At 73.0% G+C, this 57,671-nt stretch carries 43 protein-coding genes and 1 pseudogene (2 of these 44 cut by a window edge); 21 read left to right on the forward strand and 23 right to left on the reverse strand.

Annotated features, from left to right (window positions below):
• The 4 genes in view from GA0070216_RS00245 to GA0070216_RS00260 are tightly spaced (at most 35 nt apart) and all read left to right on the forward strand, a layout consistent with a single transcriptional unit that may run on beyond the window.
• Window positions 1–538 carry the end of a fibronectin type III domain-containing protein gene (locus GA0070216_RS00245; protein ID WP_091237226.1) on the forward strand. Its footprint begins 2,087 nt before the window's first position, so only the last 538 of its 2,625 coding nucleotides appear in the window; its start codon lies beyond the left edge, outside the window; it ends in the stop codon at window positions 536–538.
• 35 nt (window positions 539–573) lie between these two features.
• Window positions 574–1,572 (forward strand): AAA family ATPase, encoded by a 999-nt coding sequence (locus GA0070216_RS00250; protein WP_091238711.1) that lies wholly within the window; start codon window positions 574–576, stop codon window positions 1,570–1,572.
• A gap of 10 nt (window positions 1,573–1,582) precedes the next feature.
• Window positions 1,583–2,731, forward strand: a complete 1,149-nt coding sequence (locus GA0070216_RS00255) for a DUF58 domain-containing protein (protein WP_091237227.1) — start codon at window positions 1,583–1,585, stop codon at window positions 2,729–2,731.
• Entirely contained in the window at window positions 2,725–5,187 is a 2,463-nt protein-coding gene (locus GA0070216_RS00260; RefSeq protein ID WP_091238714.1) for a transglutaminase domain-containing protein, read from the forward strand. Before GA0070216_RS00255 ends, GA0070216_RS00260 begins: the two co-directional genes overlap by 7 nt.
• A gap of 155 nt (window positions 5,188–5,342) precedes the next feature.
• Here GA0070216_RS00260 and GA0070216_RS00265 read toward each other — a convergent pair whose 3' ends face one another.
• Both GA0070216_RS00265 and GA0070216_RS00270 read right to left on the reverse strand, forming a co-directional pair.
• Window positions 5,343–6,149, reverse strand: coding sequence for an SDR family oxidoreductase (locus GA0070216_RS00265; RefSeq protein WP_091237228.1), 807 nt, complete (start codon window positions 6,147–6,149; stop codon window positions 5,343–5,345).
• 97 nt (window positions 6,150–6,246) lie between these two features.
• Window positions 6,247–7,221, reverse strand: a pseudogene (locus GA0070216_RS00270) (LLM class F420-dependent oxidoreductase); the annotation flags it as partial.
• Window positions 7,222–7,762: 541 nt separating this feature from the next.
• Here GA0070216_RS00270 and GA0070216_RS00275 point away from each other — a divergent pair.
• Window positions 7,763–8,215: a YbhB/YbcL family Raf kinase inhibitor-like protein gene (locus GA0070216_RS00275; protein ID WP_091237229.1), complete on the forward strand. Its 453-nt coding sequence runs from the start codon at window positions 7,763–7,765 to the stop codon at window positions 8,213–8,215.
• 82 nt (window positions 8,216–8,297) lie between these two features.
• Here GA0070216_RS00275 and GA0070216_RS00280 read toward each other — a convergent pair whose 3' ends face one another.
• Entirely contained in the window at window positions 8,298–9,185 is an 888-nt protein-coding gene (locus GA0070216_RS00280; RefSeq protein ID WP_176738774.1) for a phosphatase PAP2 family protein, read from the reverse strand.
• Window positions 9,186–9,464: 279 nt separating this feature from the next.
• On the opposite strand from GA0070216_RS00280, the gene GA0070216_RS00285 reads away from it, so the two are divergent.
• Window positions 9,465–10,103, forward strand: a complete 639-nt coding sequence (locus GA0070216_RS00285) for a DUF3159 domain-containing protein (RefSeq protein WP_091237230.1) — start codon at window positions 9,465–9,467, stop codon at window positions 10,101–10,103.
• Window positions 10,104–10,429: 326 nt separating this feature from the next.
• On the opposite strand, the gene GA0070216_RS00290 is transcribed toward GA0070216_RS00285, so the two are convergent.
• Complete coding sequence (locus GA0070216_RS00290; protein ID WP_091237231.1) at window positions 10,430–13,336, reverse strand: glycoside hydrolase family 48 protein; 2,907 nt, start codon at window positions 13,334–13,336, stop codon at window positions 10,430–10,432.
• Between the two features lie 893 nt (window positions 13,337–14,229).
• Between GA0070216_RS00290 and GA0070216_RS00295 the strand changes: the two genes are divergently transcribed.
• Window positions 14,230–15,726 carry a GH1 family beta-glucosidase gene (locus GA0070216_RS00295; RefSeq protein ID WP_091237232.1) on the forward strand — a complete coding sequence of 499 codons (1,497 nt, stop codon included), beginning with the start codon at window positions 14,230–14,232 and terminating at the stop codon, window positions 15,724–15,726.
• A gap of 132 nt (window positions 15,727–15,858) precedes the next feature.
• Here the strand turns inward: GA0070216_RS00295 and GA0070216_RS00300 are convergent, their stop codons facing one another.
• From GA0070216_RS00300 to GA0070216_RS00310, 3 genes are all read right to left on the reverse strand, one after another.
• On the reverse strand, window positions 15,859–16,278 hold the full coding sequence (locus tag GA0070216_RS00300) for a roadblock/LC7 domain-containing protein (protein WP_245722227.1): 420 nt from the start codon (window positions 16,276–16,278) through the stop codon (window positions 15,859–15,861).
• Window positions 16,278–18,845: a sensor histidine kinase gene (locus GA0070216_RS00305; protein ID WP_245722228.1), complete on the reverse strand. Its 2,568-nt coding sequence runs from the start codon at window positions 18,843–18,845 to the stop codon at window positions 16,278–16,280. Before GA0070216_RS00305 ends, GA0070216_RS00300 begins: the two co-directional genes overlap by 1 nt.
• 69 nt (window positions 18,846–18,914) lie before the next feature.
• Window positions 18,915–20,342 carry an FGGY family carbohydrate kinase gene (locus GA0070216_RS00310; protein WP_091237234.1) on the reverse strand — a complete coding sequence of 476 codons (1,428 nt, stop codon included), beginning with the start codon at window positions 20,340–20,342 and terminating at the stop codon, window positions 18,915–18,917.
• 227 nt (window positions 20,343–20,569) lie between these two features.
• Between GA0070216_RS00310 and GA0070216_RS00315 the strand changes: the two genes are divergently transcribed.
• Window positions 20,570–22,489 carry an anthranilate synthase family protein gene (locus tag GA0070216_RS00315; protein WP_091237235.1) on the forward strand — a complete coding sequence of 640 codons (1,920 nt, stop codon included), beginning with the start codon at window positions 20,570–20,572 and terminating at the stop codon, window positions 22,487–22,489.
• Between the two features lie 102 nt (window positions 22,490–22,591).
• Here the strand turns inward: GA0070216_RS00315 and wrbA are convergent, their stop codons facing one another.
• Window positions 22,592–23,209: an NAD(P)H:quinone oxidoreductase gene (gene wrbA / locus GA0070216_RS00320; protein WP_091237236.1), complete on the reverse strand. Its 618-nt coding sequence runs from the start codon at window positions 23,207–23,209 to the stop codon at window positions 22,592–22,594.
• Window positions 23,210–23,846: 637 nt separating this feature from the next.
• On the opposite strand from wrbA, the gene GA0070216_RS00330 reads away from it, so the two are divergent.
• Both GA0070216_RS00330 and GA0070216_RS00335 read left to right on the forward strand, forming a co-directional pair.
• Complete coding sequence (locus GA0070216_RS00330) at window positions 23,847–24,914, forward strand: winged helix DNA-binding domain-containing protein (RefSeq protein ID WP_091238724.1); 1,068 nt, start codon at window positions 23,847–23,849, stop codon at window positions 24,912–24,914.
• Between the two features lie 263 nt (window positions 24,915–25,177).
• Window positions 25,178–26,539, forward strand: coding sequence for a ricin-type beta-trefoil lectin domain protein (locus tag GA0070216_RS00335; protein ID WP_091237237.1), 1,362 nt, complete (start codon window positions 25,178–25,180; stop codon window positions 26,537–26,539).
• A 144-nt stretch (window positions 26,540–26,683) separates the two neighbouring features.
• On the opposite strand, the gene GA0070216_RS00340 is transcribed toward GA0070216_RS00335, so the two are convergent.
• The 5 genes from GA0070216_RS00340 to GA0070216_RS00360 form a co-directional block, all read right to left on the reverse strand.
• The gene (locus GA0070216_RS00340; protein ID WP_091237238.1) at window positions 26,684–27,889 is read right to left on the reverse strand and encodes an ABC transporter ATP-binding protein; all 1,206 of its coding nucleotides are present in this window, start codon (window positions 27,887–27,889) and stop codon (window positions 26,684–26,686) included.
• 8 nt (window positions 27,890–27,897) lie between these two features.
• Entirely contained in the window at window positions 27,898–28,731 is an 834-nt protein-coding gene (locus tag GA0070216_RS00345; protein ID WP_091237239.1) for a carbohydrate ABC transporter permease, read from the reverse strand.
• A 1-nt stretch (window position 28,732) separates the two neighbouring features.
• The gene (locus tag GA0070216_RS00350) at window positions 28,733–29,632 is read right to left on the reverse strand and encodes a carbohydrate ABC transporter permease (RefSeq protein WP_091237240.1); all 900 of its coding nucleotides are present in this window, start codon (window positions 29,630–29,632) and stop codon (window positions 28,733–28,735) included.
• Window positions 29,629–30,921 carry an ABC transporter substrate-binding protein gene (locus GA0070216_RS00355; protein ID WP_425413118.1) on the reverse strand — a complete coding sequence of 431 codons (1,293 nt, stop codon included), beginning with the start codon at window positions 30,919–30,921 and terminating at the stop codon, window positions 29,629–29,631. The genes GA0070216_RS00350 and GA0070216_RS00355 overlap by 4 nt, the downstream gene beginning before the upstream one ends.
• Window positions 30,922–31,244: 323 nt before the next feature.
• Window positions 31,245–31,499, reverse strand: a complete 255-nt coding sequence (locus GA0070216_RS00360) for a flavin reductase (RefSeq protein ID WP_091238727.1) — start codon at window positions 31,497–31,499, stop codon at window positions 31,245–31,247.
• Between the two features lie 312 nt (window positions 31,500–31,811).
• On the opposite strand from GA0070216_RS00360, the gene GA0070216_RS00365 reads away from it, so the two are divergent.
• The 4 genes from GA0070216_RS00365 (at window position 31,812) to GA0070216_RS00380 (ending at window position 34,650) form a co-directional block, all read left to right on the forward strand.
• Complete coding sequence (locus GA0070216_RS00365; protein ID WP_091237242.1) at window positions 31,812–32,609, forward strand: helix-turn-helix domain-containing protein; 798 nt, start codon at window positions 31,812–31,814, stop codon at window positions 32,607–32,609.
• Complete coding sequence (locus GA0070216_RS00370) at window positions 32,606–32,788, forward strand: DUF397 domain-containing protein (protein ID WP_091238730.1); 183 nt, start codon at window positions 32,606–32,608, stop codon at window positions 32,786–32,788. Before GA0070216_RS00365 ends, GA0070216_RS00370 begins: the two co-directional genes overlap by 4 nt.
• 1,107 nt (window positions 32,789–33,895) lie before the next feature.
• Complete coding sequence (locus GA0070216_RS00375) at window positions 33,896–34,327, forward strand: RusA family crossover junction endodeoxyribonuclease (protein WP_091238733.1); 432 nt, start codon at window positions 33,896–33,898, stop codon at window positions 34,325–34,327.
• Between the two features lie 47 nt (window positions 34,328–34,374).
• Window positions 34,375–34,650: a hypothetical protein gene (locus GA0070216_RS00380; RefSeq protein WP_091237243.1), complete on the forward strand. Its 276-nt coding sequence runs from the start codon at window positions 34,375–34,377 to the stop codon at window positions 34,648–34,650.
• Between the two features lie 335 nt (window positions 34,651–34,985).
• Here the strand turns inward: GA0070216_RS00380 and GA0070216_RS00385 are convergent, their stop codons facing one another.
• The 3 genes from GA0070216_RS00385 to GA0070216_RS00395 form a co-directional block, all read right to left on the reverse strand.
• A complete protein-coding gene (locus tag GA0070216_RS00385; protein WP_091237244.1) occupies window positions 34,986–35,675 on the reverse strand; it encodes a L,D-transpeptidase family protein in 690 nt (229 codons plus the stop codon).
• A gap of 397 nt (window positions 35,676–36,072) precedes the next feature.
• Window positions 36,073–36,792 carry an HAD family hydrolase gene (locus tag GA0070216_RS00390; RefSeq protein ID WP_091237245.1) on the reverse strand — a complete coding sequence of 240 codons (720 nt, stop codon included), beginning with the start codon at window positions 36,790–36,792 and terminating at the stop codon, window positions 36,073–36,075.
• 55 nt (window positions 36,793–36,847) lie between these two features.
• The gene (locus tag GA0070216_RS00395) at window positions 36,848–39,586 is read right to left on the reverse strand and encodes an MGH1-like glycoside hydrolase domain-containing protein (protein ID WP_091237246.1); all 2,739 of its coding nucleotides are present in this window, start codon (window positions 39,584–39,586) and stop codon (window positions 36,848–36,850) included.
• Window positions 39,587–39,631: 45 nt separating this feature from the next.
• Between GA0070216_RS00395 and GA0070216_RS00400 the strand changes: the two genes are divergently transcribed.
• The 6 genes from GA0070216_RS00400 (at window position 39,632) to GA0070216_RS00425 (ending at window position 48,840) form a co-directional block, all read left to right on the forward strand.
• Window positions 39,632–41,572, forward strand: coding sequence for an amylo-alpha-1,6-glucosidase (locus GA0070216_RS00400; protein ID WP_091237247.1), 1,941 nt, complete (start codon window positions 39,632–39,634; stop codon window positions 41,570–41,572).
• A 144-nt stretch (window positions 41,573–41,716) separates the two neighbouring features.
• Window positions 41,717–43,048 carry a glycosyltransferase family 4 protein gene (locus tag GA0070216_RS00405; RefSeq protein ID WP_091237248.1) on the forward strand — a complete coding sequence of 444 codons (1,332 nt, stop codon included), beginning with the start codon at window positions 41,717–41,719 and terminating at the stop codon, window positions 43,046–43,048.
• Window positions 43,049–43,127: 79 nt separating this feature from the next.
• Window positions 43,128–45,197: a serine/threonine-protein kinase gene (locus tag GA0070216_RS00410; protein WP_281190387.1), complete on the forward strand. Its 2,070-nt coding sequence runs from the start codon at window positions 43,128–43,130 to the stop codon at window positions 45,195–45,197.
• 240 nt (window positions 45,198–45,437) lie between these two features.
• A complete protein-coding gene (locus GA0070216_RS34945; protein ID WP_425413124.1) occupies window positions 45,438–47,087 on the forward strand; it encodes a serine/threonine-protein kinase in 1,650 nt (549 codons plus the stop codon).
• A gap of 102 nt (window positions 47,088–47,189) precedes the next feature.
• Window positions 47,190–47,999 carry a metal-dependent hydrolase gene (locus tag GA0070216_RS00420; protein ID WP_091237251.1) on the forward strand — a complete coding sequence of 270 codons (810 nt, stop codon included), beginning with the start codon at window positions 47,190–47,192 and terminating at the stop codon, window positions 47,997–47,999.
• Window positions 48,000–48,192: 193 nt separating this feature from the next.
• Window positions 48,193–48,840: a hypothetical protein gene (locus GA0070216_RS00425; protein WP_091237252.1), complete on the forward strand. Its 648-nt coding sequence runs from the start codon at window positions 48,193–48,195 to the stop codon at window positions 48,838–48,840.
• Here GA0070216_RS00425 and GA0070216_RS00430 read toward each other — a convergent pair whose 3' ends face one another.
• The 7 genes from GA0070216_RS00430 to GA0070216_RS00460 form a co-directional block, all read right to left on the reverse strand.
• Complete coding sequence (locus GA0070216_RS00430) at window positions 48,841–49,434, reverse strand: nucleotidyltransferase family protein (protein ID WP_091237253.1); 594 nt, start codon at window positions 49,432–49,434, stop codon at window positions 48,841–48,843. It abuts the gene before it with no gap.
• A gap of 229 nt (window positions 49,435–49,663) precedes the next feature.
• Window positions 49,664–51,343: a bifunctional 3'-5' exonuclease/DNA polymerase gene (locus GA0070216_RS00435; protein WP_245722229.1), complete on the reverse strand. Its 1,680-nt coding sequence runs from the start codon at window positions 51,341–51,343 to the stop codon at window positions 49,664–49,666.
• A gap of 437 nt (window positions 51,344–51,780) precedes the next feature.
• Window positions 51,781–52,701, reverse strand: a complete 921-nt coding sequence (locus tag GA0070216_RS00440) for a carbohydrate ABC transporter permease (RefSeq protein ID WP_245722230.1) — start codon at window positions 52,699–52,701, stop codon at window positions 51,781–51,783.
• Window position 52,702: 1 nt separating this feature from the next.
• Entirely contained in the window at window positions 52,703–53,611 is a 909-nt protein-coding gene (locus GA0070216_RS00445; RefSeq protein ID WP_091237254.1) for a carbohydrate ABC transporter permease, read from the reverse strand.
• A 20-nt stretch (window positions 53,612–53,631) separates the two neighbouring features.
• On the reverse strand, window positions 53,632–55,071 hold the full coding sequence (gene ngcE / locus GA0070216_RS00450; protein WP_091237255.1) for an N-acetylglucosamine/diacetylchitobiose ABC transporter substrate-binding protein: 1,440 nt from the start codon (window positions 55,069–55,071) through the stop codon (window positions 53,632–53,634).
• A gap of 25 nt (window positions 55,072–55,096) precedes the next feature.
• Complete coding sequence (locus GA0070216_RS00455; protein ID WP_091237256.1) at window positions 55,097–55,846, reverse strand: sugar isomerase domain-containing protein; 750 nt, start codon at window positions 55,844–55,846, stop codon at window positions 55,097–55,099.
• On the reverse strand, window positions 55,843–56,790 hold the full coding sequence (locus GA0070216_RS00460) for a MurR/RpiR family transcriptional regulator (RefSeq protein ID WP_091237257.1): 948 nt from the start codon (window positions 56,788–56,790) through the stop codon (window positions 55,843–55,845). Before GA0070216_RS00460 ends, GA0070216_RS00455 begins: the two co-directional genes overlap by 4 nt.
• Window positions 56,791–56,991: 201 nt before the next feature.
• Between GA0070216_RS00460 and GA0070216_RS00465 the strand changes: the two genes are divergently transcribed.
• A protein-coding gene (locus GA0070216_RS00465; protein ID WP_091238742.1) for an N-acetylglucosamine kinase crosses the window boundary here: on the forward strand, window positions 56,992–57,671 show its 5' portion. The gene runs 310 nt beyond the window's last position; the window shows 680 of its 990 coding nt (coding positions 1–680); its start codon is at window positions 56,992–56,994; the stop codon falls past the right edge of the window.

The following is a 57,671-nucleotide window of genomic DNA, read 5'->3' on the forward strand; positions in this document are numbered from 1 at the left end:
GGCGGAGGCGACGTCGGTGACGGTGACGTTCACCGTGGACGCCGGTGGCGGGAAGCCGACCTGCACCGCCGCCACCGGGGGGAGGACCGCGACGGGCAGCTGCGCCAGCCTGCGGGTGACCGGCCTGTCCCCGGGCACGGCGTACACGGTGACCGTGACGGCCAGCAACGCCGCCGGCCAGGGCACGGCCACCCGGGCGCAGGGCACCGACCCGCTGTACGGGGTGGCGACCTGCGTCAACGGGCCGGACGGCGACCAGCGCACCTACTGCAACTCCGACGTGGACGGTCGCAACGGCAACGAGGTCTTCGCGGTGCCCCGGCAGGATGACGACGAACAGGTCGGCTGGGCGAGGCCGGGCACCCGGCTGCGGACGTACTGTCGACGGCAGGGCGAGAACGTCGACTCCTGGATCTACAACAACCAGAAGCAAAGCACCTGGTGGGTCCGGGTCGACTACCAGGGCCGCAACTACATCCCCTGGGCCTGGCTCAACCTGGCCGGCGGTGACGACATCGCCGTGCTGCCCACCTGTTGACCCGCGCCGCCGCAGCCGAGGAGCATCCCGCCGTCGTGAACGACACCCCCGCACCGCTCAGCCAGCCGGAGGTCCAGGGTTTCGCCGCCCTGGCCGCCCGGCTGGCGGAGAACGTCAACGCGGTCGTGCTGGGCAAGCCGGAGGTGGTGCGGTTGGCGTTGACCGCCCTGCTCGCCCAGGGGCACGTGCTGCTGGAGGACGTGCCCGGGGTGGGCAAGACCACCCTGGCCCGGGCGGTGGCGGCGACCGTGCAGGGCCAGTGGCGGCGCATCCAGTTCACCCCGGACCTGCTGCCCTCGGACGTCTCCGGGGTGACGATCTTCAACCAGGCCACCCGGGGTTTCGAGTTCCACCCGGGGCCGGTGTTCGCCAACATCGTCATCGCCGACGAGATCAACCGGGCCTCGCCCAAGACCCAGTCGGCGCTGCTGGAGGTGATGGAGGAACGGACGGTCACGGTGGACGGTGTCCGGCACCCGGTGCCGCAGCCGTTCCTGGTGGTCGCCACCCAGAACCCGGTGGAGATGGACGGCACGTACCGGCTGCCCGAGGCCCAGCTGGACCGGTTCCTGGTGAAGCTGTCGGTGGGCTACCCGGACGAGGCGGTCGAGGTGGAGGTGCTGCGCGGGGCGACGGTCCGCTCCCCCGACTCGCTGCAACCGGTCACCGACACGGCCACCGTCGGGGAGATGGTCCGGATGGCCCGCCGGGTGCACATCGCCGAACCGCTCTACGGGTACGCCGTCCGGCTGGCCACGGCCACCCGCCAGCACCCGCAGGTACGGGTGGGGGTCAGCCCCCGTGGGGTGATCGCGTTGACCCGGGCGGCCTGCGCGTACGCGCTGATCGACGGCCGGGGGTGGATCATGCCGGAGGATCTGAAGGCGCTCGTCGAGCCGGTCTTCGCCCACCGGCTGCTGCTCACCGCCGACGCGCAGGTGCGCGGGGTGACCGCCGCCGAGGTGCTGCGTCAGGCGGTGGCGTCGGTGCCGGTGCCGCTGCCGTCGGGCCAGTCGACCCCGTCGCACGGCTGACCGGGCCGGGATGGGGTTCACCACCCGGGGCACCGGGCTGCTCGTCGCCGCGACCGCGTTGCTCGGCACGGGGTGGCGGTTCGGCTATCCGGAGCTGACCGTGTTGGGGGCGGCGGGCGCGGTGGCGGTCGGGCAGGCGGTGCTGGGCGCGGCCCGACGCCCCCGGCTGGTGGTGGACCGGGTGGCCGATCCGGACCGGGTGGCGGTGGGCGAGCCGGCCCGGATGACGCTGACGGTGCGCAACACCGGCCGGCTGCGGGTGACCAGCCTGCTGGCCGAGGACCGCTGCGCGGGCCGCCCGGTGCCGGTGCCGTTGCTGCGGTTGCGCCCCGGCCGGGACACCACCCTCGGGTACGACGTGCCGACCCGTCGACGCGGGGTGCTGCCGGTGGGGCCGTTGCGGGTGACCCGCCGCGACCCGCTGGGCCTGTGCGCGGCGACCCGCGCGTACGGGCCGGCGACGGTGATCCGGGTGCATCCCCGGGTGCACCCGTTGGTGGCGGTGCCGACCGGCGCGGGACGCAGCCTGGACGGCCGGGTGGACGGGGTGCCGCACGGGTCGATCACCTTCGACTCGTTGCGCGAGTACGTGGTGGGCGACGAGTTGCGCCGGGTGCACTGGCGGACCAGCGCCCGGGTGGGTGAGCTGATGGTGCGGGAGAACGTGGACACCTCGCTGCCCCGGATCGTGGTGCTGTTGGACAACCGGTCGACCGCCCACCCGGACCGGGTCGGCGGGGTGGCCGCGTCGTTCGAGGCGGCGTGCGAGGCGGCGGCCTCGCTGGTGGTGGCCGCGTTCCGCCAGGACCTGCCGGTGGTGTTGGTGCTGGTCGACCCGGCTGACGACCGGGCCACCGACCCGCCGCTGGACCGGCTGGCCGCGGTGACCCTGACCGGCGACGACCCCGGCGGGGTGCTGGGCGCGACGCTGACCGGGCTGCGCGGGGACCGGCCCGGCGACACGCTGGTCTTCCTCACCGGCCCCGGTGGCCGCGACGACGTGGGGCGGGTGGGCGCGCTGCGCGGGGCGTACCCGTCGGTGCTGGTGGGGGTGCTGGGGGCGGCCGGGCCGACGCCGACGGCGGCCGGGCCGGTGGTGCTCGACGCGGTCGACGGCGCGACGTTCGCCGCCGCGTGGGACGCGGTCCGCCGATGGTGACGGTGACCGACCCGCACGACGGGCCGACCCCTCCGCGCCGCCCCGACCGCCCGGAGGCAGCCGGCGACGGACCGGTCGGCGACGGACCGGATCGCGCGGTGGCCGGCGACGGCAGGCCGGCCGGCGACGGGCGGGACCGCGCGGTGACCGGCAATGGCGGGCCGGCCGGCGGCGGGCGGGAGCGGGCGACGGGCCGGGTCGCCGGGCGGCTGCTCCGGGCCGCCGTGGTGCCGACGGCGCTGGTCGCCGCCATCGGGCTGGCCGGCGTGGTGCTCAACCGGGTGTACGCGGGTGACCTGCTGATCCGGCTGGTGTGCGGCGCGGCCCTGGGCGCGGTGCTGGTCAGCGTGGCGACCCGCCGGTTGCCCTCCTGGCTGGTGGCGCCGCTGTCGGTGGCCGCCATGCTCGGCGCGACGGCCTGGTCGGTGCGGCTCGCCGCCGACCACGCCGATCTGCCGGGTGGTTTCCTCGACGTGACCGCCGACGCCGCCGGCAACGCGGTGCCCCGCCTGCTCACCGCGATGATCCCGGTCGAGCCGGCGCCGGACACGGTGCTGGTGCCGGTGGTCGCCGCCTGGTTGGCCGGGCTGGCCGGTGCCGAGGTGGCGCTGCGGGCCGGGCGGGTGCTGCTCGGCTTCCTGCCGGCCACGTCGCTCTATGTCGGGGCCGTCTACGTGGTCGGCCCGAACGCGGGACCGGCGATCTGGCCGACGGTGGCCTTCGCCGGGCTGGTCGCGGTCGCCCTGGCCGGCGGGCGTGCCTCCGGCGCGGACCCGACCGTCGGCCTGCCACCGGGCGTCCGGGCCACGGTGCGGGTCAGGGCGACGGCGGTCTCCGCCGCCGGGGTGGCGGTGGTGGTCGGGCTCGCCGCCCTGCTCGGTCCGGTGCTGGCCGGATGGGTCGACCACCGGCCGGTCGACCCACGTCGTTACGTGCCACCGCCCCGGGTGGAGTCGCTGGACGAGAACCCGCTGATCCGGATCTCCGGGTGGGCGTTGGACCCGCAGCGCAAACTGCTGGACGTGTCGACCCGGGCCCCGGCCGGTGGGCCCACCACGATCCGGTTGGCGGTGCTCAGCGACTACGACGGGGTCACCTGGCGGGTCGGCGCGACCTACCGCACCGCCGGGCGGGTCCTGCCCGTCACGGACCCGGGGCCGGGGGTGGTGGACACCGTCCGGCAGGAGATCACCGTGGCCGGGTTGACCGGCCGCCTGCTGCCGGCGGTGGCCACCCCCCGGTCGGTCGACGGCGCGCGGGTGGCGTACGACCCGGAGAGCGGGACGCTGATCCGACCGGAGGGGCTGGTGCCGGGGTTGACGTACACGGTCACCTCGGCACGGGAACAGCCGGAGGCGAACCTGCTCGGCACCGCCGACGTACCGGCCGGTGCGCAGGTGGCCCGGGTGCTGCGGGTGGCCGACGGGACGCCGGAGCCGTTGCGCCGGCTCGCCGCCCAACTGGCCGAGGAGAACGGTGCCCCGTACGCGCGGGCGGCGGCCGTGGAGCAGTTCCTCGCCGAGCACTACCGGCTGGTGGCGGACGCGCCGAGCGGGCACGCGTACCCGAATCTGGAGTTCTTCCTGTTCGGGCCGCGCGGTGGCGGCGGTCAGCGGGGCACTTCGGAGCAGTTCGCCGCCGCCTTCGCGGTGCTGGGCCGGTTGACCGGGCTGCCCACCCGGGTGGTGGTGGGGTTCACCTCCCGGGGGGACGGGCCGGTCCGGGCCGCCGACGCGTACGCCTGGCCGGAGGTGCTCTTCTCGGGGGTGGGGTGGGTGCCGTTCGACCCGCGGCCCCGCCCCGACAGCACGCCCCGTCCGGTGGAGGAGGATTTCCGTCCGGCACCGCAGAGCCCGCCGCCGTCGGAGGTGCCCGAACCGACCCTGACCCCGCCGACCACCCCACCGGCGGTGGCCGCACCGGGCCGGGAGGTCGAGGACCGCGGCGGGCGGACGCCGCTGCTGGTGGGGGCCGGCACCGGCGGCTTGCTGCTGGCCGGGGTGGCCCTGGGGGTGCTGGCCTGGCGCCGTCGGGCGCAGACCCGGAACCGGCTGACCCGGGGTGACCCGGGCACCCGGGTCGGCGGCGCGTGGCGGCACACCACCGACGCGCTGCGGCTGTCGGGACGGCCGGTCGGCGGGGAGCTGTCCGCCACCGAGATCGCCGACCGGGCCCGGCAGGCCCTCGCCGAGGACGCCGGCCGCGCCGGGGGTTCCCGTCCCGCCGGGAGTTCCGGCCGTGGCGGGAACTCCGGCGGCGGGGACCCGGTGGGGCTGGCGGAGCTGGCCGGGCTGCTCAACCAGGCGGCCTTCGCCCCGGGCACGCTGACCGACGCCCAGGCCGACCGGGCGCGGCGCATCGCCGAGGAGTACGCGACGGCGCTGCGGGCGGCCCGTCCGCGCTGGCGGCGGCTGCTCTGGTCGGTGCGTCCCGGCCCGCTGCGCTGGCCCCGCTGACCACCCGGCACGGTCCCGCGACCCGGTGACAGGCGAGCGGCTCACCCCGGGCCCGCGCGGCATGCACGGCGGCGGCCGGTGGTCGACCACGACGGCGGGTGGCGGCGACCACGAGAGCGGCGGCGGGGTGGCGACCACGCCGGCGGGGGTGGCGACTACGGCGGCGGCGGGGTGGCGCGCAGCCGGCGGACGAGTTTGCGCAGGCCGGCCTGCCAGCCGTCCGGGTCCTCGGCGCGGCGCACCGCGTACCCGGCGACCTCCGGGTGGGGCAGGATGAGGAAACGCTCCTCGGCCAGCCCGGCGACCACCGCGTCGGCGACCTGGTCGGGGGTGAGCACCGGGCCGGAGGCGGCGATCACCCGGGCGGCCAGGTGGCCGGTGGCCAGCCCGTCGGCGAGCATCGGGGTGTCCACCCCCTGCGGGCACAGGGCGCTGACCCGGAGGCCCTGGTCCCGGTAGGTGATCGCCAACCACTCGGCCAACCCGACCGCCGCGTGTTTGGTGGCGGTGTACGGGGCGTCGCCGACCGCCGTCAGCACCCCCGCCGCCGAACAGGTGTGCATCAGGTGGCCACCGCCCCGGGCCAGCATGCCGGGCAGCACGGCGCGGGCGGCGTACACGTGGGCCAGCACGTTGACCCGCCAGGCCCGGTCCCAGTCGGCGTCGGGGGCCTCGATGCCGACGCCGGTGGCCACGCCCGCGTTGGCGCAGAACAGGTCGATCCGGCCGTACCGTCGCTCGGTGTCGGCCACCAGGTCGCGGACCTGGCCCTCGTCGGCGGCATCGACGGCGACCGCCCGGGCGACCGGGCCGACGGTCTGCGCCACTGCGGCGGTCGCCTCGGCGTCCAGGTCGGCCAGGACGACGGCGGCGGCCCCCTCGGCGGCGAAGCGGCGGGCCAACGCGGACCCGATGCCGCCCGCGCCCCCGGTGATCACCACCACCCGGTCGGTCAGGTTCATCTCAGTGCCGTCCCGTCGGCTGCCCGCTGCGGCGCGCGTCCGCCCCGCTCCCCGGGGCCGGCGGCGCACCGGCCCGGCCGTCCAGGGCCGGCGGCGGTCCCAGCCGGGCGATCACGTCGCCCAGCGCGGCGGCCCCGCCGGCGGCCAGCTCCGGGGTGGGCAGCAGGGCGAGCACCGGCACGTCCACCCCGGCGTCGGCGTAACGGCGGACCTGGTCGCGGCAGTGTTCGGGGGCGCCGTGCAGGATCAGCGCGTCGACCAGCTCGTCCGGGACGGCCGCGGCGGCGGCCCGCCGGTCACCGGCGGCCCAGGCCGCCCAGACCGGGCCGAGCACCGGCTCCCGCCCGAGCCAACGGTGGAACTCCGCGTACGCGGGGACGGTGAGGTAGCTGGTGATCAGCCGGCGGCCGAGAGCGCGGGCGTGATCGGCGTCCTCGGTGGGGCAGACGAAGATCCGGGCGACCACGTCGAAGCCCGGGCCGCGACCGGTCAGCTCGGCGCGGACCCGGGGGACGTCGTCGGCGGCCAGCCAGTTGAGGATCACCCCGTCGGCCTCGGCGGCGGCGAGCCGCAGCATCCCCGGACGCAGCGCGGCCAGCAGCAGCGGTGGTGGGCTGGCCGGCGGGCGCTCCAGGGTGAACCGGCGCACCCGGAAGGTGTCGAACGCCCCGTCGACCGTCTCGCCCCGCAGGGCCGGCCGGAGGAACCGCAACAGGTCGCGGGTACGCCGGAACGGTTCGGTGTAGGGCACGCCGTTCCAGTCCCCCACCACCACCGGGGAGGACGCGCCGATGCCCAGCGCGAACCGGCCCGGGGCGGCCTCGGCCAGCGCCGCCGCGCTCATCGCCAACAGGCCCGGCCCCCGGGTGAAGGCGGGGGTGATCGCGGTGCCCAGCCGCAGCCCGGGCTGCCAGGCGGCGGCCAGCGCCAGCGGGGTGAACGCGTCGGTGCCGTTGACCTCGGACGACCACAGGTCGGTGAAACCGGCCCGTTCGAGGGCCGCGTAGCAGGCGGCGTGCTCGGCGAGCGGGACGCCGGTCAGCGGCACCGTGAAGCCCCATCGGTTCGTCATCCGGTCGATGGTGCCCGCTCGTCCCCGGCGGAACAAGGGTGGATCGTCGCGTTGTCCGTCCCCGGGTCCGGCCGGACTGCTGCTGACCCCTGGTGGGCGGGGCCGACGGCAGCTGCGGGCGATCATGACGGGCGGCGACCAGGCCGCCCCGCTGCGGCGTACCGGGGCCGGCGCAGGGCGCGACCTTCCTGGAGCTCTTCTTCGACCTGGTGTACGCCTTCGCGCTCACCCACAGAACCCGCCGCCCCACCCCTCTAACCACCCCACCCGGCCCACCCCACCCCACCGCTGCGGTCCCCGGTGATCAAGAGGTTCACGTCAAGTTCGATCATCAACATGACACAAACTTCTTGATCACCGGGGATAGCGGCAGCAGCGGCGGGGCTGCCCGGGGTGATGGGGGTTTGCCGCGGAACGCCTCGCGTACCGCCGCTGTCCGGTCGTCCGGGTACGCCGCGTCCATGGTCACAGCCTGGCATCCGGTTTCGCCGGGGTGGGGCCGGGTACCCGCGGCGGGCCGAGGAGAGGGGGCGGTCGCCAGATGGCCGGGTTGATGCTGCGCAGCACCGCGTTCACCGATCACGACCTGCTGCCGGGGCGGTTCGCCCGGGACGGCGGCAACGTGTCACCGCCGTTGCAGTGGTCCGACGTGCCGTCGGCGGCGACCGAGTTGCTCCTGCTGGTGGAGGACCCGGACGCCGGGCGCAGCCCGTTCCTGCACTGGCTGGTCACCGGCATCTCCCCCACCTCGGACGGGATGGGAGAGGGGGCGCTGCCCGAGGGTGGTCGGGAATGGCCCAACGGCTTCGGCACGACCGGTTGGGGCGGGCCGCACCCGCCGCAGGGCGAGGAGACGCACCGGTACTTCTTCCGGCTGTACGCGCTGGAGCGTCCCCCGGACCTGGCCGACGAACCGCAGGCGGCCGACGTGCACGCGGCGATCGCCGGCCGGGGACTGGCCAGCGGGACGATGGTGGGGACCTACCGCCGTTAGCGGCGACGCCACGACGGCCGGGACCCGGACGTCGACCCGTCGGCGAGCCCGTGGACCGCCGACCGGTGGCGCAGGGCCGCCGTCAGCCCTTCCAGCGGGGCACCAGGCGGTGCACGGAGAGCAGCACCAGCGCCGCCACCACCCCCATGGTGCCGGCGATACCGGCGGCGCTGCCGGCGTACCCGATGAACAGGGGCCGGCGGGCCAACTCGTCCACCGGCACCTGCTGCTGGTCGAGCAGACCGGACAGGGCCAGTCCGCAGCCGAGGACGGCGAGCAGGCCGCCGACGCCGAGCACGCTGGCGGCCACCTTGTGCGCGTCGTCCGGGGCGACCTGCGCCTGCTCGTGCTGGAAGATCAGCAGGAGCAGGCCGGCCAACGCCGCCCAGACCCCGACGACCAGGAACGCGGCGATCGCGTCGCTGGGCCGGTGCCAGCCGGCGGAGAGGGTGGCGACCCCGGCGACGGCCGCGTACGCGACCCCGAGGAACGCCCCGAGGACGCGCACCTTGGCCGGGAGCACCAGGATCAGCGCCAGCGCCACCGAGGCGGCGATGGTGGTGTGTCCACTGGGCAGGCTGTTGCCGACCGCGTCGCGTTGCGGATCGATACCGAGCGCCGGCCGGTCGATGACGTGCTTGAGCACCTGGGTGGTGACGTTCGCCCCGGCGATCAGCAGGGTGGCCGAGATGGCGAGCGCCTTGCGGCCCCGGATCAGGGCGATGAAGAAGATCACCACCATGGCCGCCAGCAGGGAGACCACCGACATGGCGTTGAGGATCCGGTTGACCGGCCCGTCGATGCGGTCCTGGCCGATCCGGTTGCCGGTCAACGCGACCGTGTCGAGCCACTGCCCGGTGCCGGTGTGCACGGCGAACCGCCACACCAGCAGGAAGGCCGCCGTCTGGGCCAACGCCAGCACGACCAACCAGACCGCGGTCCAACCCCTTGCCGTCGCTCGCACCCGCACACCGTAGCGGCATGCCCGGCACGTCGCGCGGGGGCCCACCGGCTCGACCCGGATACCTTGACACCCGGACCACGGGAGGTGACGGTGACCGGCACACCGCAGCACGGACGACCGACCCGGCAGCCGCCGGCCGGTGACCCGCCAACACCGCAGGGGCCCGCACCGCAGGGGCCCGCACCGCACGGGCCCGCACCACAGCCGCCGACACCACACGGGCGGGAACCGCAGTCGGCGGCACCGGGGTCGGCGGTCGGGCAGCCGGCGGGGCGGGAACCGGCGGTGGCGACGGACCAGGCGGAGTCGTTGGCCAGCCTGCTCGGTGGCCGGGGCGGCGCGGTCGACGCGACCCTGCCGCCGGTGGCGTTCACCATCGGCTGGCTGGCCACCGGACGGTCGGTCGTCGGCGGGGTCGCCGTGGCCGTGCTGGCCGGCACGGCAGTGGCGCTGTGGCGGTGGCGGCGCGGGGACCGTCCCCGGGCGGTGCTGATCGGGCTGCTCGCGGTCTGCCTGGCCGCGGTGGTGGCCCTGCGCACCGGCCGGGCGGCCGACTTCTTCGCGGTGCAGGTCTTCTCGAACCTGGCCAGCGCGCTGGTCTGGATGGTCAGCATCGTGGTGCGCCGACCGCTGCTCGGGGTGGTCGTCGGCGCGGCGTTGCGACAGCGCGGGCGGTGGCGGCGCGACCCGGCGCTGCTGCGGGCGTACGGGCGGGGCAGTTGGGTGTGGGCGGCGACGTACGTCGTGCGGGTGGCGGTGTTCCTGCCGCTGTGGCTGGGCGGGCAGGTGCTCGCGTTGACCGTGGCCCGGGTCGCGCTGACCTGGCCGCTGGTGGCGGCGGCGCTGACGGTGAGCTGGGTGGTGATCCGCCGGTCGCTACCGACCGGTCATCCGGGGCTGCGACACCCGGTGGAACCCCGCTGAGGCGCGACCGGAGGGCCGGGGTGTGGCCGGGGGTGGAGACGTTAATGGAGAGGCCGCCACGGGGGGAGCGGCCTCTCCGATCAACACGGTACTCCGTCAGGTGGCGTCGCGTTATCCCGCGCGCCCTCTTTTTTCACGGCTTTCCCGCCGAGGCGGGGAAGGGGGATGGTGGGGTGGGCCGGCCGTTCCGCTGCGTCGGCCGGACGGTCGACCCACCCCCGGCCTGACCGTGGGAATCAGGCCGCCCGCCGACCGGGCGTCCGCTCCCCCGGGCCCGGTCGGCCTCCGGGTGGGCGGCGCCGCGCCACCCACCCGGCAGGGTCAACTCAGCCGTTCGGGAAGAGCATCCCGTAGTCCGCGTACGCCATGGCGATGTCGGACTGGGCCCAGAACCGGTGGTAGTTGAACGTCGGCTCGGGGCCGCCCTTGAGGTACGCGTCGACCTTCGGCCAGTCCGGGTCGTTCTTGTAGAACGACCGGATGTCCAGGAAGCTCTTGCCGGCGGCGATGGTGTCACCGTTGGGCATCTTCCCGGTCCAGCCCGGCGGCACGTAGAGACCCTGGCCGTCGGTGGCGTTGTAGACGTCGTCGAAGCGCTTGTAGTCGCCGCGCGTCTCCGTCGTCGAGACACCCTTGCTGTCGCTGGCCGTCGAGAGCGCGTCCAGCAGGCCCTTGGCGGTGGTCTTCGCCTGGGTGTTGCCGGACTTCGCCGCGTACGCGATCAGGGTCCGGGCGAGGGAGCCGGTGACGCCGACGTCCTGGCCCGTGGACATGACCTCGACGTGCAGGCCGGTGTTGGCCGCCGGGCTGCTCGGGTTCCAGTTGGCGGGCTGGCCCGTCCACTTCAGCTCGGACGGGACCGACCAGTTGGTGCCCAGCTTGGTGTTGGCGATCGCCCACGGCACCCACTTGTCGAGCAGCGCCTTGGCCTTGGTGTTGCCGGTCTCCAGGTAGAGCTCGGCGATGCGCTGCATCGACCAGACCTGCATGCCGAACCACTGGTTCGACGGCGGGTCGTTGTAGACCGGGTCGACGTCGTAGAACATGCCGTAGAAGGTGGCGGTGCCCGACGGCGGCTGGGCGTAGCTACCGTCCCAGCTGTTGGTGGCGCCACCGGCGATGCCGCCCTCGGCGGACTGGAGCCAGGTGTAGAACTCCAGCTGCCGGTCGAGGCTCTTCTGCCAGTCCGCGACCGCGGTCGGGGACTTCGGCTTCAGCTCGTTCACGTTCGTCATCGCCCAGGCCGCGAACGGGTTCTGGTAGCCGAAGTGGTTGTGGCTGGAACCGATCCGCCAGGACCAGCCCGCGCTGGCGTCGTACGCGCCGCCCCAGGCGTAGTACCAGGACAGCAGGTAGTGCGCCGAGTCCTTGCCGGTGCCGGCGGGGCAGGTGCTGGCCCCGACACAGTTGCCGATCTTCTTGAAGTACTTGTCGTACATCGCGTACCGCAGGTAGTCGCCCATCTTGGCGGCCTTGGCCACGGTGGCCGCGACGTCGGCCTGCTTGCCCTGCGCCTTGGCCCAGGTCTGCGCCCAGTACGCGGCCTGGATGGCGCGGGCGTCGGCGTCCGGGGCGTTGGTGTACTTCCACTGCTTGGCCGGGGCGCTCGAGTCCTTGACGAACAGGTCGAGGTAGCCGTACTGGCCGCCGTGCTTGAAGGTGTCGCAGGACGGCTGCGGGATGGTCTCCCAGACCGACTCCTGGGTGCCGCGCTGGAAGGTGTTGATGTACGCCGGCTTGGTGGTGCCGTCACCGCAGCGGCCGAAGCCGTAGGTGTTGTCGACGTCCATCAGCCAGTGCATGCCGTAGATGTCGCCGGTGCCGTAGGTGGACTGCAGCTCCGAGCGCAGCGGGTCCTGGCCGACCGGGACGCTGGCGTTCAGCGCCGACGGGTACTGGCTGGGCAGGTTGTACTCCGCGGCGTACTGCGGGGTGCCGGCGGAGCCCGCGGTGGGCTGGTCGGCGTGGGTGGGGATGATGTACTTCTCCATCACCGTCCACGCGTTGTTGAACGGGGCCCAGTTCTGGGTCACCCGGCCGTAGTAGGCCTCCAGCCACAGCCAGTAGCTGAACGCCTCGGAGGTGGTCTCGTGGCCGTGGTCGGGCGCCTCGACGATCAGCGTCTCGATCGAGTGGTACGGCACGCCCTCGGGGCTGAAGTAGCCCGAGTTCTTGATCTTGCCGTACTGCTCCAGGAACTTCGCCACGTAGGCGTTGTCCCCACCGGGGGTGTCGTTGTCGATCTCGGTGGCGGTGACCACCACCGAGGAGACTCCGGTGCCGGCCGCGGTGATGGTGGCGGCGCCACCGGCGGTATCGGTGTCCTCCGCCGCGGCGACCGTGACGGTGACCCCGGTGTTCCAGTTGCTCGGGGTCAGCGTGACGGTGGACGGCGAGACCGTGATGTCGGTGTCACCGGCGCGGGTGAGGGTGACCGGCACGTTGCCCGAGGGCGCGGCGCTCAGCTTGAGGTTGAAGGTGGTGCTGCCACCCTCGTTGACGCTCACCGTGGACGGCGTGGCGACCAGCACCGGGCCGGTGGCGGCGCCGACGGTGAACGACTTCTCGGCGACGCCGATGCCGTTGGCGTTGTCGTACGCCTTGGCCTGGACCGTGTAGCTGCCGGCCGGCAGCGAGGTCAGCGTGTAGCCGTACGGCGCGGAGGTGTCCGTGTTGACCAGCAGGCCGTTGCGGTAGAACTCGACCTTGCTGATCGTCCCGTCCGGGTCGCTCGCGGTGGCGGTCAGCGGCACGTCGGCCGGCGCGGTGAACGGGCCGGCGGGCACGCCGAGGGAGACCGTCGGCGGCTGGTTGGCCGGAGTGCCGTTGCACGGGGTGCCGTTCAGGGTGAACGACGTCGGCTTCGGGTTGCTGCCCGAGTAGGAGCCGTTGAAGCCGATGATCGTGGAGGCCCCGGTGCCGAGGCTGCCGTTGTACGACTCGCTGTTGGCGGTGACCTCGCTGCCGCTCTGGCTCCACTTCGCCGACCAGCCCTGGGTGACCCGCTGGCTGCTGTTCGGGAAGGTCCACTTGAGCGACCAGCTGCTGAGCGCGTCGCCCATGTTCTTGATGGTGACGTTCGCGGTGAAGCCGCTGCCCCAGTCGTTGGTGGCGTAGACCACGTCGCAGGCCGGCGCGGCCTGGGCCGCGCTGGCCGGCAGGCCAACCCCGCCGATGGCGAGTGCGGTGGCGGCGAGCATCGCCGTGCGGCGACGTCTTGCCATGAGTCTCATGTGCGCGGTGTCTCCTCGGACCGGGCCGGGGCTGCGGGCCCCGGCGGAGGCACCTCCACGCGCGGATACAGGGGTGCGCGGGGGGACGGAGGCGCCGGAATGGTGGTCGGTCCGGCCGGTGGGCCGGGGCAGGGACGGGGTACGGCCGCTCAGACCGGCCGTGCCGTTCCTTCGGGTGCCGTCCGGGAGACCCGGATGCCCTCGGCGACCCATCACTCGCGCGTGCTTGGCTCCGCTGCGTTGATTCGACAGTGTGCCATGGAAGCGCTCCCACAACAACTACCAGTATCGAAACGCAGGTCGATGTTTCGATCTCGTTTAGGGGCTTTCACAAAGCCGTGACGGGCGTTACAGTCGCAGCATCGCCGATGGGAGCGCTTCCATCGACGGAGATGCAACAAGTGAAGGTCAGAACCGTGGTCGCCCGACCACGGGGTTCAGCCCGAACGGCTGACGACGGGCCAGCCCGGACACCGTCGCCAGCCATCACCCACCATCACGGAGGGAGGTGGAACCAGAGCCACTCGCGTGGCCCGGCTCCCGCGCGACACGCATGACCGGACGCCAATTCGAGCGTGCGTGTGTGCAACACAGGTGGGGACGGGGGTTGCCCTCCCCCGTCCCCACACTAAACCCCCGTACTCGACAGGAAAAGAGGCCGACGGGTCAGGCGTGCGCGCCGCCCGGCCGGCCTCGATCGCTATCTGCCCCTCGGCAGTTGGGCCGACCGTCCCTCGACGGCGCCCGCCACACTCCCGATTCCCCATCCCGGCCGCCCACGCGCGCGGCCCTCTAGGCTGGCGGTCCGCCCCCGTGGCGGCCGGGCCGTCGCACGCCCGCGCTGGGAGCGCTCCCGGCCGTCGGGGTGGCCCGCACCCTGAGGAGAAAGATCCATGTCGATACTCACCCGGCGACGCCTGCTGCGGCGCGCCGCGCTCTCCGCCACCGCCACCGCCGGCGCCGGGCTCTCCGCCGCCACCGGTGCCGGTGGCCTGATCGCGGCCACCGGCGCCCTCGCCGCCGGCTGTGACACGCCGAAGGGTGGCGACCCGAGCGCCGACCCCACCGCGGAGCGGGTGCGATTCCCGCACGACTTCGGCTGGGGCGCCGCCACCTCGGCGTATCAGATCGAGGGTGCCGCGAAGGAGGACGGCCGGGGCGAATCGGTCTGGGACACCTTCAGCCACACCCCCGGACGTACCCGCAACGGTGACACCGGGGACGTGGCCGCCGACCACTACCACCGCTGGGCCGACGACCTGGACCTGATGCGCGACCTCGGGCTGCGCAGCTACCGGTTCTCCATTTCCTGGCCCCGGATCCAGGCCGACGGCACCGGCAAGCCCAACCAGCGCGGGCTCGACTTCTACAGAAGGGTCATCGACGGGCTGCACGAACGCGGCATCGCCCCGATGGTCACCCTCTTCCACTGGGACCTGCCGCAGGCGTTGCAGGACGACGGCGGCTGGGAGAACCGGGACACCGCCCACCGGTTCGCCGACTACGCCAACGCCGTCTACCGGGGCATCGGCGACCAGGTGCCGGTCTGGCTGACCATCAACGAACCCAAGACCGTGGTGCAGAACGGCTACCTCTGGGGCCACCACGCCCCGGGCCGGCAGGACGCCGACGCCGCCTACCTGGTTGCCCACCACCTCCAGCTCGCCCACGGCCTCGCCGTCCGCGCGCTGCGCGCCACCGGCTACGACACCCGGATCGGCCCGGCGCTGAACCTGCACCCGTGCTACCCCGCCGATGACAGCCCGGCCGCCGCCTCTGCCGCGACCCTGCACGACGGGTACGAGAACCGGCTCTACCTGGACTCCATCCTCACCGGGGCCTACCCGGCCGACGTGCTGGCCGACCTCGGCCCGGACAGCCGGATGGTCAAGGGCATCCGCGACGGTGACCTGGCGATCATCGCCAGCCCGGTCGACCTGCTCGCGGTGCAGTATTACACCCCGCTCTACCTGACCGGCAACGGCAACACCGTCACCCGCTGGCCCACCAGCGAGGCGGACTGGCAGCAGATCTACCCGCAGGGCATGTACGACACCCTGACCCGGGTCACCCGCGACTACGGACCGATCCCGATCACCGTCACCGAGAACGGCCTGCCCTGCCCGGACACCCTCGGCCCGGACGGCACCGTCGACGACCCCGGTCGGATCGCCTTCCTGCGCGACCACCTCGCCGCCGCCCACCGGGCCATCGCCGACGGCGTACCACTGGAGAGCTACCACGTCTGGTCGCTGCTGGACAACTTCGAGTGGGCAGAGGGATACGAACAGCGTTGGGGGCTGGTCTATGTGGACTACCCGACCCAGCGGCGGGTCCTGAAGCGCAGCGCCCACTGGTACCGCCAGGTCATCCGGGACAACGGCCTGTAGGGCCGTCGGCCGGGAAACGGAAGACACCACCGGCACGGCCGGACCGCGTGGGGGCGGTCCGGCCCGGCAGCCGACGGGCACCGTCCTCGTAGCTCCGCACCGGTGCCCCCGGCCGTCCCGCCCCGCGCCGGGTCAGCGGGGCAGGGCCTGCTGGAGTTCCGCGCGCAGCGCCGGGGTCAGCATCTCGCCGGCCTGCTTGGCCAGCCGGGCCATCTCGTAGCCCACCACGCCGACGTCCGCGTCCGCGCCGGCCAGGGTGGCCAGGATCGAACCGTCGCGGATCTGCATCACCAGGAAGTAGCCCCGGCCCATCTCGACCACCGTCTGCTTGACGATGTCCCCGTCGAACATCTGGGCCGCGCCCGCGGTGATGCTCATCAGCCCCGAGGTGACCGCCGCCAACTTGTCCGCGTGGTCCCGGGGCAAGTGCGCCGAGATCGCCACCAGCAGACCGTCCGAGGAGACCACCACCGCGTGCGCCACCCCGGGCACCCGCTCCGCGAACGCGTTGACCAACCAGTTCAGGTCACGCGCCTCCTGGCTCAGTGTCATCACTGTCGTCCTCCTTCGCTGCGCGCACCCGGCGGCAAGATTAACTCGGTGGTCTCCTCGGCCTCGGCACGGCGCACGCCGCTGTAGAGCCGCGACAGCATCCCGCCCACCGCCTCCGGGTCCAGGTCCTCGCGCACCCGCGCCGACGATGGCCGGGCCGGCTCGGTCACCGAGGTCAACTGGGCCATCGGCACCCGCACCGGCAGTCCCCGGTCGTTGGTGCCGCCGGTCACCGGGGTGAGCGGCGGTGCCGGAGTGCTCTTCCCCAGCGACACCGGCGAGGACGGGGCCGGCCCCTGCCGGGACCACCAACCGCCACCCTCGTCGGCCGGGGCGGGGGCCACCGGCGCCAGCACGTCCGCGGCGCGAACCGGCAGGGTGGCCGGCAGCCCGGGCCGCTGGTCCGGCACCCCCGGCCACTGTTGCGGGGGCCGCCCGGCCACCGGCAGGTCGGCCGGGCCGACCGGCCCGGACTGACGCGCCGCCTCGACGCGGCGGGGCACCGGGTCGACCGGGGCGAAGGTGGTGAGGGCCCGCTGCCCGGCGGGCGCGTCCAGCTCCACCGCCGGAGCCGGCGCGAGCAGGGTCGCCGGCAGCGCGATCCGCGCCACCAGACCCTGCCCCGCGGCCGTCAGCCGCACCCCGACGCCGTGCCGTGCGGCCAGGTGGCTGACCACGAAGTGACCCATCCGCTCGATGGCCGCCACGTCCGCCGCCGGTGGCGCCGCCAGCACCGCGTTGGCCTGCGCCAACGCCGTCGGGCTCATACCGAGGCCGGCATCGGCGATCTCCACCACCGCACCACCGCCCTCGGCCCGCGCGGTCACCTGGACCGCGGTGTCCGGCCGGGAGAAGGCGGTCGCGTTCTCCAGCAGCTCCGCCATCAGGTGCACCAGCTCGCCGACGGCGTGCCCGACCACGTACAGGTCGGCCACCGACTCGTGGCGGACCCGCTGGTACTGCTCGATCTCGGCACTGGCGGCGAGCAGCACCGCGCCCAACCGCACCGGTCGGTTCCACCGGCGGGTGGACTCGGTGCCGGCCAGCACCAGCAGGCTCTCGTCGTTACGGCGCATCCGGGCGGCCAGGTGGTCCAGTTTGAACAGGTTCTCCAACTGGTCCGGGTCGGCCTCCTCCCGTTCCAGGTCGTCGAGCAGCTCCAGCTGCCGCTCCACCAGCACCTGGCTGCGTCGGGCCAGGTTCACGAACATCGCGTTGACGGTACGCCGGGTCTCCGCCTGCTCCACCGCCACGCTGACCGCGCTGCGGTGCACCGCCACGAACGCCTCGGCCAGCTCGCCGATCTCGTCGAGCGACCGGACCACGGCGGGCGGCACGTCGATCTCCGGCACCCCACCGTCGACAGCACGCAACCGGTCCAGGGCGTGCGGCAGCTCGACCTGGGCGATCCGCAGGGCCTGGTCACGCAGCCGCTGCATCGAGTTCGCGATCGACCGGCCCACCAGCACGGCGAGCAGCACCGCCAGGGCGAGCACCACCACGACGCCGCCGAGCACCAGCAGGGTGGTGCGCAGCTGGGCGCCGCTGACCTCGTCGGCCCGGACCACCGCGTCGTCGAGCACCCGGGTCTCCAACTGCCGCAGCAGCGCCTGCCGCTGCTCGCTGGCCGTCCACCACTGGTTCGCGGGCAGCACCGCAGGCAGTGCGGTGCTGCCGGTCGCGATGCTCTTCTCCTCCAACCGGGTGGCGTCGACGAACGCCCCCTCGCGGGAGGTCCGGTCGTACGCCTGGATCTGGGCGGCGGTCGCGGCGACCCGGAACGCGCCCAACGCGGCCAACTGCTGGGCCCGCAGGTCGGTCAGGTTCACCTGGTCCTCCAGGCCGTACCGGCCGGCCCGGCCGGCGGCGTACAGCTGGCCCCGGATTCGCGACGACAGCTCCTTGACCCGGGCCAGCTGCACGTAACGCAGCACCACATCGGTCAGCTCCGGCCGGTCCGGCCCGGGGTCGGGCTCGGCGAGCAGCCCGAGCAGCGCCTCCACCGCCCGGTGGTAGTTACCGAGGATGGTCTCGCTGCTCAGCACCGCCGGCGGCACCGCCGCCCGGATGTAGACCACCTGGTCGTACGCCTCCAGCGCCTCCGCGTAGGCGACCTGCCAGGCGGCGTCGGAGTCGGCCAGCGGGCCGGCCGCCTCGCGCAGCGCGCCGACGGCCGTGTCGGTGGCGGAGTGCAGCGGCCGCAGGGCGAGCAGTGCGGCGTCCCGGTCGGCGGAGGTGCCCGCACGGCGCAGCGCCGCCAGTTCACCGGCGGTGCGGTCCCGTTCCTGCTGGAGGCGGTCCACCGCCGTGGTGATCTGCTGACCGATGCCGACCTGCCGGGCGAAGTCGTTGAGCGCGGTGGTCCGCCCGACCAGGCCGGTGGCCTGCACCCCGGCCAGCACCAGGAACGCCACCGACGGGATGACCAGGACGGTGGCGAGCTTGGTCCGCATCCGCCAGTCCCGCAGCCGCAACGGCGAGCGCCGTCGATGCGGCACGACCCGCTCGTCGAGCCGGTTCCGACCCGGCGACTCCGCGCTCGGTGTCGGGTCGGGACCTGCGTCCACGTCTCGCCTCCTCGGTCCCCGTCCCCACGACGGGGGGCCCGGTCCATCCAACCAGGCCAGACACCAGTGTCAACGGGTCGACGGGGCATCCGGCCGGGCGGACGTGCCGGACCCGGCGGTCGAGGTCGGCAAGGGGTCCTCCTCCGTACGGCCGGTGCCGCCGAGCCGGTCCGCATCGGGCACCCGACCCAGGGCGACCAGCGCGGCGCCGGTGGCCCCGATCTCCCGCTCCGCGCGGTGCCGGACCGGTCGCGGCGCGAGCGCCGCGGCGAACGCCGTACGCCACCACGCGGAGGCGGTCACCGCTCCCCCACCGAGCACCACCTCGACCGGGGAGTCGACACCGGACTCCAGCACGGCGAGGTCGTCGGCGACCATCCGGCACAACCCGGTCATCAGGCCGGCGAGGATGTCCACCCCGGTGCTGGAGAAGCTGAGCCCGCGCAGCTCACCGGAGCCGGCCGGGGTCAGACCGGGGGGCCGGTCCCCGCCCAGCCGTGGATTCACGGAGAGCAGACCGTCCGGGGACAACCGGGCCAACGCCGCGTCGAGGTCGGCCCCCTCGGGTAGCCGCAGTTCCCGGTTGGCCCAGGCGAACAGGTTCCCCCCGGACGAGTACGCCGCGCCGGTCACCACGTACTCGTGGTCCACCCGGTAGCGCCACAGCGAGGCGGGCAGGGGCGGCAACGCCGTGGCGGCCGGGACCCGCTGGATCAGCCGTACCGCGGCCGACGTGCCGACGGTGACCGCCGCCCGGCGGGGGTCCACGCAGCCGGAGCCGACGTTGGAGGCGGCCCCGTCACCGACCGGGGCGGCCCAGTCCGCCTCGGCGAGTTGCGGCCACCGCCGGGCGTGCGCGGACCGCAACCGGCCGTGCCAGTCCATCGGGGCCAGCTCGGGAAGCTCGCCCGGCCGGACCCCGGCCAACGCGGCGGCCTCGGCGTCCCAGTCGAGCCGACGCAGGTCGAGCAGGCCGGTGCCGGAGGCCATCGACACCGACATCGGCGCGCTGTCGAGCAACTGGCCGAGGATGTACTCGACCAGGCCGGCGAACCGGGTCACCCCGGTCGTCCGGTCCCGCAGCCAGGGCAGCCGCACCGACCAGTAGCAGCGGTGCCACCACGCTCCGGTACGGCCGTGGAAGTCCTCGGGATCGGCCGGGCCGGTCGCGCCGGTGGCGGGTGCGGGCCGGGTGTCCAGCCAGGTCAGCACCGGGCCGAGCGGGTCACCGGCCCGGTCCAGGGGCAGCACCGAGTGCCACTGCGCGCAGACCGCGACCAGCCGGACGTCGCGCAGGTGACCGGCGGCGGCCAACTCGTCCAGACACTCGGTCAGGCCGGCCAGGTAGGCGGCGGCGTCCAGGGTGCCGGCACCGTCCTCGGTGACCGACAGGTGCACCCTGCGGCGGGCCAACGCTCCCGGCAGCGGATCGGCGTCGGCGTCGAGCACCAGTCCCCGTACCGAGGAGGTGCCCAGGTCGAGAGCGAGAATGTTCATCGCGGGTCACGCTACCCGGCGCTGCCGGTGGGAACGCCCTTCCCCGCCGCCCGTGCGCCGCCTAGGGTGTCGTTATGCCCGCGCACCTGACCTGCTGGTGGCCCGCCGACCCGGCGGCCATCCCCCGCGCGTAGCTCTCACGCGGCCGCCCCGACGAGGCGGCCGACGGATACCTCCCCGGCACCGGGGCCGCCCGACGAAGCGGCCCGGCCCACGAGGAGAACCCGATGAACCACCCGTACGACCTGCTCGCCGCCGTCGCCGACGGCGGGGACCCCGGCCCGTTCGTCCTGCTCCGCCGCGAGGGCATCGACCACGTCGACCTGTTCACCGGCCCGGTACACGTCGCCGACCGGCTCGCCGATCTGCCGCTGCCCGAGGGCGGTCCCGGCCCCCGGACGCTGGCGCTGGTGCCGTACCGGCAGATCGCCGAACGGGGCTTCGAGTGCGTGGACGACGGTGTCCCGCTGGAGTACCTGACCGTCACCGGGCACGTCGAGCTGCCGCTGGCCGACCTGCTCGCCGCCCTGCCGACCGGGCCGGTGGTCACCGGCGACGCCGCCTTCGACATCGACGACGAGGAGTACGCGCGGGTCGTCGAACGGGTGCTGGCCGAGGAGATCGGTCGGGGTGAGGGGGCGAACTTCGTCATCCACCGCACCCTGCACGCCACGGTGCAGGGCGCCCCGTTGGGTGCCGCGCTGGCGGCGCTGGGCCGGCTGCTGCGCGACGAGCGGGGCGCGTACTGGACGTTCCTGGTGCACACCGGCACCCGGATACTGGTCGGCGCGAGCCCGGAACGGCACGTCAGCGTCGACGACGGCCTGGTCATGATGAACCCGATCAGCGGCACCTTCCGACACACCGGGACGGCCGCCGAGCGGGACGGGCTGCTGCGGTTCCTGCGCGACCCGAAGGAGGTCGAGGAGCTCTACATGGTCCTCGACGAGGAGCTGAAGATGATGGCCGGCGTCGCCGAGCACGGCGGCCAGGTGGTCGGGCCGTACCTCAAGGAGATGGCGCACCTGGCGCACACCGAGTACCTGCTGGCCGGTCGGGGCACGAAGGACGTCCGGGAGGTGCTGCGGGAGACCATGTTCGCCCCGACGGTGACCGGCAGCCCGATGCAGAACGCCTGCCGGGTGATCGCCCGGCACGAACGTACCGGCCGGCGCTACTACTCCGGCGTGCTGGCGTTGCTGGGCCGCGACGCCGAGGGCCGGCAGACGTTGGACGCGCCGATCCTGATCAGGACCGCCGAGATCTCCCCCGCCGGGCAGCTGCGGGTGCCGGTCGGGGCGACCCTGGTCCGCCACTCCACCGCCGCCGGCGAGGTCGCCGAGACGCACGCCAAGGCCGCCGGGGTGCTCGCCGCGCTGGGGCTGGGCCCGCAGGCGGCGGCCGTCGGCCCGTACCCGCCGGTGCGGTTGGCCGACGACCCGGAGATCCGCGCGGTGCTCGCCGCCCGCAACGCCCCGCTGGCCCGGTTCTGGCTCGACCAGCGGGTGCCTGGCGCGACGGTGCTGCCCGGGGCGACCGGCCGGCGGGCGCTGGTGGTCGACGGGGAGGACACCTTCACCGGGATGCTCGCCCACCAGTTGCGGGCGTTGGGCCTGGCGGTGGACGTCCGGCCGTGGCACACCCCCGGCCAGGACGAGGGGTACGACCTGGTGGTCGTCGGCCCCGGGCCGGGTGACCCCGGCGCGGTCGACGAACCGAAGATGGCGGCCCTGCGCGGGCTGCTGACCCGGCGGCTCGACGCGGGCCGGCCCACCCTGGCGGTGTGCCTGGGTCACCAACTGCTCAGCGGGCTGCTGGGGTTGACGCTGCACCGCCGCACCGCCCCCTACCAGGGGCTGCAACGAGAGGTGTCGCTGTTCGGGGTGCCGCGTCGGGTGGGTTTCTACTCGACGTTCACCGCGCGGGCGGCCACCGACCGGATCGGCTCGCCGTACGGGCCGGTGGAGTTGGCCCGGGACCCGCAGGACGGGTCGGTGCACGCGCTGCGCGGGCCGGCCTTCGCCGGGGTGCAGTTCCACCCGGAGTCGGTGCTCAGCCGGGACGGCCTGGCGGTGCTGGCCGAGTTGCTGGGGCAGTTGCTGGCCCGACCGGCGGTGACGGCGCATGGTGATCCGGTGAGCGGGTAGCAGGGCGGTGGCCGGTGGACCGGACGGGTCGAGAGCCCCCGTCCGGTCCACCGGTCACCCGCCGGGCCGGTGCGGTCCGGCTGCCCGGTGTGGTCCGGCGGCTCAGCCGGCGAGGCCGCGCTTGACGGCGGCGCCGATCCGGACCGCCCGCTTGGCGGTCAGCGCGGTGGCCGCGAGCGCCACATGATCCGGGGCGACCTCGCCGTTGTTGCTGGTGTGCGAGGCGCCGTACGGGTTGCCGGCGACGAACTGGCTCGGGTCGGTGTAACCAGGGGTGACCACCACACCACCCCAGTGGTAGAAGATCGTGAACAGCGACAGCAGGGTCGACTCCTGGCCGCCGTGCGAGGTGGCGGTGGAGGTGAAGCCGCTGTAGACCTTGTCGGCCAGCGCCCCGTTGGCCCAGAGCGGGCCGGTGGTGTCGATGAACTGCTTGAGCTGGGCGGCGATCATGCCGTACCGGGTGGGGCTACCGAAGATCACCACGTCGGCCCAGGCCAGATCGTCGATCTCGGCCTCCATCACGTCCTGGGTCTCCAGCCGGTGCGCCTGCCAGCCCGCGTTGGAGCGGATCGCCTCGTCGGGTGCCAACTCCCGCACCTTGCGCAGGTGTACCTCGGCCCCCGCCTCCCCGGCGGCCTCGCACGCCGCCTGCGCCATCTGGTAGGTGATGCCGGTCGCGCTGTAGTAGATGACCGCTACCTTGACCTGGCCGTCCATCGTCTGTGTCCTCCTCGATTCGGGTCAGCTCCGGCGACTACCCGCCGGTTGCCGGGTCAAACGTTCCGCCGTGGCATGATCCGGACATGCAGTGCGCCGCCACCGCCGAGGACTGGCCGGCGATCTGGCCCTTCCTGCGGGAGATCGTCGCTGCCGGGCAGACGTACACCTGGCCGCACGACGTCAGCGCGGACGACGCCCCCGGCGGTGGCTGGTCGCCCCGCCCGGTCGGACGGTGGTCGCGGTGGACGACGACCGGAGGGTTTCCGCCATCCCGACCTCGGCCTGGTCGACCTGCTGGTGATGCACCGCCGGCTCGACTGACCGGCCGGCGGTCCCGAGAGTTTCGGCCGCAGCTCAAGTTTTCCGCAAGTTCCGCCCGGGAACGCTCCCACGCCCGGGCCGGAACGCGATCCTGGGGGGCACGGATGCCGGGGGTGGAGACCACCTTCGGTAGCCGGGGGGACCTGCACGGGGGATCGCGCTCCGCCGGTTCGGCAACCGGCGTAGCGCGATCAGGGGTGCCCACCCCGGCCGTGACCACCGGTTCGGGCCCGGCGTGACCGCCGGTGTCGGGGGACGCTCCTATGCTGACCGCGTGGTGGAGCTGACCGGTGGCGAGGCGCTGACGTTGCGGATGACCGCGCTGGCGCTGCGGGAACATCCGACCGGCCGCCCGGTGGACGTCGCCGGGGTGGTGGAGTGGTTCGGGGCCATGCAGGCCCAGGACGCGGCGAGCGGCCTGTGGTCGCTGGGGCTGCGGCTGCCCGGCCGCACCGAGGCCGACGTGCGGGCCGCCCTGGAGCGGCGCGAGGCGCTGCGTACCTGGCCGATGCGCGGCACCGTGCACCTGGTGCCCTGCCGGGACGCCCGCTGGATGCTGGAGTTGACCGGCGTACGGGCACTGGCCGGGGCACCGGCCCGCCGGGCCGTGCTCGGGCTGACCGAGGCCGAGGTCGACCGGGCCGCCGACGTGCTCGGCGCGGCGCTGGCCGGCGGCGGCCGACTGACCCGCGCCCAGTGCCTGGCCGCGCTCACTGCCGCCGGTGTCGACGTCACCGGTCAGCGCGGCTACCACCTGCTCTGGTACGCCAGCCAGCGGGGCGTCACCTGCATCACCCCGCACGTGGGCACCGAGCAGACCTTCGCGCTGCTCGACGAGTGGGCTCCCGACCCGCACCGGCCCGAGCGGGACGAGGCGCTGGGCATCCTGGCCCGCCGGTACTTCCGCAGTCACGGGCCGACGACCCGGCGGGACTTCACCGGTTGGACGGGGCTGACCGCCGCCGACGCGAAACGCGCCGTCGCGGTCGCCACCGACGCCGGACAGTTGGCCCGGGTGCAGGTCGACGGGGTGGAGTCGTATCTCGACCCGACGTTGCTCGACGCGCCCCGCCTGCCGGTGGACGACGTGCACGTGCTGCCCGGCTTCGACGAATACCTGCTGGGCTTCAAGGACCGCGCCCTGATGGTCGACCCGGCACACATGTCGGCGGTGGTCCCCGGCGGCAACGGGGTCTTCCAGTCCACCGTGGTACGCGGCGGCCGGGTGATCGGCACCTGGAAGCGCCGCCTCGCCCGGACCAGGGTCACCGTGACGGTGCAGCCACTGGTCACGCTGGACCCGTCGACCAGGCAGCGGGTCGAGGCGGCGTGGGAAGGCTACGCCCGCTTCCTCGCCCTGCCGCTGCACTTCTCCTGGTAGCCCGCCTCCCGCAGCGGCCGAGACTTGACAGACGTCGTACGTCACACCAATATGAGCATCGATATATGCACTGATTCCGCGTCCCGTCCGGGGGGTCGAGATGACACCGGACCGGTCGACGTCTGCGCCCGCTGCTTCGACCGCCGTCCCATGCTGAAGTCGATGCTTCGGTGACGCCTTCGCGTCCGGTCGGGTGGCCCAGGTAGTGCTCTGGCGTCACACCCCCGAACCGGATGACGGCCTCCCCGTAAGGAGACGACCCTGTGCCACCTCGCAAACGCTCGGCCCCATTAATCGGGACGATCCTGGCCGCCCTGGTCCTGGTCGCCGTCGGCGCGAACGTCATCACGAACGCGCCACCGGCCGCGGCGGCCACCACTGCCGGCTGCGGCAAGGCCCCGGGGCTGAACAGCGGCACCCACACCATCCAGAGCGGCGGCAAGAGCCGCAGCTTCATCCTCCGGCTCCCCGACAGCTACAACAACACCTACCCGCACCGGCTGGCCTTCGGGTTCCACTGGTTGGGTGGCACCGCCAGTGCCGTCGCCTCGGGCGGAACCGACGGCTACCCCTGGGCCTACTACGGCATGCTGTCGCAGTCGAACAACACCACGATCTTCGTCGCCCCACAGGGCATCAACAACGGCTGGGCCAACACCAACGGTGAGGACGTCACCTTCACCGACGACATGATCCGCATGATCGACAACGCGCTCTGCGTCGACACGACACAACGCTTCTCGGTCGGGTTCAGCTACGGCGGCGCGATGAGCTACTCGTTGGCGTGTTCCCGGCCGACGGTGTTCCGTGCGGTCGCGGCCATCGCCGCCCCTGGAACGATCAGTGGCTGCAGTGGCGGGACCCAGCCCGTGGCGTACCTGGGAATTCACGGGATCAGCGACAACATTCAGAGCGGCCGGTCACTACGCGACAGGTGGCTCCGGAACAACGGTTGCGCGGCGCAGAACGCCCCCGAGCCCGCGCGGGGCAGCCTGACCCACATCATCACCGCCTACTCGTGCCGGGCCGGCTACCCGGTGGTCTGGGCCCCGTTCGACGGCGGCCACCAGCAGGGCCCGGTGGACGGTTGTGCCGGCTGTGAGAGCGGCGCGCGAAGCTGGGTCAAGCCTGAGGTGTGGCGGTTCTTCACCCAGTTCGGATCGACCCCGCCGACCACCACGCCGCCGACCACGCCGCCGACCACCACGCCGCCGACCACGCCCCCGGCTGGCCAGGCGAACGTCATGATCGCGGGTAGCCAGTCGAACCGTTGCATCGACGTCGCCAACTCCAGCACGAGCAACGGCGCCCGGTTGCAGCTGTGGGACTGCCACGGCAACAGCAACCAGCGCTGGACCCATACCACCAACCGCACCCTGACCGTCTACGGCAACAAGTGCCTGGACGCCAGCGGGTCGGGCACCAGCAACGGCACCGTCGTCCACATCTGGGACTGTAACGGCGGCGCGAACCAGCAGTGGAACCGGAACAGCAACGGGACCATCACCTCCGCCCAGTCGGGACTCTGCCTGGACGCCGTCGGCGCCGGCACCGCCAACGGGACGCAACTCAACCTGTGGGCGTGCAACGGAGGCGGCAACCAGCAGTGGGCTATCCGTAGCTGACGGTCCGACAACCCCGTACCAGCATGGCACGATGCCGACGCGGGGTGGCGGTCGTATCCTCCGGCCGCCACCCCGCCGGACCGTGTCGCACCGGCCCCCGGCGGGCGGGTCGCCACCGCCCCGGTCGACCGCGCACCCGGCGGATCAGTCGCCGAGCGTGCCGGCTGACCGGCCCTCGTGCAGGGTGAGGTTCCGCCCGGACGACGGGTCGAACAGGTGGATCTTCTCCAGGTTGAACCAGACCCGCCGGTCCTCCCCCTCCTGCACCGGCGACTCGGCCGACAACCGGGTCACCAGGTTGCCCCCGCCGCCACTGAAGTCGGCACCGGCGTCGGCGGCCAACTCCTCCAACTCGGCGGCGCTGGCCCGCTGCCCCTCCACGGTGAAGTAGACGTACTTGTCGGAGCCCATCGACTCGACGATGTCGGCCGGCGCGGTGAACTCCATGCCCCGGGCCCGCGCCTCGTCGTCGATCAGCTCGGCGTCCTCGAAGTGCTCCGGCCGGATGCCGAGGATCAGCTCCCGGGGCGCGTCGGCCCCCTCCAACTCGCGGCGGATCCGGTCGCCGATCGGCACGTCGCCCAGGGCGGTACGCAGCTTTCCGTCCTCCACGGCGGCGTGCAGGAAGTTCATCGACGGTGAGCCGATGAACCCCGCCACGAAGAGGTTGCGGGGGTGGTCGTACAGCTCCTGGGGCGGGCCGACCTGCTGGATCGCGCCGCCCCGCATGATCACCACGCGGTCGCCGAGGGTCATCGCCTCGGTCTGGTCGTGGGTCACGTAGACGGTCGTGGTGCCGAGCTTCTTCTGCAACCGGGACACCACGGTACGCATCTGCACCCGCAGTTTGGCGTCCAGGTTGGACAGCGGCTCGTCCATCAGGAACGCCTTGGGCTGCCGGACGATCGCCCGACCCATCGCGACCCGCTGGCGCTGCCCACCGGAGAGGTTCGCCGGCTTGCGGTCGAGCAGCGGGGTCAGCTCCAGCACCTTCGCCGCCTCGTCCACCTTCTGGTCGATGGTCGCCTTGTCCAGCTTGGCCAACCGCAGCGGGAAGGCCATGTTCTCCCGGACGGTCATGTTCGGGTAGAGCGCGTACGACTGGAACACCATCGCGATGTCCCGGTCCCGGGGGGCCTTGTCGTTGACGCGTTGCCCGCCGATGCGCAGCTCACCGGAGCTGATGTCCTCCAGCCCGGCGATCATGTTGAGGGTGGTGGATTTCCCGCACCCCGAGGGGCCGACCAGGATGACGAACTCGCCGTCGGCGATCTCCAGGTCGACGTCCTGCACCGCGACGGTGCCGTCGGGGAAGCTCTTGCTCACCTTGTCCAGCACGATGTCAGCCATTTTGTCACCTATCCCTTGACTGCGCCGGAGGTCAGACCGGAGACGATGCGGCGCTGGAAGAAGAGCACGAACAGGATGATCGGAATGGTGATCACCACGGCGGCGGCGCAGATCGCCCCGGTGGGGTCCTCGAACTGCGACTCACCGGTGAAGAACGACAGGGCCACCGGCACCGTACGGGCCCGCTCGGTCGAGGTGAGCGTGATGGCGAACAGGAAGTCGTTCCAGCAGAAGATGAAGACCAGGATCGCCGTGGTGAACAGGCCCGGGGCGGCCAGCGGGGCGATGACCCGCCGGAACGCCTGCGCCTGGGTCGCGCCGTCCATCTTCGCGGCCTTCTCCAGGTCCCACGGGATCTGCTTGAAGAACGCCGACAGCGTGTAGATCGCCAACGGCAGCGCGAAGGTGATGTACGGCAGGATCAGCCCCGGCCAGGTGTCGAAGAGGCCGAGTTGCCGCTCGATCTCGAACAGCGGCGACACCAGCGACACCTGCGGGAACATCGCGATCAGCAGGGACACCCCGACCAGCAGGCGCTTGCCGGGGAAATCCAGCCGACTGATCGCGTACGCGGCCATCGCGCCGAGCACCACCGCGATGAGCGTGGCGATCAGGGCGATGCCGATCGAGTTGACCAGGGCCCGGACGAACTGGTCGGTGTCGAAGATGCTCTTGTAGTTGTCGAGCGTCCACTCCCGCGGCCAGAACTTGCCGTCGGTCAGGGTGGCCGGGGTCTTGAACGACAGGGAGGCGATCCAGAGCACCGGGACCAGGGCGAAGACGACCACGATGACGTCGATCAGGCCCCAGCGCAGCTTCGCCCGGGTGGTGGTGTCGGCCATGTCAGCGCCTCTCCCCGTCGTCGCTGCCCGGGGCAGCGGTGCCGAACAGCTTCACGAAGACGAACGCGATGATCGCCACCGTGATGAAGATCAGCACGGACATCGTGGAGCCGATGCCGAGGTTGAGCCCCCGGATCAGGTTGTTGTAGGCGAGCATCGACACCGACGAGGTCTCGTTGCCGCCGTTGGTGAGCACGAAGATGTTGTCGAAGACCCGGAACGCGTCGAGGGTGCGGAACAGCAGGGCGACCAGGATCGCCGGCTTCATCACCGGCAGCATCACCTTGGTGAACCGCTGCCACGCCGTCGCCCCGTCGGTGGAGGCCGCCTTGAGCAGGTCCTCCGGCACCAGCGCCAGCCCGGCCATCAGCAGCAGGGCCATGAACGGGGTGGTCTTCCAGATCTCCGCCAGCATGATGATCGCCAGCGAGCTGGCCCGCTCGGTCAGCGGCGCGCTGCCGTCGAAGAGGTTGGCCAGGTATCCGGTGCCGGGCGTCCAGGCGTACCGCCAGGAGAACGCGGCGACGACCGTGACGATGCCGTAGGGGATCAGCGCCGCGGTCCGGACGATGCCCCGGCCGACCAGGGTGCGGTGCATGACCAGGGCCAGCCCCATGCCGAGCGCCAGCTCCACCGCGACGGTGACCACCGTGATCAGCATGGTCACCCCGAACGCGGTCCACCAGAACTCGTTGCTGAGCACGGTGACGTAGTTGTCCAGCCCGATGAACTTACGCTCGTCGGGGAAGCGCAGGTCGAAGCGCTGCAACGACAGCCAGACCGAATAGATGATCGGGTACGCGGTGACCAGCACCATGACCAGCGCGGCCGGGGCGCAGAGCAGCCAACCGAGCTTCCGTTCGGCCTTCTTGTTCTCGCTCAACGGGGCACGCCGGCTCACGGTAGGACCCCCTTGGACTGGAGCGCGTCGGAGATCGCCTCACGCAGCTCCTTGGCGGTCTGCTCCGGCTTGATCGCCGACGGCGGCGACAGGATCGCCGACATCACCGTGGAGATGCTCTGGTAGGCGGGGGTCAGCGGCCGGACCGCCGGCTCCTTCAGCTCCTCCAGGATGGTCTCCTTCATCGGGTACGCCTCGTCCATCTCCGGGTCGTCGTAGACCGCCTCGATGGTCGGTGGCACCCCGTCGTTGATCGCGGAGAACTTCTGGTTCTTGGCGTCCCGGAGGCACTTCGCCGCCTCGAAGGACTCCGTCGGGTGCGTGGAGTAGGCGCTGACCGCCATGTTGACCCCACCGATGGTGACCTTGCTGGGGGTGTTCGCGTCAACGCCGGGCACCCGGGCCCACTTGACCTTCTTGGCCAGCTCCGGGTCCGCCTCCTGCAACGCCGGGTAGACGAAGGGCCAGTTGACCTGGAACGCGCCGTTGCCGGACTGGAAGTCCAGCCGGACCGGATCCTCGGTGGAGTTGCTGAACGACGGCGACGTCACGCCCGACGTGGCAAACCGCTGGAGCTGGTCGAGGGCCTTCACCGTGCCGGAGTCCATCACGGCCTTCTTGCCGTCGTCGCTGAGGATCTTGCCGCCGGCGCTCTCGGCCAGGGTGTTGTAGAGCACCACCAGGCCCTCGTACTGCGCGCCCATGGTGAGCACCCGGTAGGGCTTGCCCTGCCCCTTGAGGTCCTTGGCGGCGGTGATCATGTCGTCCCAGGTCTTCGGAGCCTCCGGGACCAGGTCACTGCGGTACCAGAGCAGCTGCACGTTGGTGTTCTTCGGCGCACCGTAGAGCTTGTCCTCGTACCGGGCGGTGTCCAGCGGGCCCGCCAGGGTGCCCTGCTCCACCTCGCTCTTGTCCTGACCGGTCCACTCCCGGATCCACTTCGCGCTGGCGAACTCCTGGGTCCAGGTGACGTCGAGGCCGAGCACGTCCATCCCGGTGTCCTCGGCGGCCAACCGGCGGACCAACTGCACCCGCTGGTCGTCGGCCTGCCGGGGCAGCACCCGGTAGGTGATCTTGTAGCGGCCCTCGGCCCGGGTGTTGCAGTCGTCGACCACCTTCTGCAGGTTCTGCTCGGGCGGGTAGTACAGGTTGATCGTGGGCGTACCTCCGCCACCGTCGTCCGTGCCGCACGCGGCCAGCGGCGCGACGAGTGCCAGCGCGGCAACGGCCGCCCCGGCCCGGACAGCCGGCCGACGCCGGTGTCGGGCCGTTCCGGGGTCCGTCATCACCCTCCCCCTCTCTTCGGCGAAAACCGGGGAGGTCACCCGCGCCCCGGTGCACGGCGAGCCGGTACCGGGCCGGTGAAGTGCGGAAACGCGCCTGCCCGGCCGTTCCGTGCGCCTACACTGCCCGACCTGCGAAGCCGCGAAACCTGCCGGTAACCAGCGTCCGGACCGGTGGGCCGACCCGCACCGGAGGTGGCACCGCCGATGCCTGACTCATGCCCGTCTCCACCGATTTTCACGATTCGACCTCGGACCCCATGGTGCCACCAGCCCGCCCGGTTCATGCCTGAACGCGCCGTTCGACGCGGGTGTGACCGGTGCGCGGGTCAGCCCCGGGCTCGCGCCCAGGACAGGAAGCGTTCGGTCATCCGGGCCGGTGGGTGTTCCGGGTGCAGTTGGCCGAGCTGGTTCGTCGCCTCGTACATCAGGGTGCCGAGGTAGACGAGCAGCCCCGTGCGGTCCGTGCGGTACTCGGTGAGCAGGGCGAGCTTGGCCGGCTGGCAGGGCCACTCCCGGCCACAGTTGCGGCACCGCCACAGTGGGCGCATCGCGACGTGCGGGACAGGCGGTCGGACCACCATCACCGCCACCTCCTCGAATCATGGGCGCGTTCGGCGGGGTCGGCCCCGGCCGTCTCGACCCGGGGCCGACCATCCGCGTCACCACACCGATCTGGGGACTGGAAGGGGCCGCTCCCGCACGGGGATCGGGAGCGGCCCCGGGCAGGGCCCGCTGCCGCCCTCCCCGGCTGCCAGCGGGCCCGCCACGGGTGACAGTCTGCTGATCGGACCACTACTGTCGATACACGCTCACGTCATCTGCGCAGCTCAAAGGAGTGGGTGAGCGACCACGACAGACCCGCCGGTCCACGGTGGGCAGAGACCGGGGGTGTGATGGGGACAGCTACCGATTACGTGTTGGAGGAGTTACGCCTGTTCCGGGCGGCGCTCGGGCTCAGCCAGGACGACTTCGGCAAGGGCATCGGCTACTCGGGGTCGCACGTCAGCTCGGTGGAGACCGGCGGCCGGGCACCCACCAAGGAGTTCATGAAGGCGGTCGACGGCCACCACCAGACCGGCGGGCGTTTCCAACGGATGCTGGAGCGGCTGGGCCGGCTCGACGCCGAGCCGGCCTGGCTCCGGGAGTGGATCGAGTTCGAGCGGGAGGCGACCACCCTGCGCTGGTTCGAGCTGGCGTACGTGCCGGGGCTGCTCCAGACCGAGCGGTACGCCCGCGCGACGCTGGCCGGCGGCCGGTTCGCCCCGGAGGACGTCGACCGGATCGTGGCGTCCCGGCTCGAACGGCAGGCGATCCTGCGGCGGGAGCGCCCCCCGCAGCTCATCTGCGTGATCGACGAGACGGTGCTCCGCCGGCCGGTGCTCGACCAGCCGGGGCTGATGATCGAGCAGTGCGAGCACTTGGCCCGGTTGACCGCCGAGGAACACATCCAGGTGCACATCGTGCCGACCGATGCCGGCATGTACCTGGGGCTGGCCGGGCAGTTCATCATCGCCGAGATGCCCGACGGCGAGCGGGTGGCCTATGCGGACAACCAGCTCACCGCGCAGATCGTCGATGCGACGCCCGACGTTGCTAGTCTGGCCAGGACGTGGGAGATCGTGCGGAACGAGGCGCTCCCCCGCCGGCAGTCAATCGAGCTGATCAAGGAAGTGGCGAAGTCATGGACATGATGACCCCGCAGTGGCGGAAGTCGACCAGGTCCGGCGGCAACGGCGGAGCCTGCGTCGAGGTCGCCGACAACCTGCCCGGCCGGGTGCTGGTGCGCGACACCAAGGACCGCGACGGCGGCACCCTCCACTTCGACCGTACGGCCTGGACCGCGTTCGTCGGCTACGCCAAGCAGCACTGACGCGGCTCACCAACCAGGCTCCATCGCGAAGCCGAGAGCCTGAGCGGCCCGACCAGGCTCCACCGCGAAGCCGAAAGCCTGAGCGGCCCGACCAGCCTCCATCGCGAAGCCGAAAGCCTGAGTGGCCCGACCAGGTTCCACCGCAAGACCGAATCTGAGCGGCCCGACCAGGTTCCACCGCGCAGCCGGGAGCCTGGTCGGGCCCGGCCGCCTCCCGCCCCATCTCCGGCCCGTCGCACAGGGCGACGGTCGTTGATGATCAACGAGGCTTCACTCGGCAGCGGCAGCGCTCGGCAGGAGCGCAATCTCGGGACAGCGGCACGGAGGCGATCGGGGCGTCAATCGCCTCGGCCGTCAGCGTGCCGCCGGCAGGTGTCGCCCGCACGTACGTCTCGCCCCGGAGCGGTACGCCCGACGCGACTGCGGCGTTGGCCGACCGCCCGACGCGACTGCGGCGTTGGCCGACCGCCCCACGCCCCACGTCGCGGTATGCAAAGCCCCGCCCCATGATCGGATTGCCGAAATGGAGACGACACGCCGGGAAAAGTACATCGAACGGCAATCTGATCTTGAGGCTCCCGCAGTGCCGCCCGGGCAGGCGTATGCCGCGGAGCCGGGCGACGGGTACGCAGCCGAGCCGGACGGCCAGGACGGGCCGGAACGGGACGCTCAGCAGAGGCGGGCGGGTAGCTCGCCCCACACGCCCAGCCTTTCGTGAAGATCGACTCAGTTGAGGCGATACAGCGTTATCGAGGTGCGGTGAACACCGCAACATCGACCCCGTGGAGTTGATCAACCAGGCGCTCCGCCGGCCAGCCGCCATGCCCCGTCGGGCACCGTGCGCCCCGTCGGGCACCGTGCGCCCCGGCGGGCACCGCGCGCCCCGGCGGCTCGCCACGACTGTCCGGTCGGCGGGTGCAGCGGGGCTATCCCACGTGTGCCGCGTGCACTAGCGTTGATGCACTCACTCCACAGCCAGCGCGTCGCCGTCGTAGTCGATACGCCTCCGGCCGACATCAGCCTGCCCGTTCGGTGGGTTCTCCCGCGAACTCCCACTGCGCGTCCACCGGTTGGGCAGGATCGTCCTCAACGAGGAGGTGCTCCGTGGTGCAGGACACCCGCGCTCTCGCCCTGACGTTCGAGGTGAGCGGCCTGCCACCGGTGAAAACCGAGGCGCTGTCCATCTTCGCTGCCGGCCATCGGCAGGCGACGAGGGTCCGCGCCCTACTCGAAGCGGCCTGCGCCGCGGCCCAGCAGACCGGCTGGACGCCGTTGGCCGGGCCGATCGAGGTCGACCTGATCCTGCGGTGCCCACCCGGGCACCGCACATCCGACGCCAGCACCCTGCTCGGTGGGGTGTGCGCGGTGCTCCAGGACAAGAAGCGGGTGGCCAACATCGGGCTGGCCCATCTCGGGGTCCTGGTCGACGTCGCCCTCTACGTCGACGACCGGCAGATCCGCCGGCTGTCGTACCGGGAGGAGCCGGCGGAGGACTTCTCGTACCAGGTCCGGGTGGCCGCCGCGCCAACCGTGGTTTGACCGACGCCCGCGGTGGGGTACCGCGGACGCCGACGAAGGGAGCGCCGATGTCGGAGCCACATGTCACGCTCGACCCGAGAGGGCTCGACCCGGTGCAGCAGAAGCTGCGCGGCCCGCTGGAGGATCAGCTGACCTCGGCCCTCCAGGCTGCCACGGACCGGATCCGGGCCAGCTACGCGGGCGAACCTGTCGAACAGGTCTGCCAACGGCTGCTCGACGAGACCCGGTCCGGGCTGCACCCGGACATCGCCGCCGGTTTCCGGCCCGACATGGACGAGTTCTGCCGGGTGGCGGTGGCGATCGTCCGGGACGAGATCTCCTGACCCGGCCGGCGTCGCCCCGCATCGGGTACGGCCCGAACGGGGCTTCGCCCCGGTCCCGGCCGAGTCGCACCCCACCACGGGGACGCACCGCCTCGGCCGAGGCTCCACCCCGGCCGAGGCGCAAAGAACCAGAGAAAAGACTGGTCAACGAGCCGACCGAGGCGCACCGCACCGCTTTCGAGATGCCGGGGCGGCCAAGGCTCAGCGCACGGCCAAGGCTCAGCACACGGCAGCGGCTCGATGGTGAACCGGGAGCGGGTCTCGTTGATCGACTCTTCGGGGCTCAGCACACCTCCGAAGCCCAGCACACGGCCGAGGTTCAGTAGCGGCCCGGCTCAGTAGCGGCCGAGGTTCTGCGCCGGGCAGATCACGATGCGCGGCGACTGCTTCGGGTCCAGCCAGCGCAGCACGGACACCAGGTCGGCGTGCGACATGCTGACGCAGCCGGCGGTCGGACCGCCGCCGGCGGTGCTGAACTCGTGCAGGAAGATGCCGCTGCCGGCGTGGGGCACGGGCTTCGGCACGTTCGGCGGCATGTTGTAGGTGATCACCGCGAAGTGGGTGTAGGCCGGCACCTCCCGCCACAGCGCCTCGCTGAATCCGCCGGGGTTCGTGCTGCGGTGCTGGAAGGTGTTGTAGGCCGCCGAGTTCGGGTTCTCGTTCCACCAGTCGTCGGTGACCACCCGGTGGTACGGGAAGCGCACGCCGGGGTCGGCGGCGATGCCGTACATGGTGGGGCCGAACGAGTAGACCCCGGTCGGGGTGGTCGCCACCCCCTCGGTGTGGTTGTCGCTGAACCCCTTCGCGCCCAGCCGGGCGGGCAGCGGGGCCGAGACCGCCACCCAGTGGCCGCCTGCCCGGTGGAACGTCTCCAGGGTGGCGTACGTGGTGGAGTAGCCGGTGCCGGTGACGATGACGACCTGGCGGGTCCCGGCGGGCAGGGTGGTCAGCCGGGAGGCTCGGTTCGGTGGCGGGATCGGCCGCCCGCGACCCGTCGCCGGTGCCGCGCCGGGTGTGGTTTCCATCTGGAGATGATCGCACCACGAACGACACCCCGATGTCCCGACGCTCACCGGGTCCGGTGGGCCGGTGGGTCAGGGTCGGGTCCGCAACTCCCCGACCCTGACCGCCAGCCGTCCGGTCCGGCAGCGGTGATCGCCGGTGCGGGCACGACGGGCGGGGCAGGCCGCCCACGTCGGCCCGACACGCGGGCCAGGCCGCCTGCACTCAGCTCCACGGTGCCCCGGCACCGGACTTCGGCGCGTCCCCGACCACCCCGAATGGCCACGAACGCCGGCCCAGGTTAGGCACCCGTCGGTGGGCCGGGCAAGCAGGTCGGCGGGGCCGCGGGGGTGATTCCCGCCGGGCCGGAATTGGGGCATCCCGGCGTGACACGGTCAGCCGGACCGGCGCTGTTCGTCCTCAGAAGTGAGCGAGCAGATCCGGGAAGGCGGCCAGCCGGATCACCCCCGTGTCGGCCGGGTCGAGGTCGTCGTCCTCCAGGACCCAGGTGTTCTCGTTGGGGATGAACACCGCCCGCATGCCGGCCGCCCGCGCCGGCAGGATGTCCGACTTCGGGGAGTTGCCGATCATCCACGCGTCGGCCGGCGCGAAGCCGTGTTCCCGGGCCAACCACCGGTAGGTCCCGGTGTCCTTCTCGGCCACGATGTGCGCTGCGGTGAAGTGGTGCAGCAGGCCGCAGGCGTCCAGCTTGCGCTGCTGCTCCTCCCGGTCCCCCTTGGTCAGCAGCAGCAGGTCGTAGCGGGCGGCCAGGGCGTCGAGGGTGTCGGCGACCCCGGGCATCAGCTCGACCTGGTGGTTGACCAGCGCCGTGGCCAACGCGTCGAGGTCGCTGCGCTCCCGGTCGCTGACCGGTCGCTCGCGCAGCCGCGCCAGACACTCGCCGAGGCTGCGCAGGAAGACCTTGCTGCCGTAGCCGTGAGCCACCGCGTTGGCCCGCTCGATGTCGTCGAGCACCCCACGGATCTGGGCCCGGTCGAGCGTCGGATGGTCGAGCCAGTCCAGGAAGTCGTCGATCACCCGCTCGAACAGGACGTTGTTCTCCCAGAGCGTGTCGTCGGCGTCGAAGATCAGCGTCGTCGCGCCCTCGACCCGGGCCGTCCCGGTCCCACCCGCACTCATCCGGTGTCCCCTCCCGAAGGGTCCCCCCGCCCGGCCGGCGGCGGCCCCGGACACGTTAGTGGCCCGGCCCGCCCGGCACATCCGGGTTGTCCCGGCGCAGGGTCAGGATCAGGTCGGCGACCAGGGCGGTCCACCCGGTCTGGTGCCAGGCCCCGAGCCCGGCGCCGTTGTCGCCGTGGAAATACTCGGGGAAGGCGATCAGGTCCCGCCAGTCGGGATGGGTCTGGAACAGCTGACACGCCCCGTAGATCGGCCGGCGACCCCAGTCGTCCCGGGTGAACAGGGAGATCAGCCGGGCGGAGAGGTCGTCGGCGATCTCGTCCAGGGTGCACTTGCGCCCCGACCGGGTCGGGTACTCCACCTGGAGGTCGTCGCCGAAGAACGCGGCGTAGTCCCGCAGTGCACTGATCAGCAGGAAGTTCGTCGGCATCCAGATCGGGCCGCGCCAGTTGGAGTTGCCGCCGAACAACCCGCTGGTCGACTCGGCCGGCTCGTAGCCGACGCAGAACTCCTGCCCGCCGAGGTCGACCGCGAACGGCTTGTCCAGGTGGGCCCGGCTGAGCGTCCGCAGGCCGTAGTCGGAGAGGAACTCCTCGGGGTCGAGCATCCGGGCCAGCAACCGGACCACCTGTTCCGGGCCGACCATCGACAGCAGCCGCTGCTGGCGGCCGTCCGGGCCGAGCCGGCGGGCCCCGATCACGTCGGCGTACTCGGGGCGTTGGGTGAGGAACCAGCGCAGCCGGGCACCCAACTCGGGCAGGCGTTGCAGGGTCCGCGCGGTGAGCCGGGTGGTGGCCGCCAACGGCAGCAGCCCCACCACCGAACGAACCTTCAGCGGCACCTGGCTGCCGTCGGCGAGCCGCAGCACGTCGTAGAAGAACGCGTCCTCGGCGTCCCACAGGCCCTGCGAGTAACCGGCCGCCGCGATGTACGCGAAGTGTTCGAAGAACTTCGTCGCGGTGTCCACGTACGCCCGGTCGTGTTCGGCCAGCACGATCGCGATGTCCAGCAGGTTGAGGGCGTACATCGCCATCCAGCCGGTGCCGTCGGACTGTTCGAGCACCCCGGCGACCGGCAGCGCCGCCGAGCGGTCGAACGGGCCGACGTTGTCCAGCCCGAGGAAGCCGCCCTCGAACAGGTTGTTGCCGCCGGTGTCCTTGCGGTTGACCCACCAGGTGAAGTTCAGCAGCAGCTTGTGCATCACCCGGGCCAGGAACTCGTGGTCCCGCCCGCCGTCGATCTCGAACACCTTCAACGCCGCCCAGGCGTGCACCGGCGGGTTCACGTCGCCGAACGCCCACTCGTACGCCGGGATCTGGCCGTTGGGGTGCAGGTACCACTCGCGGAGCAGGAGCAGCACCTGCGCCTTGGCGAAGCCCGGGTCGACCCGGGCGATGGTGACGCAGTGGAAGGCCAGGTCCCAGGCGGCGTACCAGGGATATTCCCACGGGTCCGGCATGGAGATCACGTCGAAGCTGGTCATGTGCCACCAGGCGCTGTTGCGCCCGTGCCGGCGACCGGCCGGCGGCGTCGAGCCCGGGTCGCCCTCCAGCCACCGTTTGACGTCGAAGTGGTAGAACTGCTTGCCCCACATCAGCCCGGCGATCGCCTGCCGGGCCACCAACGCCTCGTCGGCGCTGGCCGCCGCCGGGATCACCCCGGCGAAGAAGCGGTTCGCCTCGGCCCGGCGGGCCCACACCACCGCGTCGAACCCCGCGCCCAACTCCGCCGGGGCCGGCGCGACGGCCCCGGGCGGCGGGGCGGTCCGGGTCAGCCGCAGCCGGATCTGCCGTTGCCCGCCGGCCGGCACGTCCAGCACGTAGTGCAGGGCGCCCTTGGTCCCCTCCCGGTCCGGGTTGACGGTGGCCGCGCCGGCCACCACGTGGTCGTTGATCCCGTCCTTCGGGTACGCCGAGCGACCGGCCAGCCCCCACAGCCGCTCGGCGTTGGTGTCGTTGTCGCAGAGCAGCGGGACCGGCTCGCCGTCGCCCTCCAGCAGGATCTGCCCCAGCACCCAGTGCTCGCCGACCAGCCGGCCGCCCTCGCCGGTCAGCCGGGGCACCCGGTCCGCGCCGGGCGGACCCCAGGCCCAGGTGTTGCGGAACCACAGCGTGGGCAGCACGTGCAGGGTGGCCGCCTCGTCGGCCCGGTTGGCGACGGTGACCAGGATGCACAGGTCGGTCGGGGACGCCTTGGCGTAGTCGACGGTGACCGCCCAGTACCGGTCGTCGTCGAAGATGCCGGTGTCGACCAGCTCGTACTCGTTCTCGTCCCGGCCGCGCAGGGCGTTCACGGCGACCAGTTCGTCGTACGGGAAGGCAGCCTGCGGGTAGTGGTAGCGCCAGCGCATCCAGGAGTGGGTGGGGGTGCTGTCGAGGTACCACCAGTATTCCTTGGCGTCCTCGCCGTGGTTGCCGCCGTCGCCGCCGAGGCCGAACATCCGCTCCTTGAGGATCGGGTCCACCCCGTTCCACAGCGCCAGCGCGAAGCAGAACGTCTGCCGGTCGTCGCAGACGCCCGCCATGCCGTCCTCGTTCCACCGGTAGGCTCTGGACCGCGCGTGGTCGTGGGGGAAGTAGTCCCACGCCGTGCCGTGTTCGCTGTAGTCCTCCCGTACCGTCCCCCACGCCCGCTCGGACAGATAGGGACCCCATGCGCGCCAGTCCTGCTCCCCGGCATCGGCCTGGGCGAGCCGGAGCCGCTCGGCGTCGGGGGATGGGGCATCGGAGGGCGATCTGTCGGTGAACACCTGCACATTTTCGACGCCGCCGGGGTACTTGACCACAGCGGCCATTGTCGTCGTGGCGTGTTACACCTCGCCGCCACAGGAGGAAAGAAGTTGATCGAGTTCGGTTTCGGCCCGGGAGTCTGCGGCGAACTGGCCGGCGGGACGACCCGGGAATGGCTGGTCACCGACGGTCTCGGCGGGTACGCCATGGGCACCGTGAGCGGGTTGCGGACCCGCCGCTACCACGGTCTGCTGGTGGTCGCCGGGGAAACGCCGGCCGCCCGCCGGGTGGGACTGGTCAGCCTGGACCCGGCGGTGGTCCTGCCGTCCGGGGCCCGGGTCCGGCTCGGCGCGCACGAGTGGAACTCGGGCGTGGTCGACCCGCGCGGCTACGAGTTCCTGGAACGTTTCGACCTGATCGACGGGCTGCCGCGCTGGCGGTGGCGCATCGGTGACGTGGTGATCGAGCGGGAGCTGGCCATGACGTACGGCCGGCCCGCCGTGGCGGTGGTGCACCGGCTGGTGGCCGGTGGCCCGGTCCGACTCGACCTCTCGGCCGCCTGCACCTGGCGCGACGCGCACGGCGAGCGGCGGGCCGACGGCCCGACGCCCCGGGTGGAGCCGGCCGACGGCGGCGCGGTCATCGAGGGCGCGTACCGCCTCGCCGGCCCGGACTGGACGCCCGAGGGGCAGTGGTGGCTGGGCGTGCACCACCGCGAGGAGGCCGCCCGGGGGCTGCACCCCGACGAGGACCTCTGGTACGCGGGGCGGTTCTCCGGCGCGCTGGACCGGCCCGGGGACACCGTGTCGGTGCTGGCCTGGGCCGGTGACCTGGCCGAGGAGCCGCCACCGGCGACGCAGGTGGTGGCGGCGGCCCGGCAACGGCACCGGGCGGTGATGGCGGCGGCGAAGCCGGCCGACGCGGTGGACGCGACCCTGACGCTGGCCGCCGACGCGTTCGTGGTGCGTACCGCCACCGGCCCGGACGTGGTCGCCGGCTATCCGTGGTTCGGGGCCTGGTCCCGGGACACCATGACCTCCTACGAGGGGTTGTTCCTGTGCACCGGGCGGGCCGACGAGGGGCGGGAGTTGCTGCGGGCGTACGCGGCGACGCTGTCGGAGGGGATGCTGGCGAACACCGCCGACACCGGTCGGGTGGAGTACAACACGGTCGACGCGACGCTGTGGTTCCTGCACGCGGTGAGCCGGCACGTCACCGTCACCGGCGACACCGACCTGGGTGACGAGCTGCTGCCGGCGCTGCACGGGGTGGTGCAGGCGCACCTGGCCGGCACCCGGTACGGCATCGCGGTCGACCCGGCCGACGGGCTGATCACCCAGGGCGGCACCCCGGGCACCGCGCTGACCTGGATGGACGCCCGGGTGTACGGGGTGCCGGTGACCCCGCGTACCGGCAAGCCGGTCGAGGTCAACGCGTTGTGGATCAACGGGTTGGCCGGGTTGGCCGAGCTGACCGAGCTGGCCGGTCAGGACCCGGCCGAGCTGTGGCGGCTGCACCACCGGGCCCGGGACGCGTTCGGCAAGCGGTTCCCCACCCCGGCGGGCTGGCTGCACGACGTGGTGGACGCGCCCGCCCCGGCGTACCCGCTGGGTGGGGCGGCGCACCACGACGACGACCTGCTCCGCCCCAACCAACTGCTCGCCTGGTCGCTGCCGTACGCCCCGTTGGAGCCGGACCCGGTGGCGCTGCGCCGGGTGGCCGCCGGGCTGTTCACCCCGCTGGGCCCGCGCAGCCTCGCCCCCGACTCGCCGGAGTTCGCGCCCCGGCACCGGGGTGGCCCGGCGGAGCGGGACGGCGCCTACCACCAGGGGACGGTCTGGCCGTGGTTGGTCGGCCCGTTCGTCGAGGCGTACCGCAGGGCCGGGCTGCCCACCGACGACCTGCTGGCCGGGCTCGTCGGCCACCTGGGTGAGTACGGCCTGGGTTCGGTGAGCGAGACGGCCGACGGCGTCGCGCCGCACGCCGCCACCGGCTGCCCGTTCCAGGCGTGGTCGGTGGCCGAGTTGCTGCGGGTCAGGCGGGCTCGATAGGCAGCCGTTACACACCGGCAACGGCGGCGTCTCCGCTGGTTATCCACCGCTGGGCAGGATGGGCCCTGACCCCGGGCCACAGCGACGACACCCTCATGGTGTCCCCACCGGCGTGCGCCCAGGACACCACCCGAAGGGGGCCGCATGTCACCTGACGCCGACGTGATCGACATCCACCCCGCCCGGCACCAGCGGGTGCTGATGCTCTCCTGGGAATACCCGCCCGTGCTGGTCGGCGGCCTCGGCCGGCACGTGCACGCCCTGGCCACCGCCCTGGCCACCGCCGGGCACGAGGTCACCGTGGTCACCCGGCACGCCGAGGGGGCGCCGCTGGAGGAGTACGCCGACGGCGTCCGCGTCCTGCGCGCCCCCGAGGACCCGGTGACCTTTCCCCTGGCCACCGGGTCCCTGCTGGCCTGGACGATGGCGTTCAACCACACCCTGACCCGGACCGCCCTGCGGGCCACCGACACCGCCGACTTCGACGTGATCCACGCCCACGACTGGCTGGTCGGGCACACCGCGGTGACCCTGGCCGAGCACCTCGACCTGCCGCTGGTCACCACCATCCACGCCACCGAGGCCGGCCGGCACCAGGGTTGGCTGCCCGGCGAGCTGAACCGCACCATCCACGGCGTCGAACACTGGATCAGCAACGCCTCGGCCCGGGTGATCGCCTGCTCCGGTTACATGCGCGCGCAGGTGAGCCGGCTGTTCGACGTGCCGGCCGGCCGGGTCGACGTGGTGCCCAACGGGGTCGACGAGCGGGCCTGGCGGGCCCGGCCGCGCGCGGTCGCCTCGGCACGGGCCCGGTTCGCCGGGGACGGCCCGCTGGTCGGTTACGCCGGTCGGCTGGTCTATGAGAAGGGCGTGCAGCACCTGGTGGACGCCGTGCCGCACCTGCGGGACCGGCACCCGGGGCTGCGGGTGGTGATCGCCGGGGACGGCCCGTACAAGGACGAACTGGTCGACCAGGTGCGGCGGCTGCACGTCGCCGACAGCGTCCGGTTCGCCGGGTTCCTGGACGCCGGGCAACTCCCGGCGGTGCTCGCCGCCACCGACGCGACGGTCGTGCCGAGCCTCTACGAGCCGTTCGGCATGATCGCCCTGGAGGCGGCGGCGGCCGGCGCTCCGCTGGCCGTGGCGAGCACCGGCGGGCTGGCCGAGATCGTCGAACCGGGCGTCACCGGGGTGACCTTCCCGCACAGCGACCCGGGCGCGCTCGCCGGTGCGGTCGACCGGCTCATCGGCGACGAGGTCTTCGCCCGCCGGGTGGCCCGCCGGGCCCGCACCATGGTCGGCGAGCGGTACGGCTGGGCGGCCATCGCCGCACGTACCGTGAGCAGCTACGCCACCGCCCGCCGCGAACACGGCGGCTTCCAGGCCCGGCGGGCGGCGATGCTGCTGGCCGGCGGTCGACAGCGGGTCAGCATCCCGGAGGGCAACCTGCTGGCGCTGGACGGCGCGGCATGCTGAGTGGACCCGGACCAGACAACCGATAGGTCCGTCCCGATCCATTGGCTACGGTGTACCTCGGCCGATGGTGAGGAGAACGGTGCAGCAGGTAGTGATCGCCGGCCGGTACCGCCTGTTGAACCTGGTGGGCCGGGGTGGCATGGGTCGGGTCTGGCTGGCCCGCGACGAGCTGTTGCACCGCGAGGTGGCGATCAAGGAGGTGGTGCCCCCCGCCTGGTTGGCCGACGACGAACGCGACGAGTTGCGGCTGCGGACCCTGCGCGAGGCGCGTACCGCAGCCCGGCTCAACCATCCCCACGTGGTCCGGGTCTACGACGTGGTGCAGGTCGAGGAACGGCCGTGGATCGTGATGGAGTACGTCCTGTCGCAGTCGTTGCAGGCGGTGCTGGACACCACCGGCCCGGTCGCCCCGGTGCGCGCCGCCGAGATCGGCCTGGCGCTGCTGGCCGCGTTGCGTGCCGCGCACTCCGCCGGGGTGCTGCACCGCGACGTGAAGCCGCAGAACGTCCTGGTCGCCGACGACGGGCGGGTGATGCTCACCGACTTCGGGCTGGCCACCTTCGACGGTGGTGACGGGCTGATGACCCGTCCCGGGATGGTGCTCGGCTCGCCGCAGTTCGTCGCCCCGGAACGCGCCGCCGACGGGGTGTCCAGCGTGGAGGCGGATCTGTGGTCGCTCGGGGCCACCCTGCACGCCGCCGTGGAGGGCCGCTCCCCGTACGCCCGCAGCACCGCGATGGCCACGCTGGCCGCACTGGCCACCTCCCCACCGGACCCGGCGCCGCACGCCGGGCCCCTGCGCCCGGTGCTGGACGGGCTGCTGTTGCGCGACCCCCGGCAGCGGATCGGCCACGACGAGGCGGGTCGCCGGCTGGAGGCGGTGGCCCGACCGACGCCCCACTCCGAGCCTCCCACCGTGGTGCTGCCGGTCGCCCGTTCGGTGGGCGTGGCCCGGCCGCACCGGCCGGGCGACGGCGAGCCGGCCGACCGGCCGACGGAGCGGCCGTCGAGGAGTCGCGCGGAACGCGACGCCGAACGGGTGTGGGGGCCGCCCGGTCGCCGGGTCCCCGGTGACACGGGTGAGCGACCCACCACGTCCCCCGCCCCGGCGGCGTCCGGCGTCGCCGGCCCGGAGTCGGCGGGCCGGGAGTCCAGCCGTCCCGGGCCGGGCGGCGGGACACCGGACGGCCTGCCGACGGGCGGCCCGGGGGCGGGCGGAACCGCCCCCGGCGGCCCCGGTACGGGACCCGGCGAGCCGGGAGGGCGCGGGCCCGGGGCGGACAGCCCGGGACAGGGCGGCCCGGGAGGACGTGGCCCGGGGCGGGGCGGCGCGGGTGCGGGGTCACGACGGGCGACCGGAACGGGTGGGGTGGTCGGGATGTTCACCCGGCTGCCCGGAGGCACCCGGGGCTGGCTACTGGCCGGGGTGACGCTGACGGTGGGGGCGACCGTGGGAATCGGCACCACCTTCGCGATCGACCACGACGAGCAGCGGGCCGCGCCGGGCGTCACCGACGCGCCGACCAGCAGCACGCCCTCGACCCGCCCGTACGGCCCGCCGGGTCCCGACCAGGGCCGGCCGGGCCCACCGCCCGGCGCGCCGGGCCTCGTGCCACCGCCCCTGCCGTGCCTACGACCCGATCCGGTCGGCACGAAGGTCACCGGCCGACCGGCGACCCTGGACGACGGATTCCGACCCCCGGCCGGCTGGTCCTGGTACGACGGTGCCGGCTTCCGGATCGCCGTACCGGTCGGCTGGCTGCGCATCCAGGAGGGGCAGGTGGCCTGCTTCCGCGACCCGGGCAGCCGCCGGACGCTCAGCGTCGAGCCGCTGACCGGCGGCGGCGGTGGCGCGTTGGACCGGTTGCGGGCCGAGGAACGCACGCAGTTCGGCTTCGACGCCCTACCCGGGTACGACAAGATCAGACTGGACGCCTTCGGCGGTGACGGCGCCCAGTGGGAATGCCGCTGGGACACCCCGTTCGGCGGCCGGGAGCACGGGCTCCGCATGATCCCGGGAGGGGACCTGTCCGGGTTCATGCTCAGCTGGTCCACCGCCGACGAGGACTGGGATGACTCGACCGGCCAGCTGCGGGTGGTCCGGGAGAGCTTCCGGGGCCGGTCGACCGAGGTCACCTCGCCCACCTGACCGGCCCCTCGACGGCCGTCCGCCACGGGGAAGGGACCCCGGCACTGCGCCACCCCCGGCGGCCCGGCCACCACCCACCGCTGCCACCCGCCTCCGGCACCGCCCCCACCACCCTCGCTGCGGTCGAGAAACCGCAGCTCGGTGGCTACCCTGACAGGGGGGCAGTCGAGGGGGAAAGTCGTGCAGCAGCAGCTGGTCGCGGGGCGCTACCGCCTGCTCGATCTGGCCGGCACCGGCGGGATGGGTCGGGTCTGGCTGGCGCGCGACGAGATGCTGCACCGGGACGTCGCGGTCAAGGAGGTCGTCCCACCCCACTGGCTCGCCGAGTCCGAGCGCGAGGAGCTGCGGCTGCGGACGCTGCGCGAGGCGCGCACCGCGGCCCGGCTCAACCACCCGAACGTGGTCCGCATCTATGACGTGGTGCACGACGGGGACAGCCCCTGGATCGTGATGGAGTACGTCCCGTCCCGGTCGGTGCAGCAACTACTCAGCGCCGAAGGCCCGCTGGACCCGCAGCGGGTGGCCGGGATCGGGCTGGCGGTGCTGGCCGCGCTGCGTGCCGCGCACTCCGCCGGGGTGCTGCACCGGGACGTGAAGCCGCACAACGTCCTGGTCGCCGACGACGGTCGGGTGGTGCTCACCGACTTCGGGCTGGCCACCTTCGACGGTGGCGACGGGGCGATGACCGGCCCGGGGATGGTGCTCGGCTCGCCGCAGTTCGTCGCCCCCGAGCGGGCCCGCGACGGGGTCTCCGACCCGCGTACCGACCTGTGGTCGTTGGGCGCCACCCTCTACGCGGCGGTGGAGGGACAGTCCCCGTACGCCCGCGCCAGCGCGATGGCGACGTTGAGCGCCCTGGCCACCGAGCCGCCCGACCCGGTGCGCCGGGCCGGGCCGCTGCGCCCGGTGCTGGAGGGTCTGCTGCGTCGCGAGCCGGGTCGACGGCTCACCGCCGCCGAGACGGAGTCGTTGCTGCACGCGGCGCTCGCCGCGACGCCCGGCGGGCCGGGAACGGGCAGCCCGCCCTTCGTCGGACCGCAAGCGCCCGGCGCGACATCCGAGCGGCCGGCGACTCCCACCGGGCCGGCGGGCGTCAGCGCGCCCCCGGCCGCCGGGCAGCCGGCATTCGGGGCGTCGGCCGCCGGGCAGCCGGCATTCGGGGCGTCGGCTGGAGAGGGTCCGGCCGACGGGGGCACCCCACCGTTGCCGGCGGCGGGTGCGCGCCGCCGTTGGCGGCGGATCGCCCTGGTCGCGGCGGCCGTCGCGGGCACGCTGCTGGCCGGGGTCGGGACGACGCTCGCCCTGCGCGACGGTGCCACCACGCCGTCCTCGCCGGGCGGCGGGGCAGGCAACCCGGTGGCCCGGCCGGCGGCCTTCCCGTGCGCCGCGCCCGCGCCGGCCGACGCCACCCCGGTCCGGTCCGCGCCGCCCCCGAGGGGTGAGCGGTTCGGCCTGGTCCCGGGGTGGACCTGGTACGAGGATCCGACCGGGTTCCGGATCGCCGCGCCGGCCGGTTGGCTGCACTACTCCGAGGGCGGGGTGACCTGCCTGCGTGAGCCGGGTGGCCCCCGGGTGTTGAGCGTGGCCCCGGGGGACGCGCCGACCGACCCGGTGGCCCACTGGAAGAGCGAGGAACGCCGGCTCACCGACGACGGCCGGCTCGCCGGTTACCGCCGGGTGGAGATCTCCCCGCTGGACATGTTCCGCGGCGGCGCGCTGTGGGAGTGCGAGTGGACCGGCGCGGCCGGCCGGCTGCACACCGCCCGGCTGCTGGTACGGGTCACCCGGGACCGCGCGTACACCGTCTCATGGCTGACAAACCAGTTCGACTGGCAGGTCAACGCGACATACTTCCTGATGATCAGGCAGAGTTTCCGCCCCGCCGACTGACACCCTCCCCTGTGGACCGTCCGGGTGATTGCCCTGTCGGCGGCGGTTCTGGCACAGTGGCGTAGCGTTGTCGATCAAGAACCTGGGGAGGGGCGAGGCGAGATGATGGGACCGTCCCATGCACTGTCCGGCGCGGCGGTGTGGCTGACCGGGTCGTGGGCGCTGGATCAGTTCGCCGACTACCACCAGTCCCCGCTGGCGCTGGCCGTCGGCACGGCGGTCTGCGCCGGTGGCGCACTCTTTCCCGACCTCGACCTCTCCGGCAAGGTCACCCGCAACCAGGGCGGCGCGACGGTGGCCCGCACCTTCGGCGTCTTCTCGCTCTTCGTCGCCGAGGTGATGGAGAAGATCTCGCTCGGCGTCTACTACGCCACCAAGCTCAGCCGCGACCCGCGCCGCAACAACGGCCACCGCACGCTGACCCACACCATCCCGTTCACCGTGCTGGTCGGCTGGGGCACCACCACGCTCTGCGCCGCGTACGGCAAGTGGGCGGTGGTGAGCATCCTGTTCTTCATGATCGGGCTGGCGCTGCGCGGGCTCTTCGACGAGTGGGCCGAGCGGGCCGGCTGGGTGATCGTCACCCTCGTCTCGGCCGCCGCCGCCTGGTTCACCTTCGCCAACCTGCCCGGCGACCGTGGCTACCCGATGATCGGGTTGGCGGTCGGGGTGGGCTGTTTCGTGCACATCCTCGGCGACATGATCACCAAGGCCGGGGTGCCGATCCTCTGGCCGATCCCGATCAAGCGCCGGATGTGGACGATGATCGGGCTGCCGAACAGCATCGCCCTGCGTACCGGCAGCAAGGCGGAGGTGGTCGTGTTGCGGACCGCGCTGACGGCGCTCTCCGTCCTCGCTGCGGTCGGCCTGGTCGCCCCCTCGGTGCTGCAACGGTTCAACATCGAGGTCTGACCGGCCGGCGCACCGCCACCTGGCCCGGCGTCGGCCTGCTACCCCGGATCAGGGCGGCACCGGCCGATCCCGACGGACCACCACCGGACCAGCCATCCCTGGAACGCTCCGGCAGGTCCCGGCAGGCGGACCGCGACGGGACCGGCCGAACGTGGGACGGCCCGGGAGCGCGGCGCACGCCTACGATGCGACCATGTCCGCCCCCGGGACCCACCCTCTCGCCGGATCCCGGCGCGGGCGATCGCTCGCCGGCCTGCTGACCCTGCTGTCGCTGGTCCTCTTCGGGGGCGTGCTCTGGGACGCCGGGTATGCCTGGCTCTATCCGGCGGCGCGCTTCCTGCACCGACCGCTGCCCCTGCTCGGGCTGGCCACGCTGGCCGCACTGACGCTGGTGGCCGCCGGCTGGCTGGCCGCCCGGCACCCTCCCGCCTCGACGGTGCTGCGGCTCACCACGCTCGGCTGTGCGGTGCTGCTCGGTGTGGGCACCGGCGCCTGGGGCATGTTCCGCACCGGCTTCGCCTCGACCGTCGAGCGGGACTCGACGCTGGCGGTCTCCCCCGACGGCCGGTACGCGGTGGTCCGGCTGGACACCCGCGACTGGAAGGACCTCCCGCACACCGAACTGCGGGTGCGATCCCGGGCCGGCCTGCTCAGCCACGACGCGGACCGGGAGTTGGTCACCTGCCGTGACGGCTGGCCGCACGGGTGGGTCGACGCCGAGTTCATCGACGAGCGGGTGGTCCGGGTCGCGATGGCCGACCGGCCTGCGGTCACCGTCACCTTCGACCGACGACTGCGCCCCCGACAGCCGGTGGAAGCCTGCCGCCCGGCCGACGGTTGATCAGACGCCGACCCGTTGCGGTGGCACAGTGAGGCCGTAGAGCGCCATCAGCTCCGGGGTGTCCACCCGGTTGCCGTCGGCGACCGAGTCACAGGCGATGTCGACGATCTGGTCCTTGTGCGCCAACAGGTACGGTCGGGCTCCGACGTCGGAGCTGGCCAGGGTGGCGATGCCGGCCCAGTGCCGGCGGCCGAAGAGCATCGGGTAACCGCGCAGCCCGTCGTAGGTGGCGCAGGCCAGCACGTCCGGGTACGGCAACGCAGCCACCCGCCGGACCGCCGCCGGGGTGAGGCCGGGCATGTCGACCGGGACCACCACCACCGCCTCGACCCGCTCGTCGGCCAACGCGGCCAGGCCGGCCCGGATCGACGAGCCGACTCCGGTCCCCCAGGCCCGGTTGACCACCACGGTGGCGGAGCTCAGGTCGGCCGCCGCCCGGACCTCGTCGGCCGCCGCGCCCAACACGACCACCAACTGCCCGCACCCGGCCTCGGTCATCGTGTCGATCATGCGGCTGACCAGCGGCCGGTCCCCCTGGCACAGCAACGCCTCGGGACCGCCGAGCCGACGTCCCCCGCCCGCCGCCATGATCATTCCTGCAGTACGCACACCCGGTGCAACGAGCCCCCCAGGAATCAGTGTCGGCGCGAAAGGGATATTTCACGCGTATAACCCGGCTCAGCCCTCCGCCGTCCCCGGTGATCAAGAGGTTCACGTCAGGGAACCCGGTCCAGCTGACCTAAACCTCTTGATCACCGGGCCGGGGCGGGGCGGGCCGGGGCGGGGACCGGCCGGGGCGGGGGTGGGGTGGGGTGGGGTGGGGTTAGGCGTGGGCGTAGCAGGGGACGGTGGAGAGGTCCAGGGGGAAGCGGACGGGGGTGTCACCGAAGAGGAGTGTCGAGGCGCGTGCTCCGGCTCGGCGGATCGCCTCGGTCACCGCGTCGGCCAGCTCGGCCGGACAGTGCACGACCACCTCGTCGTGCTGGAAGAAGACCAGCTCGCCGCCGACCCCGGCCAGCTCGCCCCGGAGCGTGGCGAGCAACGTCGAGGCCCACTCGGCGGCGGTGGCCTGGATGACGAAGTTCCGGGTGAAACGGCCCCGGGCCCGCGCGGCCCGGGCCCGGGGTGAGCGCGGGTCCGCCCCTCCGTCCGGGTCCACCGGGTCGTCGTCACCGTCGCCGAAACCGGCCGTTCCCGGCGGGCAGGTCCGCCCCAGCCAGGACCGGACCAGGCCGCCCGCCTCGCCGGTACGGGCCGCCGCCTCCAGGTATCCGAAGGCGGTCGGATAGCTGCGCTTGAGCACCGCCAGGGCGGGCAGCGCCGCGCCGCCGGTCTGCCCGTACATCGCGCCGAGCAGGGCGAGCTTGGCGCGGGCCCGGTCACCGGCGAAGGAGTCCTGGGCCAACGCCGCATAGAGGTCACCGGCCGCACCGGCGGTGGCCAACCGGGCATCGCCGGAGACCGCGGCGAGCACCCGGGGCTCCAACTGGCCGGCGTCGGCCACCACCAGCTGCCAACCCGGATCGGCCACCACCGCCCGGCGGATCACCTTGGGGATCTGCAACGCCCCGCCGCCCCGGGTGGCCCACCGGCCGGAGACCACCCCGGCGGGGACGTATTCCGGGCGGAACCGGCCGTCGCGGACCCAGGCGTCCCGCCAGGCCCAGCCGTGGGCCGTCCAGATCCGGTACAGCTCCTTGTATTCGAGCAGCAGCGGCACCGCCGGATGATCGACGCCGCGTAGCACCCAGGCCCGGGTGTTGGGCAGCTCCACGCCGACCCGGGCGAAGGCGCGCAGCAGTTCGGCCGGGGAGTCGGCGTGCAGTTGCCGGACGCCGAGCGCCGCCGCGATCCGGGCGGCCAACTCGGCCAGCCGCCGGGGTGGGCCGCCCATCGGGGACGCCTCACCCAGCAGCTCGGCGAGGAGCTCGCCGTGCACGTCGACCCGCCAGGGCAGCCCGGCGGCGGCCATCTCGACCGCGACCAGCGCGCCGGCCGACTCGGCGGCGACCAGCAGCCGGAACCGGCCGGGATGGGCGGTGGCGGCGATCCGGGTGAGCTGGTCGGCGTACACCCGGGTCAGGGTGTCGATGCCGGGGGCCGGCGGGCCGGGGACGGTCTCGAAGAGCGCGGCCTGGCCGTGACCGGGTGGCGCGGGCGGCCGGGCCGGCGGGTCGGGTGGGACCACGGCCCCGGTGAGCCGGGCGTACGCGGCGGCGGGCGAGCGGGGCTCGCCCCACCGGCCGGCGTGCCCCAGCAGCAGCGCCTCGGTCAGCTCCACGTCGTGGCAGCGCTCGACGCGCGCCCCGGCGCGCAACAGGGCGGGGTAGACCGCCGCGCCGGAGCCCCACACCCAGCGGGGACGCTCGGCGGCCTCGCGGGCGGCGACGGCGCCGGGCAGGTCGTCGACCAGGTCGACCGTGCCGACCGGTCGACCGGCGGCGTCCAGCGGCTGGAGCCCGCCACCACCCCGCTCGCCCGCCACCACCGCCACCACCGCCACGACCCGATTCTGCCCCGTCCCTGTGACACCCCGACCGATCCCGCCCGGTCGCCAGGTCCGTCCCGCCGGTCGCCGCCACCTACCGACCGGCCGGCGGACGGCCGGCGGACGGCTCGCCGCCGCGCTGACGGGGCGGGGGTGACAGCCTACGAACCACTCGCCGCCGCGCTGGCCGGACGGGGTGCCGCGGCGCTGGCCGGAGGGGATTGTGCGCGAGGGAGAGGTATGCCCAGCTGGCATATTCATGCCAGCTGGGCATACCGGTCTTCACACATGAGGTTCTGTCCGGCCCGGGAACCGACGCCCGGGAACCGAGGCCCGGGAACCGAGGGGCCCTGCCACGTGGCCGCGCACGGCTTCCGGCGGCAGCGCGGAGCGCCAGCCGCCCCGGCGGCGGAATGGCGAGGGGTTCACCTCGCCGCCGGGACGGACGTGGACTACTTGACCGCGCCGGAGGTCAGCCCGGACTGGATCTGTCGTTGGAAGATCGCGTACACGAGGATCATCGGGAGGATGGCGATGGTCAGGGCGGCGAACAGGCCCGACCAGTCGGCCTCGTAGCCGGCGTTGACCGAGATGTCGGCGATGCCCTGGGTGAGCACCCACTTGTCCTTGGCGTTGGAGAGCAGCACCAGGGGCAACTGGTACTGCGCCCACTGCCCGATGATGTTGAAGATCGCCACGCTGATCAGGCCCGGCTTCGCCATCGGCAGCATCACCTGGAAGAACAGCCGGGTGTGCGAGCAGCCGTCGATCATGCCGGCCTCGGCCACCGAATTGGGCAGCGTCCGGAAGAACGCGGCGAGGAAGAAGATGGTGAACGGCAGCGAGTAGGCGATGTAGACCAGGATCACGCCGGTGTGGGTGTCCAGCAGGCCCAGGTTGCGGACCACGAAGAACAGCGGCACCAGCGCCAGGAAGACCGGGAAGGCCAACCCGGAGACGAACAGGTAGTAGATCGCCCGGTTGCCCCGGAACTTGTACCGGGCCAGCACGTACGCGGCCATCGAGCCCAGCAGCATGGTGCCGAAGGTGCTGCACGACACCACGAAGACGCTGTTGAGGAAGTACCGGCCGACGTGCGCTTTGGTCCAGGCCCGGCCGAAGTTCTCCCAGCGCAGCTCCGCCGGCAGCGTCCACGGGCTGCTGAAGATCTCGCCGGTGTTCTTGAACGCGGCCAGGAACGTCCAGAGGATCGGCACGATGACGATCACCGCCCAGACGGCGAGCGCCAACTGACCGAGCCCGCTGAACAGTCGTACCTCGTGGTGCTCGCCCCGGGCCCGGCGGGCGGGGATGGCGGGCCGGTCCGGCGGGGTGTCCGCCGAGGCCGGCGGCAGCGTCGTCTGTGCGGCCATCTCAGTACTCCACGCTTTCCCGCTTGGTCAACCGCAGCGTCAGCGCCGCGAACGTGAGGGTGAGGAAGAACAGCGCCACGCCCATCGCCGAGGCGTAGCCGTACTTCGAGTAGACGAAGGCGTTGCGGTAGATCTCCACCGCCAGCACCGTCGTCGCGCCGTCCGGACCGCCGCTGTCCACCGAGAGCACCGCGACGATGGCGAACGCGTCGAACGCGGCGATGCCGAGATAGACCCAGGCCACCTGGAGGGTGTCCCAGAGCAGCGGCAGGGTGACCCGGAAGAAGAGCATCACCTTGCTCGCCCCGTCCATCTCGGCCGCCTCGTAGATCTCACCCGGGATCGAGGCCATCCCGGCCGAGAAGAGCACCACGTAGAAGCCGACGGCCTGCCAGACCAGCACCGCGATGATCGACCAGAGGGCCAGGTTGGGCCGGATCAGGAACAGCACCGGGTCCAGGCCGATCTTCATCAGCACGCCGTTGATCAGGCCGGACTCGTTGGGCCGGTAGACCATCTGGAACAGCACCGCGATGATGGCCACGGCCAGGACCTGGGGGAAGAAGAACACCACCCGGTAGAACTTCGCCCCCCGGACCCCCTGCCGCTGGCCGCCCACGCTGCGCCCGCCCACGTTGAGCAGGAAGGCGAAGAACAGCGCGATGGCGATCGTGATCAGCGGCAGGGCAAGCAGCAGTACGCCGTGGTGCTGGACCGCCTGCCAGAAGCGCCCGTCGTCGAGCAGCCGCCGGTAGTTGTCGAAGCCCACCCACTGCGGGGCGGACAGCCCCCGCCAGTTGGTCATCGAGATCTGGAACGCCTGCGCGTACGGTGCGATGACGAAGACCACGTACAGCGTGACCGGGGCGAAGAGGAACCCGATCACGAACGGATACTTGCCGTGCCGCATGATCCCGCTACTCCGATCGGTCAGCGCGTGAACTTGGCGACGGAGCTGTCCTTCTTGATGGCGTCGGCCCGCTTCTGGATCCGCTCCACGAAGGCGTCCGCCTTGATCCGGCCGAACATCAGCTCGTTGGTGGCGGTCCGCGCCTCCGTGTCGAGCTCCTTGTACCAGCCGTCGAAGTACAGGTTGAACACGTCCTTGCCGGCGGCGGCGAGGGCGGCCTGCGAGCTGGCCACGCCGGGCGGGAAGGCGAAGCCCTGGCTGCCGGCGGTGACCACGGTCGGGGCCTTGACCACCTCGGTGAAGCCCTTCGCCCCGGCCACCGAGAGCATCTGGCGCATGTACTCCAGACCACCGCGCGGGTTCTTGCTCTTGGCCGAGACGAAGTAGCCCTCACCGGCGGTGGCCCGCACCGCGGTGCCCGGCAGCTTGTCCGAGCCGGACAGGCTCGGCACCGGCATGAGCTGGTAGTCGAAGCCGGCCGGGGTGTCCTTCTTCTGCTCGCCCTCCAGCCAGTCGCCGCTGGGGTAGAAGGCCAGCTTGTACTGGTTCTGCCGCAGCTGCACGTCGGTGTGCTTGAGCCCCTCGAAGCTCTTGTCGACGTACTTCGCGCCGATCTCGGCCCACGCCTGCGCGGCCTGCTTGACCGCGTCCTGCTGCCAGGCGCCGTCTTCCAGGTTGTCGATGTTCTTGAGGACGTCGGTGCCGCCGATCTTCGCGGCGTGGGTCAGGATCACGTTCCACTGGTAGTAGGCCGCGTTCGCCCCGGCGTAGCCGTACGGGGTGATGCCCTTGGCCTTGATCTTGTCGAGCAGGGCGGTGAACTCCGACCAGTCCTTCGCCGGCGCCCAGCCGTTCTCCTTGAACAGCTTGCCCGAGTACCAGACGCCGAAGACGGTGGAGACGTAGTACAGGACGTACGGCTTGCCGTTGAACGAGCCGGCCTCGACGGTGCCGGGGACGACGGTGTCGCGGACCTTCTTGCCCGGGTCGTCGACCGACGGGGCGTCCCACAGCTCGGTGAGGTCCATCAGCTGCCCGTCGGCGACCAACGAGCCGAAGTCGATCAGCTTCTCGCCGGAGTTGTTGACGAACTCCGGCGGGTTGCCCGAGGCGAACCGGGGCTGGAGCACGGTGGAGACCGCCTGGGTGGACTGGTGCTTGATCTCCGCCTTGGGGAACGCCTTCTTGTAGAGCGGCTCGTGCACGTCGGTGGCGTACTTCTCGCCGTAGCCACCGTTGAAGATGACCACCTCCAGCGGGGCGTCCTCGGCGGCGCCGAGCGGGTTGGTCGCGCTCTTGGTGCCCTCCTCGGCCTTGGTGTTGCTGCCCTCGTCGGAGCCGCTGGTGGCGCAGGCGCCGAGCAGGCCGACCACCGGCGTGGCGAGCAGGCCCGCCGCGGCGGTACGGCCCAGCAGGGTGCGGCGGCTCAGTGGGGTCGGGGTCTCGGGGGTATTCGACATCGTCGTCTCTCCTTGGGTGTTCGGGTCAGGCGGTCCGCCGGAGACGCCCGGCGTAGCGCGACTCGAGGGCGAGGTTGTGCGCGTCCCCACCGGGGACGTTGGCGGAGAGGTAGATAGGGGGTACCTCTCCGGCCTGGTGGAACCGTCGGACGACCTCCGCGGTCACCAGTTGCGCCAGCAGCGCGGAGGTGACCGAGGAGACCGCACAGACCGCGCCGCCGCCGTCGAGCGGCAGCAGTGCGTCGCCGTACGGTGCGCCGTTGTCCAGCACGACGTCGGCGAGTTCGGCGAGTCGGTGACCGGACGGGTGGCGGGGCGCGACCCGTGCGGTGTGCGCGACCGAGGTGACCGCGATCAGCGGGTGGCCACGCCCGGTGACCAGCGTCGCCAGCTCGACGACCGAGCCGTTGATGCCGGACTGGGAGGCGATCAGGAAGACGTCGGCCGGCTGCGGTCGGGCCAGCGGGTAGAGCTGGTGGGCCACGGCCGGGTCGCGTTCCAGCTTGGGGTCGGTGAGCACGTCGCGCGGGGCGTCGCCGTGCAGCACCAGGTCGTGCAGGCTGAGCCGGTTGGTGGGGACCAGGCCGCCGGCGCGGGCCACCAGTTCGGCGGCGAACGCCTCGGAGTGGCCGGCGCCGAACGCCTGGAGCACCCCGCCGGCGCGCAGGCTGGTGGCGATCAGGTCGGCGGCCCGGCCGATCGCCTCGGCCTGGGAGTCGACCAGCCGGTCGAGCACCGGCCGGACGGCTCGCGCGTACCCCTGGGCACTGATCATGAGGTGGTCCCCTTCGCGGCCTTGTGCCCGTCGACGGCCTGGGCGGTACGCCGGAAGGCCGCGTGGGCGCGGTCGTGGGTGCGCTGCGCCACGGCGATGTAGAGCAGGTCGAGCACGACGAGCTGGGGGTGCCGGGCGGACAGCGCGTCCGGCCGGAAGGTGGTGGCCTGGCTGGCGGTGAGCAGGACGATGTCGGCCAGCTCGGCCAGCGGGGAGCGCGGGAACCCGGTCAACGCCACGGTGGTGGCTCCCCGGCTGCCCGCCTCGGCCAGCATCTCGATGGTCTCCCGGGTCTGCCCGGTGTGCGAGATGCCCAGGGCCACGTCGCCGACGCCGAGCAGCGCGGCGCTGGCCAGCCCCTCGTGCACGTCGCTCCAGGCCCACGCCGCCACTCCGATGCGGTGCAGGCTGAACTGCATCTCCTCGCCGACCAGGGCGCTGCCGCTGGCGCCGAAGATGTTGACCCGGGCCGCGCCGGCGATGGCGACGGCGGCCCGTTCCACCTCGGCGAGGTCGAGCAGGGTGGCGGTGTCGTGCATGGCCCGGGTGTCGGCGGCCATGATCTGGTCGAGTACCCGGGCGAGCGGGTCGCCGGGCTGGATCTCCCGGCCGATGTCCACGGTCCAGCCGGCCGAGCGGGCCCGGCCGGTCTCGGAGGCGATGCCGAGGCGCAGGTCGGCGTAGCCGTCGAAGCCCATCGCCCGGCAGAACCGGGTGATCGTCGCGGGTGAGGTGCCGCTGCGTTCGGCCAGCTCGACGATGGTGGCGCGGGCCGCTGCCTCCGGATCGCTGAGCACCTGCTCGGCGACCCGGCGCAACGCTCCCGTCAACTCCCCCACGCCGGCCCGGACCCTGGCCAGCACTCCGTCCGCACCCCGCCGGTCGACCGGCTCGGCATCGACCACCGCGGTTGCCGCGGTGGTGTCCGCCTCATGCTCGGCCATCGACGCACCTTTCGGAAAAGAGTGTTAACTGTTAGTGGTAAAAGTTCTTACTGAAGGCCCCTTCCTGTCAAGACCGTGGGCGAAGTTTTCAAACTGTTACCTGCCGGCGTACCCCGCCGACGGCCATCGATCTTGCTCGCGAGGGCCGCGCCGACCAGCATGGACACCACCCACACCGCCACCTCCGGGAGGTCCGGGAGCATGTCCGACACCGTCGTGGTCGGCCTCGACGTCGGGGGTACGTCCACCCGGGCGACCGCCCTGACCCTCACCGGCGAACGCCTCGGCACCGGCCGGGCCGGCGGCGGCAACCCCACCAGCCACGGTGCCGACCGGGCCGCCGCCGAACTGTCGACCGCACTGCGGGAGGCGCTGCGCGGGGTCGATCCGGCCCGGGTCCGCGCCGGGGCCATCGGCCTGGCCGGGGCCGGCCGGTTACGCGCCGACCCGGCCGGTCGGGCCGCCTTCGACCGGGCCTGGTCGGACGCCGGCCTGCGCTGCCCGTACACGGTGCACAGCGACGCCCTCGTCGGGTACGCCTCCGGCACCGCCGCACCCGACGGCACGATCCTGATCGCCGGCACCGGGGCGATCGCCGCCCAGGTGCGCCGGTGGCGACTGGACCGGGTCGCCGACGGGCACGGTTGGCTGCTCGGCGACGCCGGCTCCGGATTCTGGCTGGGCCGGGAGGCGGTACGCGCGCTCCTGGCCGACCTGGACGCGGGCCGGGCACCGGGGCCACTGGGCCGCACGGTCCTCGTCGACCTGCTGGGGGACGACTGGGTCGCCGAGCGCCCCCGGGACACCGTGGACGCGGTGGTCCAGGCGGTCACCCGCCGGCCGCCGGTCGAGCTGGCCCGACTCGCCCCGCTGGTGGTCGA

The sequence above is a fragment of the Micromonospora matsumotoense genome (assembly GCF_900091525.1).
GTDB lineage: Bacteria > Actinomycetota > Actinomycetes > Mycobacteriales > Micromonosporaceae > Micromonospora > Micromonospora matsumotoensis.

Coding starts and splice junctions, on each gene's coding strand:
- GA0070216_RS00340 (WP_091237238.1), bottom strand. CDS start 27,889: ATGGCTGACATCGTGCTGGACAAGGTGAGCAAGAGCTTCCCCGACGGC.
- GA0070216_RS34945 (WP_425413124.1), top strand. CDS start 45,438: ATGGGTCGGGTCTGGCTGGCGCGCGACGAGATGCTGCACCGGGACGTC.
- GA0070216_RS00255 (WP_091237227.1), top strand. CDS start 1,583: ATGGGGTTCACCACCCGGGGCACCGGGCTGCTCGTCGCCGCGACCGCG.
- GA0070216_RS00295 (WP_091237232.1), top strand. CDS start 14,230: ATGTCGATACTCACCCGGCGACGCCTGCTGCGGCGCGCCGCGCTCTCC.
- ngcE (WP_091237255.1), bottom strand. CDS start 55,071: ATGTCGAATACCCCCGAGACCCCGACCCCACTGAGCCGCCGCACCCTG.
- GA0070216_RS00275 (WP_091237229.1), top strand. CDS start 7,763: ATGGCCGGGTTGATGCTGCGCAGCACCGCGTTCACCGATCACGACCTG.
- GA0070216_RS00300 (WP_245722227.1), bottom strand. CDS start 16,278: ATGACACTGAGCCAGGAGGCGCGTGACCTGAACTGGTTGGTCAACGCG.
- GA0070216_RS00425 (WP_091237252.1), top strand. CDS start 48,193: ATGTCCGCCCCCGGGACCCACCCTCTCGCCGGATCCCGGCGCGGGCGA.
- GA0070216_RS00385 (WP_091237244.1), bottom strand. CDS start 35,675: ATGGAAACCACACCCGGCGCGGCACCGGCGACGGGTCGCGGGCGGCCG.
- GA0070216_RS00445 (WP_091237254.1), bottom strand. CDS start 53,611: ATGCGGCACGGCAAGTATCCGTTCGTGATCGGGTTCCTCTTCGCCCCG.
- GA0070216_RS00360 (WP_091238727.1), bottom strand. CDS start 31,499: ATGGTGGTCCGACCGCCTGTCCCGCACGTCGCGATGCGCCCACTGTGG.
- wrbA (WP_091237236.1), bottom strand. CDS start 23,209: ATGGACGGCCAGGTCAAGGTAGCGGTCATCTACTACAGCGCGACCGGC.
- GA0070216_RS00370 (WP_091238730.1), top strand. CDS start 32,606: ATGATGACCCCGCAGTGGCGGAAGTCGACCAGGTCCGGCGGCAACGGC.
- GA0070216_RS00365 (WP_091237242.1), top strand. CDS start 31,812: ATGGGGACAGCTACCGATTACGTGTTGGAGGAGTTACGCCTGTTCCGG.
- GA0070216_RS00460 (WP_091237257.1), bottom strand. CDS start 56,790: ATGGCCGAGCATGAGGCGGACACCACCGCGGCAACCGCGGTGGTCGAT.
- GA0070216_RS00430 (WP_091237253.1), bottom strand. CDS start 49,434: ATGATCATGGCGGCGGGCGGGGGACGTCGGCTCGGCGGTCCCGAGGCG.
- GA0070216_RS00345 (WP_091237239.1), bottom strand. CDS start 28,731: ATGGCCGACACCACCACCCGGGCGAAGCTGCGCTGGGGCCTGATCGAC.
- GA0070216_RS00440 (WP_245722230.1), bottom strand. CDS start 52,701: ATGGCCGCACAGACGACGCTGCCGCCGGCCTCGGCGGACACCCCGCCG.
- GA0070216_RS00315 (WP_091237235.1), top strand. CDS start 20,570: ATGAACCACCCGTACGACCTGCTCGCCGCCGTCGCCGACGGCGGGGAC.
- GA0070216_RS00380 (WP_091237243.1), top strand. CDS start 34,375: ATGTCGGAGCCACATGTCACGCTCGACCCGAGAGGGCTCGACCCGGTG.
- GA0070216_RS00330 (WP_091238724.1), top strand. CDS start 23,847: ATGACCGCGCTGGCGCTGCGGGAACATCCGACCGGCCGCCCGGTGGAC.
- GA0070216_RS00310 (WP_091237234.1), bottom strand. CDS start 20,342: ATGAACATTCTCGCTCTCGACCTGGGCACCTCCTCGGTACGGGGACTG.
- GA0070216_RS00405 (WP_091237248.1), top strand. CDS start 41,717: ATGTCACCTGACGCCGACGTGATCGACATCCACCCCGCCCGGCACCAG.
- GA0070216_RS00290 (WP_091237231.1), bottom strand. CDS start 13,336: ATGAGACTCATGGCAAGACGTCGCCGCACGGCGATGCTCGCCGCCACC.
- GA0070216_RS00420 (WP_091237251.1), top strand. CDS start 47,190: ATGATGGGACCGTCCCATGCACTGTCCGGCGCGGCGGTGTGGCTGACC.
- GA0070216_RS00265 (WP_091237228.1), bottom strand. CDS start 6,149: ATGAACCTGACCGACCGGGTGGTGGTGATCACCGGGGGCGCGGGCGGC.
- GA0070216_RS00455 (WP_091237256.1), bottom strand. CDS start 55,846: ATGATCAGTGCCCAGGGGTACGCGCGAGCCGTCCGGCCGGTGCTCGAC.
- GA0070216_RS00260 (WP_091238714.1), top strand. CDS start 2,725: ATGGTGACGGTGACCGACCCGCACGACGGGCCGACCCCTCCGCGCCGC.
- GA0070216_RS00395 (WP_091237246.1), bottom strand. CDS start 39,586: ATGGCCGCTGTGGTCAAGTACCCCGGCGGCGTCGAAAATGTGCAGGTG.
- GA0070216_RS00390 (WP_091237245.1), bottom strand. CDS start 36,792: ATGAGTGCGGGTGGGACCGGGACGGCCCGGGTCGAGGGCGCGACGACG.